Origin of the sequence: Paracoccus zhejiangensis (assembly GCF_002847445.1) — a bacterium.
GTDB lineage: Bacteria > Pseudomonadota > Alphaproteobacteria > Rhodobacterales > Rhodobacteraceae > Paracoccus > Paracoccus zhejiangensis.
In genome coordinates this window covers 168499-223580 of record NZ_CP025430.1, presented here as the reverse complement: position 1 = coordinate 223580, position 55082 = coordinate 168499, and the positions used below count along the sequence as shown (strand labels likewise).

Genomic DNA, 55082 nt, shown 5'->3' with positions numbered 1-55082 from the left:
GAAACGGGCGCGCGCGGTGATTAACCGGGCGTTAAGCTTGCAGGGCTAGGGTCGGGTCATGCGCTTTGCCCTCCTCAGCCTTCTCCTGCTCGCCGGTTGCGACACCGCCCATCCGACGATGATGGGATCGGTGAAGCGCGAGGTGGTTGTGCAGGGCCTCCGCTTCGTCACCTTCCAAAAGGGCGATGAGGTCGAGGTACTGCGCATGGGCTATCTGACGCGCAGCGAACGCGCGGGCGTGCAGGCCCTGATGGCCGAGGCCGCGGCGGCAAGCACAGGCTGCCGGGTCATCCCCGACAGCATCCGCACCCGCATCCCCGGCGACAGTGGCGAGGCGATGTTCGATCTCGACTGCTAGTCGCGGGCGAGGAACCCGGCCACGACCTCGGCGGTCTCTTCGGGCTTGTCGGCATGAAGCCAATGCCCGGCCCCCTCGATGCGCCGGATCTGCGCCTGCGGGAAGAGGCGCAGGATCTCGGCCTCGCCGGCCGCATCGACATAATCCGAGTCGGCGCCGGCGATGAACAGGGCCGGCCCGGTAAAGCGCCCGGCCGTGACCGCATCCGAAGGCCAGCCGACCAGCCGGTCCATCTCGTCCCGCAGCACCTTGAGGTTCAGCGTCCAGCGCGCGGGCTGGGATTTCAGGTCCAGCGATTGCAGGAAGAAGGCGCGCAGGCTGGGGGCGTGCAGGATCTCGGCCAGCCGCTTGTCGGCTTCCGAGCGGCGGTCGAGCCCGGTCAGGTCCAGCGCCTCCATCTGGTCGATATAGACCGACTGGCTGTGCGGATAGGCGACCGGCGCGATGTCCATCACCGCCAGCCGCTCGACCATCTCGGGCCGTGTCAGCGCCAGCATCATCGAGGCCTTGCCGCCCATGGAATGCCCGACCACGTCCATCCGCCCGCCATGGGCCTCGATCACCTTGGCCAGGTCCTCGGCCAGCGCCGGATAGCCGTGATCCTCGTCATGGAAGCTGTCGCCATGATTGCGCATGTCGACACTGACGACGCTGCGCCCCTGTGCCAGCCGGCGGGCGATGCCGCCCAGATTTCGTCCCTGGCCGAAAAGCCCGTGAACCAGCAGGACCGGCGTGCCCGGCCCCTCGCCCGTGATGATGGTGTTCAGCATGTCGCCCCCGTCCTTGTCCCGATCCCTGCCGGCAATCCTGCCAGAAACTCCGCCACCGCCGCCACCGTGCCGGCCTCGTCGCTGCGATGGGGGAAATGCCCCTCGCCGGCCATGAGCCGCAGCACTACCGGACCGCCCGACCGTTCCGCAAGCCGCCGGGGGTGGGCGATGCTGCCATACTCGTCCGCCTCGCCATGGATCGCCAGCACCGGGCAGCGGACCCGCGCCAAGGCGGCGTCGAGGGTCCAGTCGGCAAAGGCGGGAGAAAGCCAGGTCTCGGTCCAGGCGTCGAGCACCCAAGGCGCCTTCTCGCCATGCCAGCGCGCCAGCCGCTCCATCTGACCCGACGCGGCGAAGCCGGCCTTGGCCTCGCGGATGCCCTGCAGGGTCAGCGGCTCGGCGAAGGTCTGGGCCGAGATCGTGACCAGCGCCCTGCAACGATCCGGGTAGGCGGCGGCGATGCCGATCCCCATGCCGCCGCCGACACTGTGGCCGAGGATGGCGAAACGGTCGATACCCAGCGCCGCGATCACCCGGGCGAAATTGCCCCGCGCCTCGCCGGTGACGAAGCCGGGGCGGTCCAGTTCCCCGGGATGCTGGCCCGAGCGGCCGAAGCCGAGACGGTCATAGGCCAGCACCCGCCGCCCGGTCGCCCGTGCCAAGGCCTCGGGAAAGCCGCGCCACAGGTCGACGGAACCGAGGGAATCATGCATCAGGATCAGCGGCACCGATCCATCGCCCGCCCAATCCCTCAGGAACAGCCGCCCGCGCGGCGTCTCGATCCAGTGCTCGGTGATGCTCATGCGCGCCCTCCTGCCGATGCGAACCGATCATGTTTTCCCGCCCGCTTCAAGCTGGCGCCGGTCCGGCGCAGCCCCTATGCTGCCGCCCATGACACAGGCACAGACCCCCGAAGACATTCGCAACATGGCCGACGAGGTTGCCCGGCTGATGGCCGAGCGCTTTGGCGGGGCGCGGCGGGGCGAGTTTCCCGGCCTTGCCGAGATGATCCGCCGTCGCGGCGCCGCCCTGCCCCGGCGGCTCAGGGTGTCGGCGAAAACGCTGGCCGAGGCCGATCAGCGGCTGGCCCAGCCCCGCATCGCCCGGCAGATGGACCTGCGCGCGCCCTCGCGCGCCCATCACTTGCTGACCTCGCATCTGCGCCCCCTTGGCAGCGTCAGCCGCTGGCAGAACCGGGTGGTGAATTTCGCGGCATCGCTGGCGCTGGGTCTGCTGGTTCTGGGAGCCGTAGTGATCTGGGTGATGGTGCGGCGCGGTCAGCTATGACCCCCGGCGCGGCCAGCGTCACGGTGACGAAGCTGACATAGAGCAGCAGGTACCACGATCCGATCTTGGCAAGGCTGACCATCTGCGCCTCGTGCTGGCCGGCATAGAGCCAGGTGCCTGTGCGGGTGCCCACGTTCTCGGCGATCCACAGGAACAGGCTCGACAGGAAGGCCGCGACGACCAGCGGCATCCGGTACCAGCCGGCCGGGCGAAAGCTGACCCAGGTGCGGCCATAGATCGCCACGGTGGCGGCAAACAGCATCCAGCGGATGTCCCACAGGTAGTGGTGGGCGAAGAAGTTCACATAGATCGCCACGGCCAGCAGCAGCGTCAGCCAGAAGGGCGGATAGGGGGTAAAGCGCATCTCGAAAATGCGGATCGCCCGGGCCATGAACGAGCCGACGCTGGCATACATGAAGCCCGAGAACAGCGGCACGCCCTCCAGCCGGAACAGCGCGGCCTCGGGATAGGTCCAGCTTCCGGCCCAGGTCTTGAACAGCTCCATCGCGGTGCCGGTCAGGTGGAACAGCAGGATCACCCGCGCCTCGGACCAGCTTTCCAGCCGGAAGATCAGGAACAATACCTGCACCGTCACCGCGAAGAGGAAGAGTGCATCATAACGCTGGATCGGCCAGTCGGGCTGCCAGACGGCCTTGCTCAGCAGAATGGCGATCAGCAAGAGCCCGCCAAAGAGCGCGGCCCAGCCCATCTTCAGCGTGAACATGACCAGATCAACGACGGGGCGCGGCAGCCGCGCCCGCGCCCAATCGCCAAGCCGTCGCTCGAGCCGGCGGGTGTCGTTCTGCGGCAGGGTCACGGGATCACAGCACCTTCACGATGGCTCCGCGCAATTGATCCAGCGCCAGGGCGGCAAAGGCAAGCGTGCAAAGGACCAGCAGGATATTGGTCAGCAGCTTGTTGCGCCATTCGCGCGGCACCCGGTCGGTGTTCAGGATCCACAGCAGCGTCACCGACATGAAGGGCATGAACAGCGCGCCCAGGACGCCATAGGCGAGGATCAGGTAGACCGGCTGGCCGACGAACAGCATCACCATCGGCGGGATGGTCAACCAGAAGATGTAGAACTTGTAGTAGCGCCCGCCGGCCAGACGGTCCGGGTCCTCGTGAGGCTTGCCCTGCACATGGCCGAGGAAATCGGCGAACATCAGGCTGACGCCGTTCCAGACGCCCACCAGCGAGGACATCGAGGCGGCCCAGAAGCCGACGAGGAACAGCTTGCTCATCCATGTGCCGTAGCGCTCGCCCAGCACGCCCGCCAGATCGACCATGCCCTGATCGCCCGCGCCGATGACGATGCCGGCGGAATAGAGCAGTTCCGCGCCGACGATCAGCGTGGCCACCACGAAGATGCCGGTGACCAGATAGGCGATGCCATTGTCCAGACGCATCACCCGCATGAAGCGCGGCGTGGTCCAGCCCTTCTCGCGCAGCCAATAGCCATAGGCGGCCAGCGTGATCGTGCCGCCGACGCCGCCGGCGACGCTGAGCACGTTGATCAGCGCGCCCTCGGGGATGATCGGGACGAGGCCGGTCAGGATCTCGCCCAGATTGGGCAGGGTCAGGGCGGCGGCCAGCACCATGGTCACGAACATCAGGCAGACCAGCGCCGTCAACACCTTCTCGAAGCGGTCATAGCGGCCCGACCAGACGAGCAGCATCCCCAGAAGCCCCGAGACGATGCCCCAGACGGCCACGCTGAGCGCGGGAAAGAGCGAGTAGAGTGCGAGCCCGGTGCCCGCCATGGCGGCGGCGCCATAGACGAAGCCCCAGATCACGATATAGGGGCCGAAATACCAATGTTTCCAGCGGCCAAGGCTGCTCCAGCCCTCGAAGATGGTATTGCCGGTGGCCAGCGTATAGCGGCCCGCGCCCTCCACCAGCACCACCTTCATGATGCAGCCGGCGATGATCGCCCACAGCAGCGCATAGCCGTATTTGCTGCCCGCGACGGTGGTGGCGATCAGGTCGGCCGCGCCGACCCCGGTTGCGGCGACGACGATGCCCGGGCCGACAAGGCTCCATTTCGGCTCGCCGGTGGATTGGTTCACGTCCCTGACGGTCATGCGACTCGCTCCTCTGCTCGATATGCTCATATCGCCTGAGTTGTGCAGGGAATGCAAAGAGGATGGGATCCATGAGCCTTGGCCCGTGCGACCAGCACGGGCCAAGGCTCATGAAAAAGCCCGCCGCATTCTCATGCGGCGGGCCTCAAACTCACCCGAAGATCACATCCCCTGATAGAGCGGGAAGCGCTGGCACAGCGCCTCGACCTCGGCGCGAACCTTGGCCTCGACCTCGGCATTGCCCTCGTCGCCGTTCTGCGCCAACCCGTCGACGACCTCGACGATCCAGCGGGCGATCTGGCGGAATTCCTCTTCCTTGAAGCCGCGGGTGGTGCCGGCGGGCGTGCCAAGGCGGATGCCCGAGGTGACGAAGGGCTTTTCCGGGTCGAACGGCACGCCGTTCTTGTTGCAGGTGATATGGGCGCGGCCAAGCGCGGCCTCGGTCGCCTTGCCGGTCACGCCTTTCGGCCGCAGGTCGGCCAGCATCAGGTGGTTGTCGGTGCCGCCCGAGACGATGTCGATGCCGCCCTTCATCAGCTCATCGGCCATGGCGCGGGCATTCTTGACGATCTGGGCGGCGTAATCCTTGAAATCCGGACGCAGCGCCTCGCCGAAGGCCACGGCCTTGGCGGCGATCACATGCATCAGCGGGCCGCCCTGCAGGCCGGGGAACACCGCCGAGTTGATCTTCTTGGCGATGTCGGGGTCATTGGTCAGCACCATGCCACCGCGCGGACCGCGCAGGCTTTTATGGGTGGTGGTGGTGACGACATGGGCATGGGGCAGCGGCGAGGGATGCTGGCCACCCGCGACCAGGCCGGCGATATGGGCCATGTCGACCATCAGGTAGGCGCCAACCTCGTCGGCGATCTTGCGGAAGGCGGCCCAGTCCCAGACCCGGCTATAGGCGGTGCCGCCGGCGACGATCAGCTTGGGCTTGTGGGTGCGGGCGGATTCGGCAATCGCCTCCATGTCCAGCAGCTGGTCCTGCTGGCGCACGCCATAGCTGACCACGTTGAACCATTTGCCCGACATGTTCACCGGCGAGCCGTGGGTCAGGTGACCGCCCGAATTCAGGTCCAGCCCCATGAAGGTATCGCCCGGCTGCAAGAGCGCGAGGAACACCGCCTGGTTCATCTGGCTGCCCGAGTTCGGCTGGACGTTGGCGAAGCCGCAATCGAACAGCTGCTTGGCCCGGTCGATGGCCAGGTCCTCGACGATGTCGACATACTGGCAGCCGCCGTAGTAGCGCTTGCCCGGATAGCCCTCGGCATATTTGTTGGTCAGCACCGAGCCCTGCGCCTGCAGCACGGCCTTGGAGACGATGTTTTCCGAGGCGATCAGCTCGATCTCGTCGCGCTGGCGGCCCAGCTCCTGACCGATGGCCTTGGCAATGGCGGGATCGCTGTCGGCGAGTTCGGCGGTGAAGAAGGCATGGGTCTGGGTGTTCATCGGCTGTCTCCGGCTGGACTGCTGCGCTCGGCTTCCCTTTAGCCGAGGCAGGCGTCGGCATAAACAGCGAATTCGACGCACAAGGGTGCGAAAGCGGCGGGGCAGCGATCGGGGCTTGCCTTCCGGGAGCGCAGGCGGAAATCTGGCGGCGGTTGGCAAGGAAAGGCGCCATGGCACCCAGATTGATGTTCGTGGCAAGCGAGACCCCGGTGGCGCAGGAATCTCTCGACCGCCTGACCGCGCGCTATGGCCAGACCCGCCAGTCCGAGGCCGACGTGATCGTGGCGCTTGGCGGCGACGGGCTGATGCTGACCACCCTGCACAAGAATACCGGCCTGCCGGTCTATGGGATGAATCGCGGCACCATCGGCTTCCTGATGAACGACTATGCCGAGGATGACCTGCCCGACCGCATCGCCGAATCCGAGGAGGCGGTGACGAACCCGCTCTCGATGCTGGCCGGCGCGGGCGACGGGCACGAACACCGGGCGCTGGCGATCAACGAGGTCAGCCTGCTGCGAGCCGGTCCGCAGGCGGCCAAGCTGAGGATCAGCGTCGATGGCCGGGTGCGCATGGAGGAGCTGGTCTGCGATGGCGCGCTGCTCTGCACGCCCGCCGGGTCGACCGCCTATAACTATTCCGCCCATGGCCCGATCCTGCCGATGGGCTCGGACGTGCTGGCCCTGACCGCCATCGCCGCCTTCCGCCCGCGCCGCTGGCGGGGCGCGATCCTGCCGAAATCGGGCGTGGTGCGCTTCGATGTGCTCGAGCCGGAAAAGCGGCCGGTCATGGCCGATGCCGACAGCCGCGGCGTCGACCGGGTGCTGTGGGTCGAGATCCGTTCGGAGCCGGCCATTGCCCACCGCATCCTCTTCGATCCCGGTCACGGGCTCGAGGAACGGCTGACACGCGAGCAGTTCGTCTAGGGTCGCGGGATCAGGGGTCGCGGGATCAGGAATTCGGATCCTGGTAGACGCCGGTTTCCTTCAGAGTGTCCATGACTTCCTTGGGCATGTAGGTCTCGTCATGCTTGGCCAAGAGGTCATCGGCCTGAAACCGGCCCTCGCGGAAATAGCCCTTGGCGATGGTGCCTTGCCCCTCGGTGAAGAGATCCGGCGCCGGGTCGCGGCCGACATAGCTGACCGGCACCTCGGCCACGCCATCGGTGATGACGAAATCGAAGGCCACCCCCTCGGTCGCGGTGATCGAGCCTTCCTTCACCAGCCCGCCCAGCTGGAAATACTCGTCCGGGTCCGGCGTGGTCTCGGCCAGCTGGCTCGGCGAGCGATAGAGGTTGATGCCGTCACGGAAGCCATAGCCGATCAGCACCACCGCCACCACCAGCGCCAGGCCGGCGGCGATCAGGATCTGGATGCGGCGCTTTTTCTTCAGAGATTTCATGCCGGACATGGGAATACCTCAGGCGGATTCAAAGCGGATCGGGTTGCGCAGGAACTGCGTCGCCTTACCCGAGACGCGCACCGGGTCGCCGGTGGTCAGGAACTTGGACACGCTGCCGCTGCCCAGCATCTCGGGCCGGCGGGTCAGGTAATCGGCGAGGCTGTCGGCGACCAGACCGGCCTGCGAATAGACCTTCACATGATCCCCCAGCGCACGCTGGAACGCATCCTGCATCAGAGGGTAATGGGTGCAGCCAAGGATCGCGGCCTCGGGATGCGGCATCCGGCGCAGCAACGCCTCGACATGGCTGGTGACCAGCGCCTCGGCGAGAATCTCGTCCCCCTGCTCGATCGCATCGACGACCCCGCCGCAGGGCTGGGCCTCGACATCCACGCCAACGGCGCGGAAGGCCAATTCGCGCTGGAAGGCGCGGCTGGCGACCGTGGCGGGAGTGGCGAACAGCGCCACATGCTTGACCGAGACCTCGCGCGGGGGCGAGTTGTCGCCCCATTGCCGCTCGGTCAGCGCCTCGATCATCGGGACGAAGACGCCAAGGACGCGCTTGTCCTTCGGCAGCCACTTCTCCTGTATCCGGCGCAGCGCGGCGGCGCTGGCGGTGTTGCAGGCGAGGATGACCAGATCGACGCCTTCCTCCCACAGCCGCTCGACCCCGGCGGTGGTCAGGTCAAAGATGTCATCGGGCGTGCGGGTGCCATAGGGCGTGTGGGCATTGTCCCCATAATAGACCAGCGGCAGATCGGGCAAGCGGGCGGCAATGGCCTTGTGGACCGTCAGACCGCCCAGACCGCTATCGAATACGCCTACCGCCATGCCACCACTCCCTTGCCGTGCCGGGTTGTTTTAGGCCCGGCAGCGGCATTTGGAAATGGGGCCTTTGGTGCAACCGCTACTCGGCGGCTTCACGCATCGGTGCGCCGCCCGACCGGAACTGCGCCAGTAGCTCGGCCTGACGCGCCGCCGCCTCGTGCTCGGCCTTCTCCTTCACCGGGCCATAGCCGCGGATCGACAGCGGCAGTTCGGCCAGTTCGATGGCGATCGGCATGGTCGCGGGCGTCACCTTGGCGATGACCTCGGCCATGACCTTGGCATAGTCCTTGATCGCCGCGCGTTCGCGCCGACGCTCGGGGAAATAGCCGAACGGGTCCAAGGGCGTGCCGCGCAGCCCCTTGAGGCTTGCCAGCACCTTGAAAGCCGGCAGCACCCAGGCGCCGAATTCGCGCTTTTGCGGGCGGCCATCGGCATCCTTGCCGGGAAGCATCGGCGGGGCGAGGTGGAAGCTCAGCTTCACATCGCCATCCCATTGCGCCGCGACCTGGCTGGCGGTGGTCAAATGCAGGCGGGCAACCTCGTATTCGTCCTTGTAGGCCAGAAGCTTGTAATAGCCGCGCGCGACGGGTTCGCGCAGCCCCTCGGGCGCGCTGTCCACGAACTTGCGGAATTTCTTGGCCAGACCCTTGCCCTGATACTCGACCAGACGCCCCTCGCGATAGGCGATCGGGTCCTCGGCATGGGCCGGTTCATCCTCGGGCAGCTTCGCCATCTCGCGCGCCTGCTCGGGGAAGGCCACGGCCCAACGGCCGATCTCGAAGGCGCGCTGGTTCTCGGCGACCTTGGCGCCGTTCAGGCGGATCGCCTCGAGGATGGCCTCTTCCGACAGCGGCAGCAGACCGGCCTGCCACGACCCGCCCAGCACCAGCATGTTCGAATAGATCGAGTCACCCAGCAGACGCAGCGCCAGATTGTTGGCGTCGAAGAAGGCGACCTTCTCTTTCAGCCGTGCCTCGAGCGACAGGCGCAGACGGTCGGACGGCACCTGGAAGTCGCGGAAGCGGGTGAAATCGCCGGTGATGATCTCGTGGTCATTGACCACCGCGCCGGTGCGGCCCGAGGTCATCAAGCCGATGGTCTTGGCCCCGGCCGTCACCACCATGTCGCCGCCGATGATGCAATCGGCCTCGCCGGTGGCAACGCGGATGGCGCTGATGTCTTCGGGCTTGTTGGCCAGACGCAGGTGGATGTGAACCGCCCCGCCCTTCTGGGCCAGGCCCGCCATCTCCATCATGCCGGCACCCTTGCCGTCGATATGGGCGGCCTGAGCCAGCACCGCACCGATGGTGACGACGCCGGTGCCGCCGACGCCGGTGATGACGACGTTATGGGTACCGGTGATTGTGGGCAGCACGGGCGCAGGCAGCGCCGGAATGTCGAAGGCGGTGGCTTCGGGCTTCTTCAGCTTGCCGCCCTTGACCGAGACGAAGCTGGGGCAGAAGCCTTTGACGCAGCTGTAATCCTTGTTGCAGGACGACTGGTCGATCTTGCGCTTGCGGCCCAGTTCGGTGTCCTCGGGGACGATCGAGACGCAGTTCGACTGCACGCCGCAATCGCCGCAGCCCTCGCAGACCTCGGGGTTGATCCAGATGCGGCGGTCGGGATCGGGGAACTGGCCCTTCTTCCGGCGGCGGCGCTTTTCGGCGGCGCAGGTCTGGATATAGAGGATGGCGCTGACGCCTTGGGCGGTTTCCAGCTCGCGCTGGACGGCCATCATCTGCGCGCGCTCCTCGAAGCGCAGACCGGCCGGGAATTGCTTGCGGTCGACGTCTTCCTTCTCGTCATAGACGACGATCAGCGGATCGACACCCATGGCGGTCAGTTCGCGCGCGATCTGCGGCGCGGTCAGCCCGCCTTCGTTCGGCTGGCCACCGGTCATTGCCACGGCATCGTTGAACAGCACCTTGTAGGTGATGTTGGTCTTGGCCGCCAAGGCCGCACGGATGGCAAGGCTGCCGGAATGGTTATAGGTGCCGTCGCCGAGGTTCTGGAACACGTGGCCGCGCTTGGAAAACGGCGCCTCGCCGATCCAGTTCACGCCTTCGCCGCCCATATGGGTGAAGCCGTTCGTCTCGCGGCCCATCCACTGCACCATGTAGTGACAGCCGATCCCGGCATAGGCGCGGCTGCCCTCGGGCAGGCGGGTCGAGGTGTTGTGCGGGCAGCCCGAGCAGAACCACGGCGTGCGGGTGGCGATCTCGGGGGCATTGTCGTTGCGGCGCACTTCGGTCAGCCGGTCCATGCCGGACTTGATGCCCTCGGTGCCGCGGCCTTCCTCGATCAGGATGCCGCCGATCTTCTGGGCGATCATCACCGGGTCCAGCGCATAGCGGGTCGGGAAGATTTCCTCGTGGCTGCGGTCATGCTTCCAGCCGATGACGCGGCGGCCGTGGCGATTGTCGAAGATCGCCTCTTTCAGCTGCACCTCGATCAGCTTGCGCTTTTCCTCGACGCAGACGATCAGGTCCAGATCCTCGGACCATTCCTGCATCGACTTCATGTCGAGCGGCCAGGTCTGGCCGACCTTGTAGGTGGTGATCCCCAGACGATCCGCCTCGGCCTCGTCGATACCCAGCAGCGACAGGGCATGGACCAAGTCCAGCCAGTTCTTGCCGGCGGCGACGAAACCGATCTTGGCACCGGGCTTGCCCCAAACGGGCCGGTCGATGCGGTTGGCGCGGCTGAAGGCCTCGGCCGCCCACCGCTTGTAATCGATCATCCGCGCTTCCTGCGCCACCGGGGTATCCCCCAGACGGATGTTCAGCCCGCCCTCGGGCAGGTGGAAATCGGGGGTGACGAATTTCAGCCGGAACGGGTCGCCATCGACGACAGCGGTCGCCTCGACCGTGTCCTTCATGGTCTTGAGCCCGGTCCAGACCCCGGCAAATCGCGACAGCGCAAAACCATAGAGACCGTAATCCAGAATTTCCTGCACGCCTGCCGGCGACAGCACAGGGATATAGGCGTCGATCATCGCCCAGTCCGACTGATGCAGCACGGTCGAGCTTTCGCCGGTATGGTCGTCGCCCATCGCCATGACCACGCCGCCATGGGGCGAGGAGCCGGCCATATTGGCGTGGCGCATCACGTCGCCGGTGCGGTCGACGCCCGGCCCCTTGCCATACCACAGCGCGTAAACACCGTCATAGCTTCCCTCGCCGCGCAGCTCGGCCTGCTGGCTGCCCCAGATGGCGGTGGCGGCCAGATCCTCGTTCAGCCCCGGCTGGAAGGTCACGTTGGACGCAGCCAGACGCTTGCCCTCTTTCATCATCTGCAGGTCGACGCCGCCCAACGGGCTGCCGCGATAGCCGGTCACCAGGCCGGCGGTGTTCAGCCCGGCGGCTTCATCGCGGGCGTGCTGCATCAGCATCAGCCGCACCAGCGCCTGCGTGCCGTTCAGCAGAACGTGACGTTTATCCAGATCGAACCGGTCGGACAGAGAGAACTCTTGCTTGCTCATCTGGCAGTCTCCTCAACAGCTTGATGAATTCTGCGTCATTATAGGTCAGAATTGCTGACCGATGAAGGAAAAACTTCACAACTCTCTTCTATTAAGAGTATGAGTGCGCAGCTTTGGGCAATGCAAAACTTGTGGGGCCGCTGACGCAGGATTGTGATCGTTATGGACTGGGACAAGCTTAGAATATTTCACGCGGTCGCGGATGCCGGCAGCCTGACCCATGCCGGCGACGTGCTGCACCTGTCGCAATCGGCGGTCAGCCGGCAGATCAGGGCGCTGGAGGATTCGCTTGGCGTGACCCTGTTCCACCGCCACGCGCGGGGGCTGATTCTCACCGAGCAGGGCGAATTGCTGTTCGAGGCCACCTCGTCCATGGCGAGGAAGCTCGACGCCGCCGCCGCGCGCATCCGCGACAGCGAGGAAGATGTCTTCGGCGAGCTGAAGGTGACGACGCCGGTGGGCTTTGGCACGCTGTGGCTGGTGCCGCGCCTGCCCAAGCTCTACGAGAAATACCCCGATCTGAAGATCGAACTGCTGCTGGAAGAACGGGTCCTGGACCTGCCCATGCGCGAGGCCGACGTGGCCATCCGCATGAAAGAGCCCAGCCAGTCCGACCTGATCCGCCGCCGGCTGCTGAACATCCGGATGCGGCTTTACGCGTCCGAGAAATACCTAGCCGAGAACGGCACCCCGCCCAGCATCGAGGACCTGGGCAGCCACCGGCTGATCTGCCAGAGCCCCAGCACCCCGCAGGTCAGCGCCGGCGCGGTTTTGACCCAGATGCTGCTGGCCCAGAAACTCGGCTCGACGCTGATGGTGAACAACTATTTCGGCGTCTTGCAGGGCGTGCTGGCCGACCTGGGGATCGGCGTGCTGCCCGATTACCTGGTCGCCGATTTCGAGGGCATGGTGCGGGTCCTGCCCGAGATCGAGTCCGGCGATGTCCCGGTCTTCCTCGCCTTCCCCGAAGAGTTGCGGCAATCGCGGCGGGTCATGGCCTTCCGCGATTTCGTGCTGGAGGAAATCCAGTCCTATCGCAAATGGCAGACCGAATCAGGCACTGTCTAAGCCGGGTCGAACCTTCAAAACGGCAGGAAGCGGGCAACAAAAATTAATTTTCGCAGATCGGCGGCGGTTGGCTGGCCAAGACTTTCGTCGCTGAAACGACGCAAAATCTTAACGAATCTACAACTTTCGCGTGTAGCTATTCAGCAACTGCATGGCCGGTATGCTGCATCTGCAGCATTAAGAACTTGCAGAATAGGCAAGCTGCACATAAATCTGTCTTCGAAGGCAGGACGCGGCTTTGCTGCTCGCCTTCAACCTCCCTGTTGGACTTAGGCCGGGCTTCGTGCCCGGCTTTTTTTTATTTCGGCACTGGTAACGGCTGCGTGACGCGATGGCAACCGGATTGCCGCGACTTTGTCGGGCTTGGTTAACCGGGCCGCGAGATCACGAAACGCGTCACCTGACGATAGGTCTCGCCCGGCGCTAACCCGGCATCCGGGAAACCCGGATGGTTCGGCGCGTCCGGCCAGAGCTGCGGTTCCAGCGCGATACCGCGATGGCCAAGATGGGTGCCGTCATAAATCTGCAATCCTGGCTCGGTCGAGCAGATGGTCAGCGCATGGCTCGCGCCCGGCGCGGTCAGATGCGCCACCGCGCGGCAGGGCTGTCGGCTGGTGGCAAGGCACAGGTTGTGGTCCAGCAGCCCGCGCGCCATCTGCGCACCCAGTCGCGTCGGCTGGCGGAAATCGAAGCGCGTGTGCTGAACCGGCTCGACCGCGCCGGTCGGGATCAGGTCGGCATCGACGGGCGTGTAGGCCTCGGCCGGGATCGTCAGCAGATGATCAGCGATGCTGTCGCCCCCGGTCAGGTTGAAATAGCCGTGCTGGGCAAAGTTGCAGAGCGTGGGCGCATCGGTAACCGCCTCGATCACGATCTCCAGCACCGGGCCGGGCAGGATGCGATAGGTCACACGGACATCCAGACCGCCGGGAAAGCCCATATGGCCGTCGGGCAGATGGTCGGTCAGGGCGACGCTGTCCTCGCCCGCCTCTGCGATCCGCCAGTTCCGCCCGCCGGTCCCGTCATCCCCGCCATGCAGCAGGTGCTGCCCGCGCCAGTTGCGATCAAGCAGGCGCACCTCGCCACCGATCACCGCCCGCGCCCCGCCGATGCGGTTGGCATAGCGCCCGACGATCGCGCCGAAATGCCGGCCCCGGTCGAGATAGTCCTGGTAGGTCTCGAAGCCCAGCACCAGCGAGCGCCCACCGTCTGGTTCGAGGCGCATCAGGCTGGCGCCATGGGTCATGACCTCGATGGTCGGCCCATGGGCGCTGATCCGGGCGGCCTCGACGGTCGAGCCGTCACGATGGGTGCCGAAGTTTCTGACGACGGGCGGCATCCGGGCTCAGTCCAGCCGGACCTGGTATTCCGCCTGCCCGCGGACACCCAGACCGTCCACCACGTAGGTCTGCCCGTCGGCCTCGCCCTCCAGCCCCTCGCCGGCGGTGGTGACCATCATCCGGTCCAGGTCCGCACCGATGAAGGCTGGGCAGGTGGTCTTGCTGGCGGGCAGTTCCACCACGCGACGCAGCGCGCCATCGGGGCCATAGCAGGCGACCCGGCTGGCGCCGAATTGCGCGTTCCAGATATTGCCCTCGGCATCCACCACCGCGCCATCCGGGCGCAGCTTCTCGGCCCGCAGATCGACGCAAAGCTCCGCCGCGCCCTCGGGCCAGCCCTCGCCGTCAAGCCGCTGGCGCAGGATCGTCGCGGTATCGGTATCGGCGTAATAGGCGGTGCGGCCATCGGGGGCGAAGCAGATGGCGTTCGACACCCCGATCTCGCCGTAAAGCTTGCGGATCTCGCCCCGGTAGAAGCGATAGATCGAACCGCGCTGACCGCGTGGCTTCTGGATCGACATGGTGCCGATCCAGAACCCGCCCATCGGATCGGCCCGCCCGTCATTCGAGCGGGTCAGCTCGTTATCGGCCTCGAGCGCCCAGCTTTGCCCCGCGCTGCCATCGGCGACGTTGAACACCGTCAGCGCCGTCTGCGAGGCGACCAGCATCCGGTCGCGGTCGATCCAGCCCGCCGCCGTCACATATTCATCGAACTGCCATTCCTTCGGCGCCCCGCCCTCGATGGTCATCAGCCGCCGGCCAATGATGTCGAACCAGAAGGGCTGCTGGCGCTGGGGGTGCCACATCGGCCCCTCGCCCAACTCGCAGCGGCGGGGATCGAAGACGGAAACGGCGGGTTCATCGGTCATGTTTTCTGCTCGTCATGAAATTCATCGGTGCGGCGGTGCCGGGCCAACATGAAGGCATCGGCGACCAATGTCATCGGGGAAAGGTCCACGTCCGAGCGGCGATCAGCGATCAGCCCGGCAAACTGGTCATAGATGCGGGCATATTCCGACTCGAGCGCCGCCCCGTCCGACAGAAGCCGTCCATCCGCCACAGTCCGCGCGCCACCGCCCGAAAGCTCGATCCGTCCGGCATCGGTGTCGAACCACATCGACCAGACCTGCTCGCCGGTCTCGCGGAAATCGAAATCGACATCGATCACCGCATCCTCGCCCGTCAGCAGCGACAGCCGCGCGGCAATCGGCGTCTCGCAATTGGCCGGCGTCTCGAACTCGGCGCGGGTGACCCGGACAGGGTCCGGCAGGATATGGGTCAGGATCGAGGTGGCGTTGATGCCGGGATCAAACACCCCCATGCCGCCCGGTTGCCAGATCCAGGCCTGCCCCGGATGCCAGCGTTTCACATCCTCGCGCCAGATCACCTTGCCACCGGTCACGCGCCGCGCCGCCAGCCAGTCGCGTGCCGGGTCGACGCCATTGGCATGGCGCGAATGCCAGGTGGCATAGAGGACGCAGCCCTGACGCTCGGCCAGCGCCCGCAGAGCCTCGACCTCGGCCAGTGTCACCCCCGGCGGCTTCTCCAGCAGCACATCGCGCCCGGCCTTCAGCGACTCGACCGCCAGCGGATAACGCACCTGCGGCGGCACGCAAAGCGCCACGGCTGCAACGCCGGGATGGGCCGCGAACATCGCCTCCATATCCTCATAGGCCGGCACATCTGGCAGCGACTGCCCGAGGCTCACGGTCGCGGCCAACCGGAAATCGCGGCAGGCGCGGATGGCGGGCACATGCTGATCCGTGGCGATCTTGCCCAGCCCGATGATGGCGATGTCAGTGGCTGTCACGTCCGACCTCCCTGCCCCGGCAGCCGATCAGGAAATCCAGATCGGCGCCGGTATCGGCGCCCTGCACATGGTGATGGAACATCTGCGCATAGCCGCCCTTCGGAGCGTCAGGCGCGCGCCAATCGGCCAGCCGCGCGGCGATCTCGTCCTCGCTGAGTTCCACGTGGATGCGCCGGGCCTCCACGTCAATCTCGATCATGTCGCCGGTCCGCACGATGGCCAGCGGCCCGCCCCGCGCCGCTTCGGGCGAGGTGTGCAGGATGACGGTGCCATAGGCGGTGCCGGACATGCGGGCATCGGAAATCCGCACCATATCGGTGATCCCTTTTCGCAGAACCTTGGGCGGCAGGCCCATATTGCCGACCTCGGCCATGCCCGGATAGCCGCGCGGGCCGCAATTCTTCAGCACCATGACAGAGTTCTCGTCGATCTCCAGCGCCTCATCCTCGATGCGCGCCTTGTAATCGTCAATATCCTCGAAGACGACCGCCGGGCCGCGATGGCGCATCAGGTGGGGGCTCGCCGCCGAGGGCTTCAGCACCGCACCATCCGGGGCCAGGTTGCCGCGCAGCACCGCGATCCCGCCCGAGGCGGTCAGCGCCCGGTCGGTCGGCAGGATCACATCGTCATTCCAGTTGGTGACATCCTTCACCTCGTCCCAGATGCTGCCGCCACTGACCGTCAGCGCGTCCTTGTTCAGCAGTCCCGCCTCGCCCAAGCGCCGCAGCACCACCGGCAAGCCGCCAGCATAGAAGAATTCCTCCATCAGGTATTTGCCCGAGGGCATCAGGTTCACGATGGTCGGCACGTCGCGGCCAAGCCGGTCCCAGTCCGCCAGCGTCAGATCGACGCCAACCCTGCCCGCCATGGCCAAGAGGTGAACCACCGCATTGGTCGAACCACCAATGGCGCCATTGGTGCGGATGGCATTTTCGAACGCGGCGCGGGTCATGATGTCAGAGGGCTTCAGGTCATCCTTGACCATCTGCACGATCCGCCGCCCCGACAGCTGCGCCATCACCCGCCGGCGACTGTCGACCGCCGGGATCGCCGCATTGCCCGATAGCGCCATCCCCAGCGCCTCGGCCATCGAGGCCATGGTCGAGGCCGTTCCCATGGTGTTGCAGGTTCCCGAGGACCGGCTCATCGCCTGTTCGGCATCGAGGAATTCCTGCTGCGTCATCTCGCCGGCCTTCACCGCCTCCGAGAATTTCCACAGATGCGTGCCCGAACCCACCCGCTCGCCCCGGAACCAGCCGTTCAGCATCGGCCCGCCGGTGACTACGATCGAGGGAATATCGGTCGAGGCCGCCCCCATCAGCAGGCTGGGCGTGGTCTTGTCGCAGCCGACCAGCAGCACCGCCCCGTCGATGGGCTGGCCGCGCATCGTCTCCTCGACCGCCATGGCGGCCAGGTTGCGGAACATCATCGCGGTCGGGCGGAAGGTATTTTCCGAGGCCGAGAAGACCGGCACCTCGACCGGAAAGCCGCCAGCCTCCCAGACCCCCGCCTTCACCTTCTCGGCCAGCTCGCGCAGATGGCCATTGCAGGGCGTCAGGTCGGCCCAGGTATTGAGGATTCCGATGACCGGGCGGCCGTCGAACAGGTCATGCGGATAGCCCTGATTCTTCAGCCAGCCCCGGTGATAGATGGTGTCGCGCGAATTGCCGCCATACCAATGCTGCGAGCGCAGCTTGCGGGGCCAGGCGGCGGGGGTGAAGCTCATCTCGGGCGGCCTCCGATGGGTGTTCAGATGGTGCGACCGGGGCCAGACCCCGACCACGCCCCCCAAGCTATAGGCGGCGGTTACATGCCCGAAAAATGATGATATTGATCGGTGATATACCATTGCGCTGACAACCCAGCGCGCCCAGCAGCGGATGCCGCCAATGCCGATCCCGCAAACCGACCGAGACCAGCTGGCCCGGCGCGGGCTGAAACTGACGCAACTGCGGCTGCTCGCCGCACTCGCCGAGACCGGGCAGGTCGGCAGCGCCGCGGCGCAGGTGGCGATCACCCAGCCCGCCGCCTCGCGCCTCCTTGCCGACCTGGAACGCATTGTCGGAACGCCGCTCTACACCCGGCACGCCCGCGGCGTGCTTCTGACCACGGCGGGCGAGGCGCTGGCGCGTCAGGCCGAGCGGATGCTGCGTCAGCTGGATGTGACCAATGCCGAGATCGCGCAGATGGATCGCGGCGTGCGTGGACGGGTGTCGATCGGCTCGGTCACCGGCCCGGCCCTCGACCTGGTCCTGCCGGTACTGCGCCAGACCCGGCTGCTGCACCCCGAGATCGAACTGGCGATCCTGGTCGAGACGAGCGACGTGCTGGCCGAGAAGCTGATCGCGGGCGAGCTGGATTTCTATCTCGGTCGCCATGTCGGTAATGTCGATGGCCGCGCCCTGTCGCTCGACCCGGTCGCGCCCGAACCGCTGACCCTGATCGCGCGGCGCGACCACCCGCTGACCCGAATGACCGACCCGCAACTGACGGATTGTCTCGATTACGACTGGGTGCTTCAACCCCCGGGCGGGCTGATGCGCCGCACCTTCGAGCTGTACCTTCTCGAGCAGGGCTATCCGCTGCCGCAGCGCGTGGTCGATACCTCGTCGATGATGATGACACTCGCCATCGTCGGCGAAACCGACTCCATCGCCCCTTTCGCCCGTTCTGCCGCGAATTTCTTCGGTGCCGAGCAGCGCCTCGGCAGTTCCATCACGAGCCTGCCGATCCGGCTGGACGTGCTGGTCTCGACCTATTCCGTCGTCACCCGCCGCCACGACCCGCTGCCGCCCGCCTCGGCCCGCGTTCATGCCATCCTGCAGGACCGGATCACGCAATCCCGCGCCGAGAGCAACGCCTGACAGGTTTTCGCCCCGCACGCGGTTTCCCCCCTTGCCCCTGCCCTCCCGGATCACTAAACGGGTCGGCGGAGATGTGGCCGAGTGGTCGAAGGCGCTCCCCTGCTAAGGGAGTAGACGGGGAACCGTCTCGAGGGTTCGAATCCCTTCGTCTCCGCCACATTCAGATACTGAATCCGTCCAAGGGCCCCGATTGGGGCCTTTTTTCTTTTTGTTTCAAAGGGCGTTGGCAGGGCCATCCGCCCTTCGGAGACTGGGCGCTTGCCGAAGAATGGGTCTCCGAATGGCCTGCGTCTCTCTTCGAGCGCCCCTCGATGGCGGCGGGACGGCGTGAAACATCCTCGCATTTCCAATGGGTTGCCGCGTTCATGGGGTCGTCCCGTTCGCGAGATAATCCGGTGACGGAGACTGACACGAAGGCGCAGGGCGGTCAGAAGGACGGCTCCGTGGCGGCCGATCACGAGCTCAGCGCGGCAGCGAGTACGGTCGGCGAAACCAGCGAAAATCCTGCCGGAAGTCTCTGATGACAAACACACATCGTGCCCATAGCCTGGCGCAATGTCGAATGGTCCCTGGACGGATGAAGAGAACGACCTGATCGTCGCGGATTACTTCGCGATGCTGGCCGACGACATCTCCGCGCGCCGCTACAGCAAGGCCGAGCACCGCCGCGCGCTGCTGCCGCTGCTCAACGACCGGTCCGAGGGGGCCGTCGAGTTCAAGCACCAGAACATCATCGCGGTGCTGAAGGGGCTCGGCGAGGACTGGATCCCCGGCTACAAGCCCGCGTTCAATTTCCAGATGACCTTGGTGGATGCCGTGGCGCGATGGCTGGCGCTGAACCCCGCCTGGCTCGGGCGCCAACCGGGGCTGAAACCCGCCGCTGGCATTTACCAAATCAATCGCATTCCCGATAGCTGCTGTCCAAACATGCTCTTGAGCGCAGAAGGGCGTCGGCCACTTCATCTGCTGTCATGCTGTTTGCAATGATGTCGCGGACCTGCTCAGCGCTATGCGCGGCGATTGCACTGCTCTGGTTCGGGTTTACACTTGATATATGCAACCACATGTATGCTTTCACTATATCTCTTTGTAGCCCTTCGCCTCCTTCGTACATCGAACCGAGAGCATACTGCGCACTGGGGTGACCTTGCAAAGCAGCCAGTCGAAACCAGTGCACTGCTTGTACGTGGTCCTGCGTTACGCCCTGACCGATTGCATACATGAAGCCAACGTCATTCTGGGCCTCAGCATTCCCGGCAAGCGCGAGCGGCAACCACTCTCTCAGAGCGTCAGCATAACGGCCTTGGCTATGTGCCTCTCTCCCAGTGTAATAGTCCTGTGCGTATAATTTAAAAGGAATTAAAAAGCATATAATAACACAAGTAATGATGTTAAAGTTTATTTTCGCGTGCTTATTCATAAAATTTAGCTCACTTGATAGGAGTTAGTTTTTTGGCTCGAACGCAAACCCCTACAGGCACAGCATAAAGCACGGATACCGCGGACCAATGTGTAATTGTTTGGACACGGCACGTCAAAGTGATTTAGCCATCATCGAACACCCGCCCCGGCTGTTCATGCCATGGCAGGGCCGCGACATCGGTCAGTTTCAACAAGGTCACGGCGGGCACCTCACGCCTGTAGACCAAGCGCTTGAGAACCCCCGGCGCGAGATAGGCGAGCCGCAGCTGTCGGCTGACATGGCGTTCGGCCAGCCCCACGGCTTTCGCCAGATCGGTGACCGTGTTGAATTCGCCAGCCTCCATGCGTCGCCGCCAGCCCCACGCCCGGCCGATTGCGCGCAGGATATGCGGATCCTGCGTCCGGTCTTCGCTGGGCAGATAGGTGGCGGGCGGCATGATCTTCGGCCGCCCGTTCTGCTTTCGGACCTTGAGCGGCACGAAAATCTGGATGGACTCGTCGGGTTTCATCATTCAGCCGCGACCTTCTTTCGTGGGGCCATCATGTCGCGCATGACGCCCGAGACGCCGTCGGTCCTCACATCGATGACCAGCCCCTCGGACGTCACGGTGACCCGGCGCACCAGCAACTGCACGATCCGGGTCTGCTCTGCAGGGAACAGCTGGCCCCAGACATATTCGAACGTTTGCAGCGCGGAGATCACGTCGGCCTCGGCGAAGGCGTGACCCTCGCGCGCCAAGTGGGCAATGACCTGTGCCGTGATCGACGGCGCGCGCATCACCCGCCGCAACTCGGTCACCACGGCCGCTTCCACGAGGTCGGCGGACAGGCGGCGCGGGATGCCCTGATCGCTGGGTTCGCGATTCTTGATGACGTCCATCGAGACGTAATACCGGTATCGCCGCGCGCCCTTCTTGGTGCTGCTCGGGGTCATGGCGGCGCCCGTGGCCGTGAAGATCAGCCCCTTGAGCAGCGCGGGCGCCTGCGCGCGGGTGTTGTTGGCGCGTTTTCGCGGGCTTTCCCGAAAGATCGCGTGGACCTGATCCCACAGCTGCACGTCGATGATGGCCTGATGCTCACCGGGATAGGCATTGCCCTTGTGGACCACTTCGCCGCGGTAGACGCGATTCATCATCATCCTGTAGAGATGGCCCTTGTCGACCAAGGTGCCCTGCTTGTTGCGAAACCCTTTGCGGCGCAGCTCGCGGGCCAGCAAGGTCGCTGAACCGACCTCGACAAACCTCTCGAAGATGCCCCGCACGGTGGCGGCCTCTTCTGCGTTCACCACCAGTTTGCGGTCCTTCACATCGTACCCGAGCGGGACATAGCCGCCCATCCACATGCCCTTCATGCGGGAGGCGCGGACCTTGTCCCGGATGCGCTCGGCCGTGACCTCGCGCTCGAACTGCGCGAAGCTGAGCAGGATATTCAGCGTCAGGCGCCCCATGGACGTGGTGGTGTTGAAGGACTGCGTGACCGACACGAAGGTCACGCCGTTGCGGTCGAAGACCTCGACCAGCTTTGAGAAGTCCATGAGGGATCGCGACAGGCGGTCGATCTTGTAGACCACGACGACATCGATCAGGCCGTCTTCGATGTCGGCCAAAAGCTGCTTGAGACCGGGCCGTTCCAGCGTCCCGCCCGAGATGCCGCCGTCGTCGTACTGATCGCGGACCAGCACCCAGCCCTCGGAGCGCTGGCTGGCGATGTAGGCCTCGCAGGCCTCTCGTTGGGCGTGCAGGCTGTTGAATTCCTGCTCCAGCCCTTCCTCGGAGGATTTGCGCGTGTAGATGGCGCAGCGCTGGCGGCGGATGGGATTTGCGCGTTGATCCATCAATCATTCCCCCGCTTTCGTTCGCGCAACCCGAAAAAGCGGTAGCCATTCCAACGCGTCCCGGTGATCGCGCGCGCGATCGCGGACAAGGATTTGTACGGTCGCCCCTGCCACTCGAACCCATCCCGCAAGACGGTGATCGTGTGCTCGACCCCGTTCCATTCGCGGATCAACCTCGTGCCGACCACGGGATTGCGAGGATCGGCGATCTGGCTCTTGCGTGTCAGGGTGCCGCTGACCTCGTCGGCCAGCAGGTCCAGCATGCGCCGGGTTTCGCGATCAGGACCGCCATACGTCAGTTCCTGGATGCGGTAGGCCAACCGGCTCTCGAGGAACGCTCGGCTGTTGTTCGGCGCCGCTGTCGCAAAGATCGTCTGCCACTCTGATTTCAACTGGGTTACGGACATGGCTTTCAGCGCGGCAAGGCGCGCGGGGATGGGGTCGGGCTTCGTCATGCGTTTCTCCGGTGAGTTGGAGCTGCATGACGGCATTGGTCGCCCGGATAGTGTAGGCAACTTTCTCCGGTATCGTCAGATACTTCGCAGCTATCCTGCATCCGCAGCCGAACCAGGCCGAGCGCCAGCGGGCCGCACAGCTCCGCGCGGCGCTCGGTGGCAGACATCTGGTCGGGCGGGAGCGGATTGGGGCGTTTCATGCGGCCGACCGCTCCGCCCGGCCGAGAACGACGCTGGTGATCGCCCCACGGTTCCAGCGGAAGTTCAGATGGCAGTTGGCGGCGTATTTCGACAGGCTGAAGTCCAGCCCATTGGCCTCGTGCCCCGCGCGCTGCAGCAGGTCCATCTGTTTCATCGTCGCCGGGTCGTTCAGCCAGCGGCGGCTCTTGATCGAGGCGGAGCCGGTCTCGGTGGCGCGCAGGAAATCGTCAGCGGCGGCGAGCGCCTGCACCCGGGTGCCGATGGCGAGCGGTCGGATCGCCCTGCCTTTCGGTTGTCCGAGGGCATGCCAGAGCGTGCCGTCGTGGAACACGCCGGCCCAGCCATTGAACCCGCTCGCCATCATCGCCTGGCCGTCGCCATGCAGGTCGCACCAGGCGAACGGCGACCGTTCCAGCAGGTCGATCTCCATCATGTCGAAGGCGGTGAGCAGCCGGGCCTCGCCACGCTCGCGCGTGAAGACATGACCGCAGAAATCGCAGATCGAGGCGCCGAGCGGCAGTTCCGCCTCGCAGGTCGGGCAGAGTTTCCACGGCGCCTGTCCGGGCTCGGGATCGTCCTCGTCGAGATTGATCTCCTGCTCGAGCGACCCGTGCCGGAGCGCCGCGCCCGCGAAATCCAGCACGATGCAGTCGGTCTTCACGACACCAGGGAAACGTGCGGGATCGACACGGCGCAGACCGCGCCCCACCGCCTGGATGAAGGTGCCCTTGTGCAGCATCGGGCGCAGGATGCCGATGCAGCCAACCGGCTGGCTGTCGAAGCCCTCGGTCAGGACCATGCAGTTCGTCAGCACCTGCACCCCGCCCCGGTCGAACCGGGCGATGAGGTCGGCGCGCACCCGCGAGGGCATGTCGCCCGAGATCGTCTCGGCCGTGACGCCCGCGGCGCGGAAGGCCTCTGCCACCGCATCGGCATGGTCGACCGTCGCGCAGAAGAAGATGCTGCGCCGGTCCGCCGCCTTCGCCTGCCAGTGCTCGACGACCGCTTCGTTCAGCACCGAGCGGTTCAGCACCTTGTCTGCCGCGCGCATGTCGACATCGCCGGCGGTGGCGCCGAGCTCCGCCAGTTCGTCCTCGACGCCGAGATCGATGGTATAGGTGCGCGGCGGCACCAGGAGACCGCGCCCGATCAGCGTGCCGATCTTCAGGTGATAGCCGACATTGCTGAAGGTGCGCCGAAGGCTGCGGCCGTCGCCGCGGCCCGGCGTGGCCGAAAGTCCGAGCAGCTTGATCTCCGGATTGAGGGCCCGCGACGCATCGATGATGGACTGATAGCTTTGCGCGGCGGAGCGGTGGCATTCGTCGATGACGAGATGCGAGACCGGCGCCATGCGTTCGCGCCGGGTGGCGCGGGCAAGCGTCTGGACGCTGCCGAAGACGATGCGGCCGCCCCAATCGTCCTGTTCGGCCTTGACCACCGAGGTGGCCATTCCGGTCACGGCCCCGATGGAGGTCCGGTTCTGATCGATCAACTCGTCCGTGTGCTGCAGAACCAGGACGCGGTCGTGTCTGCGGTTCTCCAGTTCCTCGCCGATGTAGAAACCGGCGATGGCCGTCTTTCCCGCCCCGGTCGGCAGCACCAGCATGGTGTTGCCATGTGCGGCGGTGCGGTCGCGGGCGGCATCGACCGCCGCCCTCTGATAGTCGCGCGGAATCATGACCGTCCCCCTCAGCGTGCCCAGAAGGGCGCGGAGCCGGAGGACGGCGCGCCCGACTGACCCATGCCGTTGTCCGCAAGCTGCGGGCCCGAGGCGGTGAACTGACCCTGCTGCGGTGGCTGGGGTACGCTGCCCATCACCCGAGCATATTCGGCATGGTCGGCGCCGATGGCCGCCTTGATGACGTTGCGGCCGCTGTCCTCGGGCTTGTCCTTGTCGCGTTCGATACCGATGCGGGCCACGAACTCGAGCCCGCTCAGCTCGCCGAGGCTGCGGATCATACGCGCCGCACGGGCAGCGTTCGACTGGTCGTCGGCGCGCACGCCCCGGGCGGATTCCAGGATGCCGCGGATCATCGCGCGGCCGCGATTGCCGTAAGTGTCGTCGCCCGGGCCGCCCGCGGCCTTCCCGCGAAACCCGATGCGGGTGTAAATGCGCCGCCGCGCGAACGGCCCTTCCATCACCACCGCTTCGGTGTTGAGGTAGAGGGCCGGGCTGGTCTTGCTCTGGGTGAGCCAGCCCTCGGGACCAGCGCCACCGGGACGGATGGTCAGGCAAACCTTGGCCAGCGTGTTGGCCGGGATCAGGTCGAAGGCGGCGTCCTGCGTGTCCGCGCCGTTGAAATCCATGTCGCTCGCCATGGTCATGCTCCTTGCGTCGTCGGGGAATTGGGTGCGGTCGCGGCCGCGGGCAGATCGAAGTTCAGGCGGGCGGCGCCCTCGGGGCGCGGACCGCGGATCTTCGCCATGAGCCGTCCGAGATGGGCGGACTCGATCATCGACAGCCGCCCGCTGCGGTCCTTCGCCGGCAGACCGAAATCGTTGATGGTGGTGCAGATGAAGGCGCGGAACGGTTCGCCCTTCTCGGGGCGCAACTCGGTCAGGGTGATGACCTCGTCTACGATGCCGGGCAGTTCGAGCCCGGTCTTCGAGCCCTCGATCTGCATCGAGAAGAAAGGCTTGCCGAAGTCGTCGAGCTTGCGGTCGAGAAGCCCGACCAGCCAGATGTTCTTGGCGGGGGTGTGCTGCAGATGCGTCAGCCAGCCGATCATCTCCTGGCCGAGCAACCCGTAGGTGGCCCGCAGGTCGGGTTTGCCGGTCCTGTCGGACTGCGCCTGGGACTGGCCCTTGCACCACTGCAGGCAGATGCGCGAGGCGACGGAGATGCTGTCGACGAATACGGTGTCGTATTTGTCGAGCTGGGTGGCGGGGCCGAAGGCCGCGCAGACCCGCGCGAAATGTCCCGGCCCATAGGACTGGTCGTCCCGCATGGCCGGGTTGGCGCCGCCGATCCAGGCAGCGAGATCGCGGGCGACCTCCCAATCGCGGATGCGGATCTCGTCGCCGGGCCAGCCCTGCACGGCCAGTTCGCCCGCCTCGAGGTTCAGGAAAAGCGTTCGCTGCGGATCGAGGGTCAGGAGTTGCGTGGTCTTGCCGATGCCGGAGGTGCCCGTGAGCACCCCCTTGATGCCGCGCGCTTCGCGCAGGCGTTCGTCGGCGGTGATGATCCGGAGCGGCCCGGCGCCGAAGGGGGCGCTCACTTGCCGCCCTCCAAATCGCGCGCAGCGGCCAAGATGGCATTGTCTGCACCACAGGCACCCTGACGGCGCGCCATCTTCAGCACGTCATCAAGCGCGCCGGTCAGGCGGTAGAGGTCGGATTGCTGTCGCGCCAGGGCGACAAGGGCGAACTCGATCTCGTCCACCGTGGCGCGTTCGATCGGCACGACCTGGCCCGGCCTGTCGAAGACCGCCGGGACATCGACGTTGGCGGGAAGCATTTCCAGCCAGCGCAGTTCGCGCAGGCGCTTCAGAGGGGTAGTCTTGAACATGGTGACGCTCCGTGTTGTCGTCGGTTGCTGTCCAGGGATCGTCGGGAAGACTGCTGCCGGGCCTGACGCCGCCCTGGAGCTTGCGGTCGGAGTGTTTCCCCGCGTGGGGGTGTTGCATTCCTCCGAGGGCCCGGCATGAAACTTGGTGGAACCGGCTCATCGCCGGTCCTGTTGTCACCTACCGGCGGGCCTCCGAGACTGTCGGGGCGGCACCGAGATATGCGGCGAGATCAAGCGCCTCGGCGGCCTTCCGGATGGTGGCAAGCCGGGCGTAGACTGTGCTGCGATGGATCCCGAGGGCCTCGGCTGCCTCCGTCGGCGACATGTCGATCAGCGCCAGCGCGACATCCGTGCAGGTCGGTGATAGCCCTGCGAGAAGTCGCCGGACATCGCGGACCAGCCCGAATGCCTCGTCCGGTGCACGCGCGACGGCGGCGTGCGGCATCGCGCTGTCGGGCAGCGTTTCCGCGAGCGGCAGCATCTCGTCATCACCGCGCCCCTCGGCGGGACTGTCGAAGTCGATCCAAGCCCGCTCGGCCCGCAGCCGTTCGGTCGGCGCGGCCAGCGTGGCGATGCGGTTCGCCAGCACGCGGTCGGCGAAGGTGTCATACTGACCGCGAGCCGGGTCGAACTTCTCGTCCCGGCGATAGAGATGCAGCCGCAGATCCTGCTTGATGTCCTCGGCATCCATTCCGGGGACGGAGCCCGAGCGGGCCAGCCGTTCGGCGCGAATGGTGATGTTGCGGGAGACGCGCGAGCGCGCGTCGCAAATGGGGTTGAAACGCTCCATGAAGTTTCGCCTTCGTCCAGGTGGACGGGCACGCGGCCCGAGTGCCTGGCACCGGCGAAAATTCGTTGGAGGGCCTCGAAATCAGGGGGATTGGAGAAGCAAAAACCCCACGAAACCTAGCGGTTTCATGGGGTTGGGTGGGATGAAAAAAGTTCAGAAAAGATCAGTCGTCTTCGGCGAAATTTCGGTCGCGCTGGTCGGCGCGACCCTGACGCAGCGCACTTGCATCGACAAGGAAGCGTGCCGCGTAACAATCGTCCTCGGCCGTGAACGGATCGTCGTCGATCCCGAACTGCGCCCTTAGCGCGGCGGCGAGAAGCTGGCGCTGCCGATCGTAGCCGCGCTCAAACTCCCCCAGGATAGCGACCACGTCGCGCGAGGGACGGCGTCCTCTGATGGTGGAGATCGGAAAGGACCGAGGCAATGCCCCGCCAAGCGCGGCGCAAACAAGGAGCAGCCGCCACTGCCGGTTCGGCCTGCCGTTCCGCTCATCGCGCATGCCGATCTGGTCCGGTTCAAGGCGCGCCGGAGCCTGCCCGAGGTAGCTGACGTTGAGCACTGCGTCCTCGCGAAACGCGAAGCGCAGATCGGACCAGCGCGCATTCGCAGGCAGAGTCATCACGGGATGTTGGACGACATCACCTGCGTCCGTCAGTGCCGCGATCTCGGGCGCGAAGAGGTCTGCAACCGGCATGGCAGCGACGAATCCCTTGCGCGGTGGGGGGGCGAAGTCGAGGCATTCGGCCCACGTCAGAACACGCCCTCGCCGGGCCGCAAGGAAGGCCGGAACGTCCGGGTCAATCGCGCCGAGCGATGTCACCAGCAGGACGAAAGGCAGATTGCGACGATCGAGGTCGAGGACGTCTGCCCGGCCGAGCGGCGCGCCCGGGCTTGTGAGCGCAGCGAACACCGGAAAACTCCGGCCGGCGGCAATGGCATGATCGCCTATGTGCAGAAGGGCCGCCCCGCGCGCAAACGCGGCGGGCGCGACGAGACCAAGCGCCGTGGCAATGTCGGCGAATAGTCTGCGGCCGTCGAGTTCACGGATGCGGATATCGTCGGAATTGATGTCGAGGGTTTCGCAGAGTCGCCCCGGATCGCTGCAGACGGCACGGACCAAGCCGCCGGCATGCCGCACGACGTGGCGCGGGCAATGCTCCCCGCCGGGCCAGGGACAGTCGATACGTTCTGCGTACTTGGAGGTCTCCGGAAGGTAGCGTTCGACCTCGGTCCAGCAATCCGTCAGGTCCACCTTCCAGTCGCGCGTGTCGGTCGCGTGACCGGGAACGCGCTCAATCGTCCTCCAGAACGCCGACGTCATCGTCCTCATCTCCGACGTTGGGGCGGCAAAATCCCTGATCCTTGAGCCAGCGGTCGATCAGATCGCTGTCGGCATCACGGTCATAGCGCGCGAGGCTCGGCGGGAGAATGGCAACCGTCCGCTCCTTGCCATCCTCATCGAACTTGACCTTGAAAACGGCCCGGTCGATGGAACCGCCCGCAAGGCGCCGCTCCCAATTGTTGTCCCAGGCCATGAAGAGGTCGTTCGCCTTGCGCACCTCCTTCTCCTTGGCCTTTCCGCCCCAGAAGCGTTCGATTTCGATCAGGCGCACCTTGACGATCTCGGAGACAGTGTCGTTGTCGAGCGATTTCTCGCCCTTCTCCAGCAGCGGATCGAGGGTGAAGCGGTTCGAGCGATTGAAGTACTCCTCGTCCCCGAAGATGACCCCGCCGAACGTCCGCAGGTAGAGCTCGGTTTCGCCTTTCGTCCCTGCATTGACGGCAAGTTCGTCAGACTCGCCGTCATAGATGACGACGTCGTGCTTCTGCGGTCGGTAGTAGGCGATTCCCGATCCGCCATCATCCTGATGTCGCCCCTCGCGCCGCATCGGTTCGCCATGCCGGACCATGAACCATGTCTTCGTGCCGCGCGGAAAAGCGAATACCCGTGAGCCCTTGCCACGGCGCTTGCGGTCGAACCACTCGTCCATCCGCTCCTGAATGATCGCGGTCTGTTCGACGGTCGGATCCGGAGCCGGTCGCGGCTTGCCGCTGTGGCCCGCGAAGTAGATGAAACGCGAACGTGTGAATGCCACGGTCTCGGCATGCTGACGTCGCAGCAGATCAGGTTTCTGGAGCCAGATCTGCAGGGCGATGTCCGCATCGGATGGTTCCTCACCGGCCTCGATCGTGAGGCCAGCCCGTCCTGCCGCCTCGATCAGCTCCTCGGCGGTTTCCTTGGTCGCGGTCTCGTGCACGTAGAAAAGCGCGTCGACCATTTCGGGCGGCACGTTTTCGTCGGGCTTCATCAACACTGCAGCAAGATCGTCGTAGGGAAAATCCTCATCCGCTTCGACCGGAAGTTCAAAACCCCGCGCCGAAAAATATTCCGCCCACGTCGCGAAAAACTTCAGTAGGTGCTTCGGCGAAATGCTCTTGAGGCGATCAGGGTTGGTGAAGCTTCTCGGGTTGAATGACGCCATGCGCGACTCGGCTCCAGGGTGAATCGGGGAAAGTTCAGGCTATCGGCAGAGTTGTGAACGCACAAGTCCATGTTCCCGAAGTGTTCCGAACCGCACATCCGACAGTCAGGACAGCCGGCCGGTAGGTGAGGAGAGCATCTGGAGCTCTCCCATGACCACAATCCCCTTCGCGCGCCGCGCTGACATCCATCCATGCCCGCATGCGGCCCCGGCACATGAGGGCTGCGCATGATCGATCCCGATGAACGTGAACAGGCCGCGCTGCGCGCCGCCTTGAAGAACATGGCCGAACTGATGGCCGAGATCGGCTGGACCACGCGGTTCGCCGATCTCGCGGAGGCGCAGGCACTCGCCCTCACCACCGCCGCCGTCGACGGCTTCCAGGAAGCGATGATGGCCAGCGCACCCCGGCCCGATCCGGAGGTGCCGTTCTGATGGACTCCGGTTTCGACTTCAACCATCGGGAGAAGCCGCCGAGTTTCGCGGATACCGTCAATGCCTGCATCGATAATGCCCTCGTCGCGGAACAGGCCCAACACCCCGCGCGCGACTACCTCGGCGGCAGCCGGCTCGGCGATATCTGCCAGCGCAGGCTGCAATACGAATACCTGAAGACGCCGAAGGATCCGGACGCCGGGTTCTCGGGCCAGTCTCTGCGCATCTTCGCGCTCGGGCACGTCTTCGAAGATCTGGCCATCGAATGGCTGCGCAAGGCGGGTTTCGACCTGCGCACGCGCAATCGCCATGGCGATCAGTTCGGCTTCTCGGGCGTCGGTGGTCGGGTCCAGGGGCATGCCGACGGCGTGGTGGTCGCCGCGCCGAACGGCATGGCGGTCCCGGCGCTCTGGGAGTGCAAGTCGGCCAATGCGAAGAACTGGCGCGAGATCGCGAAGCATGGCGTCGCGAAAGCCAAGCCGGTCTACGCCGCACAAATAGCACTCTACCAGGCCTATCTCGGCCTGACCGAGACGCCCGCGCTGTTCACCGCCATCAATAAGGACACGTGCGAGATCTGGCACGAATCCGTGCCGTTCGATGCCGCACTCGCCCAGTCGGCCAGCGACAAGGCGGTGACGATCCTGCGCGCCTGCGATGCCGGCGAACTGCTGCCGCGCCACACCGCCGACCCCGAACACTTCGAATGCCGGTTCTGCGCCTGGCGGGAACGGTGCTGGGCATGAGCGTGTCGTCCGATACCACCGCGCCCGACGACGTCGCGCCCGACGCGGAAATGATCGCGATCTATGCCGACGTTATCTTCGGATACTGCGACGGCTGGGTGCCGGTCCGTGCACTGGCCGAGAAAGGCGCGGGCGATGGTCCGCCGCATGTCCCCTTCATCGAAGCGGACGCCACGCTCGCCGCGAAACTGGCGCTTCAGGCGACATGGGCGAGCGACGCCGGCATGGCCTTGTTCGTGGCGCCCGGCACGGTGTCCGCCCCTGGCGACGCCCGGGCGGAAAGCATCGTGCAGACGCAGGTCGTGCTTGTCGATCTCGACCATGGCGATATCGGCGCGAAACGCGACCACCTCGTGCAGCATCTCGGATGCCCGACGCTTGAAGTGGCGTCCGGCGGTGTCACCGCCGAGGGCCAGCGCAAGCGGCACCTCTACTGGCGCCTGTCCGAACCCGCCGAAGGCGAGGACATCGGCACGGTCTGTCGGGCGCGGCACATGATCGCTGCCAAGGTCGGCGGCGATCCGTCCTTCCGGTCCGCCCACCAGCCGATCCGTGTGGCCGGATCGATCCATGCCAAACAGGGCCGACGTCGGCTGGTGGAGATCCTGCACCACGATCCCTGCGACTACGATCTGGGCGAACTGCTCGAGGCGATCATCGCCATGCCGCCGCTCGAAGGCGAGAACGGACTCGATTTCAACATGGCCGCCACCGAGCGCGGTAGCGTCACCGAGCTGTTCGGCCGTGAGGTCCGCGAAGGCGGCGTCGACGGCACAACACGGTTCGACGCGCTGTCGCGGGTGATGGGTTACTGGATCCGCCGCGCCCGCGAAGGCCATGTGCCGCGCGAACAGGCCTGGGAAGAAATCGTCTCCTACAACGCGGCCCGCGTCTCGCCTCCCTGGCCGGAGGCCCGGTTGCGCGAGGAAGCAGAACGGCTCTGGAAACGCGACACCGCCCGCAACGGCGATCTCGACGACGAGGATGGCGGGTGCGATGGCGGCGGCCCGGCCGGTGGCGACGACGACGGCCCCGTGCCGGTGCGCTTCACCGAGGATGCGCTCGCCGCAACCTTCGCAGCCCGACATGCCGAGACATGGCGCTACGTCGCCGGCTGGGGGCAATGGTTGACCTGGTCGGGCAAGCTCTGGCGGCGCGAGGAGACGCTGCAGGCCTTCGATCTGGCCCGGATGATCTGCCGCGAGGCGGCGGCGCGCGCCGGGTCTGCGCGACTGAAGGCGAAGCTTTCCAGCGCCGCGACCGTCTCTGCTGTGGAGCGGCTTGCCCGTTCCGACCGCCGCCATGCAACCACGACCGAGCCGTGGGATCGCGATCCCTGGCTGTTGAACACGCCCGGTGGCGTGGTCGATTTGCGCAGCGGCGCCTCGCTGCTCCACGATCCCGGCCTCTTCATGACCCGCATTGCCGGGGCATCGGTCGCCGACGCCTGTCCGGTCTGGCTCGGCTTTCTCGAAACCGTCACGGGCGGGGACGGCGAACTGCAATCCTACCTGCAGCGCATGGCGGGCTACTGCCTGACCGGCGTCACGACCGAGCACGCGCTGTTCTTTCTCTACGGCACCGGCGCAAACGGGAAATCCGTTTTCGCCAACACCCTGACCGCCATCCTTGGCGACTACGCCACCGTCGCGCCAATGGACATGTTCATGGCCACGCAGGGTGATCGCCACCCGACCGACATGGCGGGCCTGCGCGGGGCGCGCATCGTCACGTCCATCGAAACGGAACAGGGCAGCCGCTGGGCCGAGAGCAAACTCAAGGCGCTGACCGGGGGCGACAAGATCACGGCCCGCTTCATGCGGCAGGATTTCTTCGAGTTCATCCCGCAGTTCAAGCTGCTGATCGTCGGCAACCACAAGCCTTCCATCCGCAACGTGGACGAGGCGATGAAGCGGCGCCTGCACATGGTGCCCTTCACCGTCACCATCCCGCCCGCGCGGCGCGACAAGCACCTGGCGGACAGGCTGCTGGCCGAACGCGATGGGATCCTCGCGTGGGCGCTCGAGGGCTGCATCGAATGGCAGCGGACAGGCCTGCGCCCGCCGCCCGCCGTGATGGCCGCGACAGAGGACTACTTCGAGGCGGAAGACGCCATCGGTCGCTGGATCGACGAGCGCTGCTCTGTCGGGTTGCACCTCAGCGCCAGCACCTCAGCGATGTTCGCCGACTGGAAGGCGTGGGCCGATGCGAACGGCGAGTTCGCAGGCTCGGTCAAGCGCTTCTCGGAAGCCCTGATCGTCCGGGGATTCGAGCGTCACAACACCCGCGCCGCGAAGGGATTCCGGGGCATCGCCCTCGATGACAGCAACTCTGACCTTTTCTCGGGAGAATAGGAAAATGCCAATGAATTCAGAGTGTGTGACGGATGTGACGGATCATACCTATAAGACCGTTACGCGCGCGCATGTGCGCGCCTGTGGAGCAGATAGGGAACTATCCGTCACATCCGTCACATCCGTCACCAACCCTCCTGTGCGGATGGAGGACGGTGGCGGACTGCTCCCGTGCATCCTCGCGCTCGACCTCGGCACCTCGACCGGCTGGGCGATCCGCGGCCATGACGGCCTGATCACCAGCGGCACCGTCTCTCTCCGCCCGGGCCGCTTCGACGGCGGCGGCATGCGCTACCTGCGCTTCACCAACTGGCTGACCGAGATCGACCGGCTGTCCGGTCCTGTCGCCGCCATCTGGTTCGAGGAAGTCCGCCGCCACGCGGGCACCGACGCGAGCCATATCTACGGCGGGCTCATGGCCACGCTGACGGCATGGGCTGAGCTGCGCGGCGTGCCCTACGAGGGCGTCCCGGTCGGCACGATCAAGCGTCATGCCGCAGGCAAGGGCAACGCCGACAAGGCCGCCATGGTCGCCGCCGTCCGGGCCCGCGGTTTCAGCCCCGCCGACGACAACGAGGCCGACGCCATCGCGCTCCTGCTCTGGGCGATCGAGACGAACGGGGGTGTCGCATGAGATGGCACCCCCATGGCTACGGCGGCCGACGCCGCGATCCCGAGCAGGTGAAGCGCGAGGGCTGGCAGGAACAGGGCGTCCTCGCGGTCTCCGCCGACGACGACCGCCTCACCTGGCCCGAGCGTGAACTGGTCCGCCAGCTGGGCGAGAAGCTCTACGGCCCCCGCGCCGGCGAGGAAGGGCGTGGCCATGGCTGATCGGGACTGGACCGCGGACGATGTTGCCGACCACTTCGCCGAGGCGTTCCGCACCCTGCGCAAGCTGCCGCCGGTCAAGGCGCAGGGCTACTTCAACACCTGGCCCGACATCGTGCGGACCAGCCGCGAGATCGCGGCGATGGAACCCCAGCCGATGCGGGTCTGGCCCTCGGCGGCGGCCATCACCCGGCTCGAGCAGACCTTCGACTGGGTGCTCTGGATCGAGCAGCCCGAGCGCAAGCTGGTCTGGTCGCGCGCGGCCCGGGTGCCGTGGAAGCAGATCAGCGGGGAACTCGGCTGCGACCGCACCACCGCATGGCGGCGCTGGCAGCTGGCGCTGACCAAGATCGCCGCGCGTCTGAATGCGCAGTGACTCCAATGTGTTGCAACACTTTTTCCTTCGACATCTGCAACATGCCGGTGCTATAAACAGGATATGATCGGGAGAAGAGCGCCTCGGAGCGCCACCGGTCGTTTCCTCCCCGTTTCATCCGACTTGCGAGGGCATCCCATGCCTGTGCGCCCGCCCATCCATCGCCCGGTGGGGACGCGTGACAAGCGTGAGGCCGATCGCGACGCCGACCACAAACGCGACCCCGCCATCCGGGCGCTCTACAAATCCACCCGCTGGCAGCACGCGCGGCGGATGTTCCTCGCCCGCCACCCGCTCTGCGCGGAATGCCAGCGACAGGGGTTGGTGAGCGCGGCCAATGCCGTCGATCACATCATCCCCCATCGCGGCGATACGGATCGGTTCTGGGACCCGGACGGTTGGCAGGCGCTCTGCGCAAGCTGCCACAGCCGCAAGACCGCGCGCGAGGACGGCGGCTTCGGCAATCCGCGCCGCTGAACCGAGCCCCTAGCCACCCCGGGGGAGGTCAGATCTCTGGAGCGTTCGACGCCAGGACCAGGCGCCAAGCTTTCTGCATCCGCGGCCAAAATGGCGAGGGGGGGGTGCAGGGCAAATCAGAAGGAAGCCACATCGTGACCGATCGCCAGCTGGCCGTCGAATACCGCGGCCTCGACGGCCTTGTGCCTTATGCCCGCAACGCGCGCACGCATTCGGACGCACAGGTCGCCGAGATCGCCGGCTCGATCCGCGAGTTCGGCTTCGTGAACCCGGTGCTGATTGCCGAGGACGGAACACTGATCGCTGGCCATGGCCGGGTGCTGGCGGCCCGGCTTCTGGGCCTGCCGACGGTGCCCGCGATCACCTTGACCGGCCTCAGCGACAGCCAGCGCCGGGCGCTGGTGCTGGCCGACAACCGCATCGCGTTGAATGCGGGATGGGACGAAAGTCTGCTGGCGCTGGAACTCGGCGATCTGAAGGAGGCGGGTTTCGATCTCGGCATCATGGGCTTCGAGGATGGGGAACTGGACCGGCTGCTGGCTGGCGCCGTCGATGAGGACAGTTCGTCCACCCCACCGGTGATCATCCCCGAGCCGCCGCTCAACCCGGCCTCGCGGACCGGTGATCTCTGGATCCTCGGCGATCACCGGCTGCTCTGCGGGGACAGCACATCCCACGACGATGTCCGCCGGCTGATGAATGGCGAGCGGGCCGTGCTGTTTGCCACCGATCCACCCTATCTGGTGGATTATGACGGCTCGAACCATCCGACCCGCAACAAGGACTGGTCGACCTCCTACGGCACCACCTGGGACGACAGCTCACAGGGGGCCGAACTCTACGACGGCTTCATCGCCGCCGCTGTAGCCGAGGCGATCACCGAGAATGCCGCCTGGTATTGCTGGCACGCCTCGCGCCGTCAGGCGATGCTGGAAGCCTGCTGGGAAAAGGCCGGCGCCTTCGTCCACCAGCAGATCATCTGGGTGAAGGACCGCGGGGTGCTGACCCGGTCGCATTACCTGTGGAAACACGAGCCCTGCTTCATGGGCTGGCGGCGTCCGAACCGCCCGCCGAAAGTGGCCGATCAGACGCTGCCCTCGACCTGGGAGATGCCGAGTTTCGCCAGGGACGAGCGCCCCGACCATCCCACGCCGAAGCCGCTCGACGCCTTCGGCATCCCGATGCGCCAGCACGTCGCGCGCGGCGGGCTTTGCTATGAGCCCTTCTCCGGCTCCGGCTCGCAGATCATGGCGGGCGAAGCCAATGGCCGCCGCGTCTTCGCGATGGAGATCAGCCCGGCCTATGTCGATGTCGCCGTCGAACGGTGGCAGGCCGAGACCGGCCGCGATGTGATCCTCGACGGCGACGGACGCACCTTCACCGAGTTGAAGGCCAAGCGGCTTGGTGAACACGCAGGCACGGTTGCGGAGGCGGATGGCGACGCTGACAGTGATGCCTCCGCCCGCAAGCGGCGCAGCCGGAGCGAGGCGGCATGAAACAATCCCGTCTCATGTCGCTGGCCGAGTCCGTCGCCAACGTGATCGTCGGCTACGGCGTCGCGGTTGTCACGCAGATCCTGATCTTTCCCATCTTCGGCCTGCACATAACGCTGGCGCAGAACCTGAAGATCGGCGCCGCATTCACGGTCATGTCGATTGCCCGTTCCTTCGCCTTGCGGAGGGTGTTCGAGGCGATCCGGATGCGGGGTGCACCATGAAACACCGCGCGGTCACTCGACTGCGGTCTTCGGTGCCCGCGCCATCCGGCGGTTTTTCAGCACCCGCTCAACCATCGCCTGTGCAGGGCCGTCGCCAACGCCAAGGTCGTGGCAGTTCTCCAGGATCAGAAATGTGAGATCTGCGTCGGTTCGGTCCTCGGAGTCGGGCATCGGCTTTCCTCTCGCGAGCGGGGTTGCTTCACTGCGGTCGTATTATTGTCAGCGCCGCGCAAGGACCGTCCCGCCGATCTGGTGGTCGTTCACGTGGATCACGCGTTAACGCGGTACTCTGGTTGACTTGCGAGGTGCCGCGATACGAAGCCGGCCGATCTGGCCGCCACGATGAAGGCGCGGCGCGCAGTCGCGACCGATGCCATGCAGTCCATGGCAGCTTCCACCTGGTGAAGCGCACGATCACGCGCCTGGTCGGTGACGGGCCATTTCTTTCGCAACCAGTAGCGGACCTGTTCGGCTGTGGAGAAGTTCTGTATCTCGCCCGCAGACGAAACGACAAAGGACAACGGTTTGCCCCAGTGGATTTCTATCAAAGTCAGTTCTTTCAGGAAATTCGGCACCCGGGAGCGCTATGCACCCGGTGCTGGGTGAAGGAGGGCGCGCCAAGCCGCCGCCCAGCCTTCATGATGGATGTTTCGCTCAGGCGAGAACGAGGTTCGTTGCCGAGTCCCGACCGTTACGGTCGCGCTCAAGATCGAATGAAACGGCCTGACCGTCATTCAGCTGGTGGATGCCAGCCCGCTCGACCGCAGAGATGTGGACGAAGATGTCCTTCGAGCCGCTCTCTGGCTGGATGAAGCCGAAACCCTTGGCGGAATTGAACCATTTCACGGTGCCATTGGCCATCGTGATACTCCTTGTCTGTATGTCGTTCGCACAACGCAACGACCCGGCAAAGCTGACGATCGAGAGCTGAGCCGGAAAAGGAGCAGATTCGAAAACAAGTGTTGCTGACTGCATATGGGGTCCGCTCGCGCAATTTGCGAGGGGTCGACGTCGAGTTTCGTATTCTTCGTGCCCGTTGCATTGGAGAAGATGCGGAAGAACCTGCCATGCCCGGTCGCAAACCCTTGCCGACGCAGTTGAAGCTGGTGAAAGGCACCGCACGGCCGCACCGGATCAGCGCCGATGAGCCGAAGCCGGTTGTGGCAACACCACCGCCACCCGATCACCTCGAGGCGGCGGCGGCCGCGAAGTTCACCGAGATGGCGGGGCTGCTGGCCCGCCACGGGGTGATGACCGAGCTCGATGTGGGGGCGCTGGCGCGCTACGTGGTCATCTGGCGCCGTTGGCTCGAGGCGGAGGCCGAAGTCAAGCGCCGCGGCCCGGTGGTCAAGACCGTGGGTGGCAATATCATCCAGAACCCGTTTCTGGCGGTGGCCAACAAATGCCTGGCACAGATGGGACAGATCGAAGCTGAATTCGGGATGACGCCCTCCAGCCGCAGCCGGGTACGCATGGCCGAACCCACTGACAGTCGCGATCCATTCGAGGATTATCTGAACCGTGGCAGCAAGGCGTAAAACCGGCACCGGGCGGAAGTTGCCGGCCTGTCCGGTCACAGCCTACGCAAAGGCAGTCACCGGCGGAACGATCACCGCGGGCCGGCTGGTGAAGCTGGCCTGCGCACGGCATCTGGCAGATCTGACCTCCGGCAAGCCCCGCGGCCTCTCCTGGGACCGCACGGGGGCGCTGCACGCGATCGAGTTTTTCACCCATCTGCGGCACTCGACCGGAGAGTGGGCCGGGCAGCCCTTCGTGCTGCAGCCGTGGCAAGCCTTCGTCGTCGGCGCGGTGTTCGGCTGGAAACGCGCCGATGGGCTGCGCCGGTTCCGCACCGCTTACGTCGAGGTTGCGCGCAAGAACGGCAAATCGGCGCTGCTGGCGGGGATCGCGCTCTATGCGCTGATTGCCGATGGGGAGCCGGGCGCCCATGTCTATGCGGCCGCCACCACCCGCGATCAGGCGCGGATCGTGTTTGGCGAGGCCGAGCGCATGGTGGCGGCGAGCCCGGCCCTGACGGCAAGGGTCACCCGCACCGTCAACAACCTCGCGGTGCTGCCGACCGCGTCTTGGTTCCGACCGCTCTCGGCCGATGCCAGCAAGATGGACGGGCTCAACGTGCATCTGGCCGCCGTGGACGAGGTGCATGAACATCCCGGACCGGAAATCATTCAGAAGCTCAACACCGCCACCGGTGCCCGGCGCCAGCCGCTGATCGTCGAGATCACCACCGCCGGCCATGACCGCCATTCGGTCTGTCGCCAGCATCACGAGTTCTCGGTCAAGGCGCTGGAAGGCAGCGTGCCGCATGACGCGGCCGACAGCTGGTTTGCCTTCATCGCCACCATCGACGCGGGCGATGACTGGACTGATCCTGCGGTCTGGGTGAAGGCTAATCCCAGCCTCGGAGTGACGGTGAAACGCGACGATCTGAAGCGTCAGATCGACGAGGCCCGCGAGATGCCGGCGCAGCAGAACGCCATCCGGCGGCTGCGGCTGAATGAATGGACCGAACAGGTCACCCGCTGGCTCGACATGGGCGTCTGGGCCGAGGGCGGGCCGGGTGACGGGGCTGATTGGCGAGATATCCGCGCCGGGCTGGATGATCTGGAGCAGAAGCTGCTGGGCCGCGAATGCTATGGCGGGCTCGATCTCGCCCGGGTCAACGACCTCTCGGCCTTCATGCTGCTGTTCCCACCGACGGGGGACCCCGCGCTCGGTGATCTGGCCGAGAAATGGATCGTGCTGCCCCGCTTCTGGGTGCCTGAGGAAGATATTCTGCGCCGGGGTAAGCGCGATCGAGTGCCCTACGATACCTGGCGCAACCAGGGGCTCCTCTCCGCCACCCCCGGCAATGCCACCGATTTCGCCTTTATCGAGGCCGAGATCATCGCACTCGCGGGGCGCTACGATCTGCGCGAGCTCTCTTACGACCGCACCTTCGCCGGAGAGATCGTCCAGCATCTGCAGGATGAGGGGATCAACCTGGTGCAGTTCGGTCAGGGGTTTCTGAGCATGGCGGCGCCGACCGCGGAACTTGAGCGGCTCTCGGTGTCGCGGCTCTTGTGGCATGGCGGCCATCCGGTGCTGCGCTGGAATGCCTCGAATGTCGCCGTGCGCCATGATCCGGCCGGCAATATCAAGCCGGACAAGGAACGCTCCTCGGAGCGCATCGACGGCATCGTCGCGATCTGCAACGCCCTCGGCCGGGCGCTCCTGCGCGACGTCAATGCCGGCCGCTCGGTCTATGACAGCCGCAGCATCCTGGTGCTGTAGGCTACCCGTCTTACGGAAAGAATGCCCATGTCCTTCTGGTCCCGCTGGTTTGCAGGCGCCCCGCCTGCGGCCTCACCTCCGCACGCCCCGTCGCCACGCGCTGCCATCCATGAAGCCGGCGGCGGGCTGGTCATCACCTCTGCCGCCGAACTGGATGCGGCGCTCCGGGCCGGCGCAGCCAGCGGCTCCGGCATGGCGGTGACGCCGGACAGCGCCATGCGGGTGGCGGCAGTCTATGCCTGCGTGCGCATCATTTCCGGCGCGGTGGCAACGCTGCCCTTGCATATCAAGCGCCGGATCGATGCCCGGACCCGCGAGGATGCCTCGGATGCCCCGATCTGGCAGCTGCTGCGGCGAAGGCCCAATCGCTGGCAGACGCCATCGCAGTTCCGCCGGATGCTGCAGGCGCATCTGCTCTTGCGCGGCAATGCCTATGCCATGATCGTGCGCTCGCGCGGCACCGTGCAGGCGCTGATCCCGCTGCATCCGGATCGGGTCGAGGTGGTGCAGGGCGAGGACCTGGCGCTGAGCTTTCTCTATACCCGCCCCGATGGCCGGCGGCTGCGCTTGCCGCAGGACGAGGTGCTGCATATGGTCGGGCTGACGCTGGACGGGGTACGAGGTGTCTCACCAATCGCCTATGCCCGCGAGACCATCGGTCTGGCGCTGGCGATGGAGGATCACGGCGCCACCACCTTCCGCAATGGCGCCCGGGTCTCGGGCGTGCTCAGGCACCCGCAGAAGCTCGGACCCGAGGCGGTGGCCAATCTCAAGGCCGGGCTCGAGGCGTTCCGCGCCGGCGGTGACCAGGAAGGCAAGCACCTCATTCTCGAGGAAGGTATGGATTACGCCCGTATCGCGATGACCGCCGAGGATGCGCAATGGATCGAGAGCCGCAAGTTCAGCCGCAGCGACATCGCCATGTTCTTCGGGGTGCCGCCGCATATGATCGGCGACACCGAGAAGTCCACCAGCTGGGGCACCGGCATCGAGCAGCAGTCGATCGGCTTCGTGGCCTGGACGCTCGAGGATCACCTGACCATGTGGGAGGAGGCGATCGACCGCGACCTGATCGGCGCGGATGATCTGCTCTATGCCCGTTTCAACCGCGCAGCCCTCGTCAAGGGCGATATCAAGGCCCGCTGGGAGGCCTATGTGAAGGGCCTGCAATGGGGGGTGTGGAGCCCCAACGAGATCCGCGCGCTCGAGGACCAGAATCCACGTGCCGGCGGCGACATCTATTATCCGCCGCCCAACATGACGGCAGAAGCCGGTAAGGCGGAGGACGAATCTACCAATCCCGACGCCCAAGCCGATCCCTGATCTCGGGGCCGGAATGCAGCCGGCGCTGCCTCAGTTGGTAAAAGCGTCGATCAACTCGATGACCGAGAGAATCTTCCGGGTCTCGCGATCAACCCGATAGGCGCGATGGCCATCGCGGTAATAGCGCCAGTCGTCACGGGTCTCGAGATTCATCCTGCGAGGATCGCGAATGACCCGGTAATCGTCGATCCGCAGGATATCGCCGATCCGGACACCGTAGCGGTCATGGTGCCGCCGACGATCATAATCCCTGCGATCGTCATATTTTCTGGCCTGGCCGGGCGGAACACAGGGCGGGTTCTTCTTCGCCAGCCCCGGCGGGCAGTGTCTTGCCTGGCTGGTCCGGAAGTGGTCACGATCATGGGCTTTGCCCCGTCCCGGGTCTGCCGAGGCCGGCACAGCGACCACGGTGGCGGCGGTGACGGCCAATACGGCCAGTTTCTGGAAAATACGCATGGGTCTGCTCCGTCATACTCTTGGTTGAGCAGATAAACGACAACCGCCGCTGATTATCCATCACAAGCGCCTGAGGCGCGGAGAGCGGCAGGAAACTGCCGGTCTTTCTTGTTCAGCTATGAGCCGCACACATCCGAAAGGACCATCTGATGAGCCTGCGTGATCTTCCGGCCGGACCGGTCTTGCCGCGCCCCGCGGCGTTCCAGGCCGATGCGCCATCGGACGCGCTGGTCCGCTGGGCCGAGATGCCGGTCGCCGTGCAGGTCACTTCCGTCACCGAGCGCGACAGCACCATCACCATCTTCGACGTGATCGGCGAGGATGATATGGGCGGCGGGGTGAGCCTGCGCCGGATCGCAGCGGCGCTCAGCAGGATCGGCCCGCAGGCGGTGACGGTGCAGATCAACTCGCCGGGCGGCGACATGTTCGAGGGCATTGCCATCTACAACCTGCTGCGCGCCCATCCGGCCGCGGTCACCGTTGAGGTGCTGGGGCTCGCGGCCTCGGCGGCCTCGATTATCGCCATGGCCGGCGACGAGATCCACATGAGCCCCGGCAGCTTCCTGATGCTGCACAATGCCTGGGGCGTGGTGATCGGCAATCGCCACGACATGGCCGAAGCCGCCACGCTTTTTGAGACCTTCGACGCCGCCCTGACCGGGATCTATGCCGCGCGCAGCGGCAGGAGCAGCGAGGAAATTGCCGCGCTGCTCGATGCCGAGACCTTTCTGGGCACCGAGGAGGCGATTGCCGCCGGGATGGCGGACGGAATTGCGCCCGATACAGGCAACCGACCACGCGTGGAAGCTGAGCCGCCCACCATGGCGCAGGCCCGCCCCGACATTCAGGCGCGGCGCCGCATCGACGCGGCTCTGGCGCAGCAAGGCATCCCCCGCAGCGAGCGGCGCGCGATGCTGAAACAGATTACCGGCACGCGCAACGCTGCCGAACCCGCCACGCAGAACGCTGGCATCCCCGTGAGCGCCATCCGGCGGCTCATCGACACCATCCGCTCATAAGGAAACCATCATGGGCATCCAGAAATCCCCCCGCATTCGCGGGGCCGTTCGCGTGCGCGCCGAGGCCGGCGACGCCAACGCCATCCTCGCCGATCTGAACCGCGCCTTTGCCGCCTTCAAGGACGAGCATCAAGCCGAGATCAACGGCATCAACGCGAAGTTCGCCGATGTCGTGCAGGCCGAGAAGGTGGAGCGCATCAATGCAGAGATCACCCGGCTTCAGGGCGCGCTCGACGAGACCAATGCCGTGCTGGCGGCGGCCAGGCTCGGCGGCGGTGGTGGCAGCGCGGATCGGGCGGACAGCCCCGAGACCCGCGAGCACGCCCGCGCCTTCAACCAGTTCTTCCGCCGCGGCGTCGAGGCCGGGCTTCGGGAACTGGAGGTGAAGGCCGCGCTTCGCACCGACAGCGATCCCGATGGCGGCTATGTCGTGCCTGATCAGATGGAACAGACCATCGACCGGGTGCTGGGCTCGGTCTCGGCCATGCGGTCGATCGCCAGCGTCATCTCGATCTCGGCCGGCAGCTACAAGAAGCTGGTCAATCAGGGCGGGGCCGCAGCCGGCTGGGTCGGCGAACGCCAGGCCCGGCCCGAGACCGCCACGCCCACCCTGGCGGAACTGGCCTTCCCGGCAATGGAAATCTACGCCAACCCCGCCGCGACCCAGACCCTGCTCGACGATGCGCGCGTCGATATCGCCGCCTGGCTGGCCGAGGAGGTCTCGACCGCCTTCGCCGAGGCCGAGGCCACCGCCTTCATCACCGGCGACGGGGTGAACCGGCCGCGCGGCATCCTGGCCTATGACACGGTGGCCAATGCCTCCTACGCCTGGGGCAAGATCGGCTACACCGCCTCGGGCGTGGCGGCGGCGCTGACCGATGCCACCCATAACGGCGTCGATGCGCTGATCGATCTCGTCTACGGGCTGAAGCAGGGCTACCGGCAGAACGCCCGTTTCCTGATGAACCGCTCACTGCAAGCCACCATCCGCAAGCTGAAGTCCAAGACCGAGGAGCTCTATCTCTGGCAGCCGCCGGTTCAGGCCGGCCAGCCGGCGACGCTGCTTGGCTATCCGATCAGCGATGACGACAACATGCCCGACATCGCTGCCGGGGCCTTCCCACTGGCCTTCGGGGATTTCCGGCGCGGCTATCTGATCGTCGACCGCTTCGGCATCCGGGTGTTGCGCGATCCCTTCACCAACAAGCCTTACGTGCATTTCTACACCACCAAGCGGGTCGGCGGTGGAGTGCAGGAATTTGAGGCCATCAAGCTGCTGAAGATCGCGGCGAGCTGATCGCCCGGCTGGACCCAAGCGCGCGGGCGGCAGTCTGTCGCCCGCGTCACTCCATTCATCCCTGCACAGGAGGATCCGATGAAGGATCTGCATTCCGGCCTCACAGTAGCTGCGGCCATCGACGCGGCCACACTCACCGACGACAACACTCCCGCGGCCGTTGATCTGCGCGGCTTCAAGGGCGCGGAGATCATCCTCGCCATTGGCGCGGGCGGCATCACCTTCAGCGACACCGACAAGATCGAGTTCACCCTGATCCATTCCGATGACGACAGCAGCTACGAGGCGGTCACCGTGGATGATCTGCTGGGGGTCGCGGCTGTCGGTGAAGGTGGCATCGTCAAGGCGCTGGTCGCGGCCCATGCCACCGCCGCAGTCTACCGCTTTGGCTACGTCGGGACCAGGCGCTACCTCAAGCTGCTGGCGGCGTTTTCCGGCACCCATACCACCGGCACGCCCGTCGCCGCGCTGGTGATCAAGGGCCACGGCCAGATCAACCCGCAGGCCGATCAGGCGTGATGGCAATGTCGCGGGCGGTGAAGGCCGCCCGCGCTCTGCATCAGGGATTTCACCATGTTCACGCTCACCCGCATTACGGCGCCTGCGGCGGTGCCGATCACGCTGGCCGAAGCCAAGGCCCAGCTCCGCGTCGATCATGATGACGAGGATCTGTTGATCCAGCACAGCATCGATGCGGCCACCGCCTGGCTGGACGGCCCTGCCGGCATCCTCGGCCGCTGCCTGGTGACCCAAAACTGGCAGATGGGTCTGGATGCCGTCACCGGACCCATCCTGCTGCCGTTTCCCGACAGCGAGATCGACAGCGCCGTGTTCACCGATGCCGCGGGCGGCGATCTCGATTACCGGATCGACCGGCGGGACCAACGCCTGTTGTTGCGACCTCTCGCGGGCTTTGGCCGTCCTGCGGCGATCACCTTCACCGCGGGCTATGGCGCCCCCGCCGAGATCCCCGCCGCCATCCGCCAGGCCATGCTGCTGCTAATCGCCCATTGGTATGAGAACCGGGCGGCCGTCAGTCTGGGCACCAGCCCATCGGCGCTGCCCATGGCCGTGGATGCGCTGCTCGCCCCCTATCGCAGGATCAGGCTGTGAGCATGGTTGCCGGGCGCCTGCGGCGCAGGGCCACCTTCCAGGAGGCGGTGATGATCCGCGATCCGGACGGGATGCTGATCCAGGGATGGGAAGATCGCTTCACCCTGTGGTGCCATGTCCATTACCTGCGCGGCTCCGAGGCTGTCATGCAAGCGCGGCTGGTCTCGAAGTCGCCGGCCATCCTGACGATCCGTGCCAGCGCCGAGACCCGCGCCATCACCTCCGAATGGCGCGCTGTCATCGATGCGGTGATCTTCGACCTGAAGGAAGACCCTCGGCCCAGCGAAGACGGCGCCTGTCTCGAGATGCTGGGCGAGGCGTGAGGGAGCCGCTCCGCTCTGTGCCTCCGCTACATCCTCGCGGGGCAGACCCAGAAGCATGTCACCCACAACGAGGCGCTGCGGATCCTCGACGGGCTCGTGCAGCTCTCCGTCCTCGACCGGGACCTGACAGCGCCCTCCGTCAACCCCGCAGACGGCGACCGGCATATCGTGGCGTCTGGAGCCACCGGCGACTGGGCGGGCTGGGACCTGAACGTCGCGGTCTGGACCGACGGCGCCTGGCTGCGCCTGCCACCCCGGACCGGGTGGCGGGCTTGGGTCGAGGACGAAGGATTGCTGTTGGTCTACGACGGCGCGGGCTGGGTCGGGACCACGCCGGACGCGCTGCAGAACCTGGCGCTCCTCGGACTCGGGACCACGGCTGATACGTCGAACCCGTTCTCGGCCAAGCTGAACGCCGCGCTCTGGACGGCGAAAACGGTGGCCGAGGGTGGCACCGGCGATCTGTTCTACACCATGAACAAGGAGGCGGCCGGCGACGATCTCGGCCTGACGCTGCAGACCGACTTCGTTACCAAGGCGCTGGTAGGGCTGTTCGGCTCGGACCGCTTCCGGCTGGTAGTCTCCGCCGACGGCAGCACCTTCTTCGACGGGCTCAGCGTCGACAACGCCACCGGCATCGTCGATCAGCCCCGGCTGCCGCGGTTCAAGGCTTACACCGACTACGACAATTACGTCGGCGTCGGGACCTGGACGAAGATCGGCCTCAACAACACCGACCACAACGACCAGGGGGCTTTCGACGCCGCGAACAACCACTTCGTGGCGCCGGTGGACGGCACTTACCTCTTCGGCGCGACGCTGCTCTACAAGATCAACGCCAGCGCCACGGCCCGCATGCGCGGGCGGCTCGTCCTGAACGGCACGACGGAAATCCGCGGCTCCCTCGGCGAAATCTCCGCCACCCACGTCTCGCTCGCCACCGCAATCTGGCTGCAGACCATGGTGCCGCTCACCGCGGGCGATACCGTCGAACTGCAGGGGTATTTCCGGGTCGCGGACGGCTATTTCGCGGCCGATCACACGTCCTTCTGGGGCTGCAAGGTCGGCTGAGCGGCGGAAGGAGGATCCGATGACACCACCCCGATCCGAAGGCTTCGTGCGCATGCCCGACGCCGAGTTCGAGGCGATCCTGACACGCGCCGCCGAGGAAGGCGCGAAGCGCGCGCTGGCCGATGTCGGGCTCGACGGCGACGAGGCCGCGCTCGACATCCGCGATCTGCGCTCTCTGGTGGACTGCATCCGGCTGGTGCGCCGCACCGCGATGCAGACGGCCGTCCGCATGATCACCACCGGCGTCATGCTGGCGCTGCTCGCGGGCATCGCGATCAAGCTGAAGATCTTCGGCGGCGGCCCGTAGCCGCTCACCATTCCCCATTCATCAGCCCGCAATGACCCGCCCTCGAGGCGGGTTTTTCGTTTTGGAGGACCCACATGACCACGACCTTCTACGACCATTGGCGGGAGGCGCCCGAGGGCACCTGGCGCTGGCCCAACTTCTCGCCCGCAGAAATCGCCTGCCGGGGCACCGGCAAGCTGCTCATCAACGAGCCCGCGCTCGACAGGCTGCAGGCGCTGCGCGACCGGTTGGGCAAACCGCTGATCGTGCGTTCCGCCTATCGCAGCCCCGAGCACAACCGCGCCGTGGGCGGCGCCACCCGGTCGAAGCACCTCGACGGCGCGGCCTTCGATATCGCCATGGCGAACCATGACCCGGTGGCGTTCGAGGCAGCAGCGCGGGAGGTCGGGTTCCTCGGCTTCGGATTCTACCCGCGATCAGGATTCATCCATGTCGATCTCGGGCCCGCTCGCCAGTGGGGCGAGCGCTTCCAAATCCGGGCGACAGCCTTCGCGGCTGAAACGCCGCCTGCGCGCGAAGTGCTGGCCGACAGCCGCACCATGAAGGGCGGCGGGGCCGCCGGTGTGGCTACGCTGGGCGCCGCGGGCGTAGAGGTCGCCCAGAGCGTCCTGGCTGAGACCCAGTCCGCCATCCTGCCGCTGGTGCCGTATCTCGACACGCTCCGCTGGGTGTTCATCGCCGTGGCGCTCGGCGGGATCGCGATCACGATCTACGCGCGGCTGGACGATTGGAAGCGGGGCCGCCGATGATTGGTGCGCTCCTCGCTGGGTTCGCCACCAACCCGTGGGCCCGGACGGCTCTCCGCTACGGCGCCATCGCGCTCACAGTGCTCCTGTTCCTGCTTTCGCTTCGGCGCACAGGGGAACGAGCGGGCCGCCTCGCCGAACGCCTCGAAACATTGGAGGAAACCAATGATGTTCAACGCCGGATGCTGGATGCGGCGGCTCGCCGTCCTCGCGACCGCGACGAGCTTGCTGACCGGCTGCGCAACGGTCGCTTCTGAACCGCGCCTCGCAACCGTCTGCCCTCCCGTCATCGAGTACAGCCGTGAGTTCCACGCGCGCGCGGCCGACGAGCTCAATCTGCTGCCGGAGGCGACGGCTATCGCCGAGATGATCGCCGATTACAGCGTCATGCGGGATCAGGCGCGAAGTTGTCGCAGCCGAAGCCCTTAAACACTGCAATGGAAAAAGCGCGAACAAAATCGCCTTATCCTGTTGATAATAATGAATAAGTGAGCGTTCTGGGCTTCGTACCTACTGCGCTGGAGGAGCCGGTCAATGCCCCCCAAGTATCCAAACATAACAGTCCAGCTGACTGGACACGACAGCAATGCCTTTATGATCCTCGGATTGTGCCGACGGGCCGCAAAAGAAGCGGGCCTCTCACAGCAAGAGATCGATGCGTTCTACCAAGAGGCTACAAGCGGGGATCATGACCATCTGATCCAAACCGCCATGCGCTGGTTCAGCTGCGAGTAGCAGCCGAACCGGCCTGCGCCGCCTTGTCGGCATAGGTCGCCGCGAAAACCGTCTCCGAAAGCCATTTCTTGAACGATGGATTGTCGCTGAACTGTTTGAACAGCTCGGTATGGTCAGATAGCAGTTCGATGACCGCGCGCTCCAGTGCCTTGTCGTGCTCGATGCGGGCGTTCTGCTTGTCCGAATTCTGCATCGCGTTTTGATAGGCCTTGTCGGCCGCGACCTTCGTGGGCAACTCCTCAGCTATCACCTTCCCGATCTTGTCGGCGTCCTTCCAGTCGATGTTGCCGAACATCTCGTTGAACGTCTTGAGGATGTTGCTGAGCAGGTCCAATTCCGGCTCAGGCTTGCGACCGCCTCCGCCCAACGGCACAGGGCCGATTTCCGCGTCGGCATCGGGAAGCGCAATCGCCATCGTCGCCTGCGCCTCGACCCTGTAGCTGTCCATGTCGATGGCCTCCAGAATGCCCTTCGACAGATCCTGCTCCTCCGGAGCAGGCAGTTTCGGCGTCAGGAAGTTCAGGAAAATCGAGAGCTTCTCCCATTCCGCGTTCGTATAGGGCAGGATGGCCGCGAGAAATCCGTAGGTGCGCGTGAATGCCTTCGCCTTGCCCTTGAAGTCGACCTGTCCATCCTCATCGAGATCGGCTTTGTAGACCGCGACGCACGCATCGAGGATCGGGTCGAGCTTGTCGCGGTCGGCGCCACCGAGATACAGCGCCACGAGGTCCTCCACCCGCTCCCAGGAATAGACCTGATAGCCATCGAGCCGCGCTTTCAGGTCGTGCAGCTTGTTCGGATCGGTCTCTTCGCTCAGGATCGTCGTGCGGTAGTAGTCCTCGAACGACGCCTTGATGCCATCCACGTCGTTCATGAAATCCAGCACGAAGGTGTCGTGCTTCTGCGGATGCGCCCGGTTCAGGCGCGACAGCGTCTGCACGGCCTTGATGCCGGACAGCGTCTTGTCCACGTACATCGTGTGCAGCAGCGGCTCGTCATAGCCGGTCTGGAACTTGTCGGCGACGATGAGGAACCGGTACGGATCCTTCTGTATCAACTCCTCGATCTTGTTGCTGGGAAAGCCATTGAGCGACGCCTCGGTGACCTTCTGGCCGCCATATTCATGCTCGCCCGAGAAGGCGACGATGGCTTGGTACGGGCTCTTGCGCTCCTTCAGATACTCCCCGAAGGCGTGAAAATACTGGATGGCCCGGTGGATCCCGCTGGTCACCACCATGGCGCGCGCTGCTCCGCCGATTTTGCGATGGGCCATAACCTGGTCGTGGAAGTGGTCGACCATGATCTCAGCTTTCTTGCGGATGGCATGGTCATGGGATTCGACATAGCGGCGGAGCTTCTTTTGCGCCCGCTTGGCGTCGAACTGCGGGTCGTCCTCCACCGTCTTCATGAGCCGGTAATAGCTCTCGACCGGCGTGTAGTGCTTCAGCACGTCGAGGATGAAGCCCTCTTCGATGGCCTGCTTCATCGAATAATTGTGGAAAGGGACGTGCCTGACTTTCCCGCCCTCGGGGACCGCCGTGCCGAAAATCTCCAGCGTCTTGTTCTTGGGCGTGGCGGTGAAGGCGAAATAGCTCGCGTTCGGCAGAACCTTCCGCGCCTCCATCAAGCGGTTGATGGTGTCCTCGACGGTTTCGTCTTCCTCCTCGGCACCATTCGCGGCAAGCGCGATGTTCATCTTTGCCGAGGTCCGGCCGCCTTGGCTGGAATGCGCCTCGTCGATAATGATGGCGAAGGTCCGCCCGCGATGGCTGTCCCCGATTTCGTCCAGGATGAACGGGAACTTCTGCACCGTGGTGATGATGATCTTCTTGCCCTGCTGCAGGAACGTCCGAAGCTGCTGCGAACCTTCCGTGACCGCTCCGACGATGGACGATACCTGCGCGAACTGCTTGATCGTGTCGCGGATCTGTTTGTCGAGATTGCGCCTGTCGGTGACAACGATGACGGTGTCGAAGGTCGGCTTGCCGCCGGTCTCCAGCCCGATCAGCTGGTGGCCGAGCCAGGCAATCGAGTTGCTTTTGCCCGAACCTGCCGAGTGCTGGATCAGGTACCGCCGCCCGGCGCCGGAGGCCTCGGCGTCAGCCAGCAGCTTGCGCACCACGTCGAGCTGGTGAAAGCGCGGGAAAATCTGCTTCGGCGGCTTCTTCTTTCCGCGCTCGTCCGTCTCCTCGACCACCTGCGCATAGTTCTCCAGGATGTCGGTGAGGTTGCGCTTGGTCAGAACCTGCTTCCAAAGGTAATCGGTCTTCAGGCCATGCGGATTCGGCGGGTTGCCCGCACCGTCATTCCAGCCCTTGTTGAACGGCAGGAACCAGGACGCCTTGCCCTTCAGGTGGCTGCACATCCGCACTTCGTGGTCGTCCAATGCGAAATGAACCACACAGCGGCCGAACTGGAACATCAGCTCCTTTGGATCGCGGTCGCGCTTGTACTGCTCGATCGCGTCCTCGACTGTCTGCTTGGTCAGGCTGTTCTTCAACTCGAAGGTGGCGACGGGCAGGCCGTTGATGAATAGCGCAGCGTCGAGCGACAGCTTGGTCGCATCCTTGGAATAGTGCAGCTGCCGAGTGACGCTGAACACGTTGGCGGCGAACAGCTCTTCGGCCTTCGCGTTGCCGGGGGTCGGCGTGCCAAAGAACAGCTCGACCGATCCGGGACCGTGCTTCAGGCCGTTGCGCAGCACGTCGATGACTCCGCGCTTGGCGATCTCGCCTTGCAGCCGGTGCAGGAACTGCAGCCGCTTGGGACCGTCTTCGCCGATGCCGAGGGCCTCAACAGCCTCCGGCTGCGTGGCGTTCAGGAAGTCGAACAGCTTGGCTAGGTCGATGGCGTGGTCCCGGTCGAAATCCTTCGAGGTGCCAGCGACGTAACCCGCCTCGTCGATCAGCGAGCGGACGATGAGGGCTTCGAGGCCTTTTTCGCTGGTGTCAGTCGTCGGCATCGGCCCCCTCCATCACCTCGGCGTCGTCACCGTCCAGTTCCTCCAGCGCGTCGTCCTCGTCGGCGATCGGGCCGTCCGCAGGTGCGGCGATCTCGATCTGCCGAACATCGAGTTTCCCGGTGACGACATCGGCAATCAGTCGATTACGATATTCTTGGATAAGTGAAATTTCACTTTCAAAGCGAACCTGCAACTGGCTGAGTTCTCGGGTCTCAGCTTCGATATGCTTCAAAATCTCGCGCTGCTCAGAAATCGCAGGAACAACAATCGGAATGCCCCCCATGGTCGGTGTGTAAAGCCGGTTGAAGCCATCACCAATTCCTTGAGAGCGCATGGCGAATTGATGAACGAATATCGGCGTCTTGAAGAGTGTAACCAAGTATGCAGCCTCGCAATCGCCCGCGGGGGCAAATACCGCATAGTCTGGACTGACCATGCCTTCTTCGCTCGCTAGGCCAAACATCCCTGACCAAGCTTGCATCCGGTTCATCACGATCTCGCCCGGCAGGCATACTTTGTAGTTTGTAAAATCAGAAGCGCTCGCTGGACGACTTGCTACGTCCGAATGCCGAACAAGACCATGTTTGCGTGTAAGAGAAAGAAGTTCGTGCGTGCCAGTGCCGCTTCTGGCATCTCTCTCACGAACTACGTTCTTTATCCGCTTAATGGCCCAATGCGCCGGAACCTCGGGCATCCAGTCGATGCCGGTGGGCTTCATGGGGGCTTCGGGGTTCAGGCCGCGCGTGATGGCCCTGTTGATGATCGCCTGCTTCTGCTCGTTCAACAACCCGATCAGCCGCCGCTTGTTGCGGATCAAGCGTCGGACGCGATGGTCAAAGGACCGGATGAACTGCACGATCTTGCGCTGCTCTTCCTCCGGCGGTTGCGGGACATGGATGGCCCCGAAACGATCCGAGTAGAGGCGCAGAAAGCCGGACATGCCGGTTCCAAGCCCTTTCGATTCCTGCCGGAATTTTGCGCGGTAGATGGTGGTCTTAAAGAGGTCGACGAAGTAGTCAGGCTCCATCGGCCGGAGTGGTTGGAATACCGCATAGTCCGGGCTTACTAGACCATCCTCGCGCGCAACCGCGAACATGCCGTTTGACGCTTGCATGCGGTTCAGCACCATCTGGCCGGTGCGGACGCGCTTGTATCCCTTGAGCTCTTCCGGCGTGACCGGCTTCGTCGATACCTTCGCATGGGGGATCAGACCATGCGCCTGTCGCATGGACAGTAGGGTTTCCGTCCCGGTGTCGGTCCGGTCGTCGATCTCGCGGAACAGATACTTGCTTCTAAGCACGTCCCATCTGCTTGGCAGATCGCCAAGCCAATCGCGCACTGCTGGGTGATAGTCTGAGAGATGCTTCTGTGAATCATCATCTCTGGCGAGAGTGGGGAGCGACGGGGCAGAGACAGGTTCGGCGTTTGAAATCATTGGCTGCTCAAATAAGGAGGGCTGGGGGTCTCTGGGCTGCGTTGGGGCGGTATCGGCCTGGGATGGCCGCCGAGGGGTCCAGCCGGGGATCTCGGCATTGGGCGCGGCCTGGACCGCCTCGATGGGCTGGCCGAACAGCAGGAACTCGGAGATCGCCAACGGCTCGATGAACCGCAGGCTCTCCGCCTCATCGCCCTTCAGCTGCTCGCGCAACTCCATCAGCAGCCGCCCGAGCACGTTCATGCCGACCAGCGTGCCATCGTCGGCAACCTTCGCTCCCCAGAAATCGTCTTTGCGGGATTGCTCGACGATAGGTCGGTCACCCGTCGACAACAGCAGCCTGCCAAACTCGCGCCAGTTCTGCGCCAGCTTCACGCGCAAGCTCCAGCGCATGATCTTGACCCGGACAAAGTCCCAATCGTGCCGGGAAACCCGCCGATACGGCTTACTGCGCATCTTCGCTGTCATCGGACTATTTTCGCCGATGATGAGCTGCTGCACCTCGGGCATGTGCGGGAAGCGACATGCCTGGTACAGCGCTTCCGACGTCTTGATGCGCACCCCGTTCACGCGCAGGGGGAAGCCCGCCGCCATGTTCGACAGCCCCCCGAAGCGTTCCTTGGTCTTCAGGAAGACGACACTTGTCTCTCGGTCATAGACCCGGGTCTGATTGTTGTGGGGCGCGCTAGAAGTCGAAGTCATGTGCTACCACACCTTGTTCATAGGTGCGCCGAGGCAGAAGCGGGTACCAACGCCTAAACGGATGCCCCGGCGCTGCATTTGGATCTCCCCACCACAGCGCGAGAGGGGCGTTGTTTGGGCAGTTCCGGTAAGTTACCAAGGTAGACCCGAACCCAAGGCCATATCTCCCGTACCCAAGCGGCCGCACGCGCTGAGCAGGGTTTCTGGAAAAGCTAATGATCTTCAGTCCCGCTAAGAGGAACTCTCGTTCCAGCAATTGGCGACCGGCTTCAGATGAGAAAATGTTCGTATGAGGAGTGGGGATCGGCGCTCGAGGTTCAAACGGGAACCTTTGGGCTGCCGCATACTCTTGCACTATGTCATCGTCCGGAAGCTCAGTCGGCCACAGCACGTCGGCATCGTTGCGATATCGTTTCCTGTTCTCGAGGACTATCTGCTCCTGAATATCGAAGGTGATCTTCTTGCCTGATCTCGCAATCGCTTCCTTTAGGTTTCGTTCTGTCTCCCATTTTCCGAGGCAGTGCGAGATTAGAAGAACAATCGAGACATGCCCCTCGTTCGGCGCGGTATTGTCCAGCCAAGCCATAAGGTCATTTTGAACGCGGTCGCCTGAAAACAGGATGTCATCAAAGTATACGAACCTCCTATCTCCACCTTGGCAGTCTGCGAGGCGCAATCCAAAGCGCTCGCGCAACGCTCCTTCGAATATCTCGTTAATGTCGGCTTGGCTGCGGCCTCGTTGTTGGATGTTGAGAATTTCGGTTCCGCGCCAAAAGGCTATTGCAGCGTTGTCGTCTAAGTCCTTGCCTCCATCGCCGATTACTCGCGCATGGTCGGCCAGTTCTTTCTCGATTTCGCGCTTTGAAAAGTATGTTCTCTGGAGAACATAATCCATCTCTCGAAGCATAGGCAATCTCAGATCTGCATCGAATTGCGAGATCCATCTGCCGACGTGATCCGGCGTCGGCGCAGGCAGGTCGCCCTCACGATAGTCGACGGTTGTCGCTGCAATCGAAGCCAGAAGATCGTCCCGTTCAGCCATTCACCATTTCCCCATTCTGACAGCGTATTCAGCGAACAATTCAAAGTCCCTCGAAATAGGTCTTGATCTTCTGCGCCATCAGCTTGCGTCTCTGTTCCAGGAAGTCATCGAAGGATGGAATCTCTCCGTCCAGCATGCACTCCGGCAAGCAGCTCATCCGAAGATTGGCCCGCATCTCCTCAATCGTCGTGATGCCACCATACTTCTTGGCGCCGCCGTTGCACTGGTCCGCTAGCTCAGCGAAGTAAGTCTTCGGGTCGCGGTCACCGATGCCAATGTTGATCTCGCTCTGGGCCAGGACGAAGTTGGCGATCTGGTTGTAGCGGCCGCGCGTCAGCCCCTGGCCCTTGAGGTGGTTGCGCGGATAGACGTGATGCACATCGCTGCGGTTCAGTAACAGGTCACGCACGGTGATGTCCCGCGACAAGAAGCCGAGGTCGCCGAGCTTTACCTGTGCTGCCCGGTAGACAAGGAAATAGGGGCTCGAGGCGGAGGAGGTGTCCATCTCCTGTGGTAGAAGAGTGTTCCAGAAGCTTTCGGGCAGCTCCGCGTCGATCACCGCGTCGGTGTATGAGGCCAGGCCGCGGGACTCGATCTGACGGATATCGAAATCGAAGGCCGTTTCGGGGCTGCCCGAATAACGCCCGCGCAGGAGCGACATGACGTACCAGCGCCGAACGAGACGCTCGATGTCGGCGGCCGGCATGCCTTCGGCGCGGCCACGAAGGTAGAGGATGTACGCAAAGTTGATGGCGTTCTGGCTACGGATCAGGCCGGAGGTGACGAACCCAGCTGAGCGCAGGATCATCGTCAGCCTGTCGAAGTGAGTCTTGTTGATGAAGTTGAGGACCCCGGCCTTCAGCTTATCGAAGGCCTCCTCGGCGACCG

The 55082-nt window shown here is 65.0% G+C and carries 57 protein-coding genes, 1 tRNA gene and 1 pseudogene (1 of these 59 running past the window's edge); 28 read left to right on the top strand and 31 right to left on the bottom strand.

Features of this window, described 5'->3' with window-relative positions; translation table 11 throughout:
* Nucleotides 1-58: 58 nt before the first annotated feature.
* The gene (locus CX676_RS01125) at nucleotides 59-358 is read left to right on the top strand and encodes a hypothetical protein (protein ID WP_101750981.1); all 300 of its coding nucleotides are present in this window, start codon (nucleotides 59-61) and stop codon (nucleotides 356-358) included.
* Here the strand turns inward: CX676_RS01125 and CX676_RS01120 are convergent.
* Together CX676_RS01120 and CX676_RS01115 are read right to left on the bottom strand one after the other, a co-directional pair.
* Nucleotides 355-1128, bottom strand: a complete 774-nt coding sequence (locus CX676_RS01120; protein ID WP_101750980.1) for an alpha/beta fold hydrolase — start codon at nucleotides 1126-1128, stop codon at nucleotides 355-357. The genes CX676_RS01125 and CX676_RS01120 overlap by 4 nt on opposite strands.
* The gene (locus CX676_RS01115; RefSeq protein WP_101750979.1) at nucleotides 1122-1931 is read right to left on the bottom strand and encodes an alpha/beta fold hydrolase; all 810 of its coding nucleotides are present in this window, start codon (nucleotides 1929-1931) and stop codon (nucleotides 1122-1124) included. Before CX676_RS01115 ends, CX676_RS01120 begins: the two co-directional genes overlap by 7 nt.
* A gap of 88 nt (nucleotides 1932-2019) precedes the next feature.
* Between CX676_RS01115 and CX676_RS01110 the strand changes: the two genes are divergently transcribed.
* Nucleotides 2020-2415: a hypothetical protein gene (locus CX676_RS01110; protein ID WP_101754051.1), complete on the top strand. Its 396-nt coding sequence runs from the start codon at nucleotides 2020-2022 to the stop codon at nucleotides 2413-2415.
* Here CX676_RS01110 and CX676_RS01105 read toward each other — a convergent pair.
* From CX676_RS01105 to glyA, 3 genes are all read right to left on the bottom strand, one after another.
* Complete coding sequence (locus tag CX676_RS01105) at nucleotides 2306-3232, bottom strand: DUF817 domain-containing protein (RefSeq protein WP_232816548.1); 927 nt, start codon at nucleotides 3230-3232, stop codon at nucleotides 2306-2308. The genes CX676_RS01110 and CX676_RS01105 overlap by 110 nt on opposite strands.
* Nucleotides 3233-3236: 4 nt before the next feature.
* Nucleotides 3237-4499, bottom strand: coding sequence for an Nramp family divalent metal transporter (locus tag CX676_RS01100; protein WP_101750978.1), 1263 nt, complete (start codon nucleotides 4497-4499; stop codon nucleotides 3237-3239).
* Between the two features lie 162 nt (nucleotides 4500-4661).
* Complete coding sequence (glyA, locus tag CX676_RS01095) at nucleotides 4662-5951, bottom strand: serine hydroxymethyltransferase (protein WP_101750977.1); 1290 nt, start codon at nucleotides 5949-5951, stop codon at nucleotides 4662-4664.
* A 170-nt stretch (nucleotides 5952-6121) separates the two neighbouring features.
* Between glyA and CX676_RS01090 the strand changes: the two genes are divergently transcribed.
* Nucleotides 6122-6877 carry an NAD kinase gene (locus CX676_RS01090; RefSeq protein ID WP_101750976.1) on the top strand — a complete coding sequence of 252 codons (756 nt, stop codon included), beginning with the start codon at nucleotides 6122-6124 and terminating at the stop codon, nucleotides 6875-6877.
* A 25-nt stretch (nucleotides 6878-6902) separates the two neighbouring features.
* Here CX676_RS01090 and ccmE read toward each other — a convergent pair whose 3' ends face one another.
* The 3 genes from ccmE to CX676_RS01075 form a co-directional block, all read right to left on the bottom strand.
* The gene (gene ccmE, locus CX676_RS01085; protein ID WP_101754049.1) at nucleotides 6903-7352 is read right to left on the bottom strand and encodes a cytochrome c maturation protein CcmE; all 450 of its coding nucleotides are present in this window, start codon (nucleotides 7350-7352) and stop codon (nucleotides 6903-6905) included.
* 18 nt (nucleotides 7353-7370) lie between these two features.
* On the bottom strand, nucleotides 7371-8183 hold the full coding sequence (gene murI / locus CX676_RS01080) for a glutamate racemase (protein WP_101750975.1): 813 nt from the start codon (nucleotides 8181-8183) through the stop codon (nucleotides 7371-7373).
* A gap of 76 nt (nucleotides 8184-8259) precedes the next feature.
* Nucleotides 8260-11661 carry an indolepyruvate ferredoxin oxidoreductase family protein gene (locus tag CX676_RS01075; protein WP_101750974.1) on the bottom strand — a complete coding sequence of 1134 codons (3402 nt, stop codon included), beginning with the start codon at nucleotides 11659-11661 and terminating at the stop codon, nucleotides 8260-8262.
* A 162-nt stretch (nucleotides 11662-11823) separates the two neighbouring features.
* Here CX676_RS01075 and CX676_RS01070 point away from each other — a divergent pair, with 162 nt between their 5' ends.
* Nucleotides 11824-12729, top strand: coding sequence for a LysR family transcriptional regulator (locus CX676_RS01070; RefSeq protein ID WP_101750973.1), 906 nt, complete (start codon nucleotides 11824-11826; stop codon nucleotides 12727-12729).
* Between the two features lie 367 nt (nucleotides 12730-13096).
* Here CX676_RS01070 and CX676_RS01065 read toward each other — a convergent pair whose 3' ends face one another.
* From CX676_RS01065 to araD, 4 genes are read right to left on the bottom strand one after another with little or no spacing between them, the layout of a single operon-like run.
* Nucleotides 13097-14068, bottom strand: a complete 972-nt coding sequence (locus CX676_RS01065; protein ID WP_101750972.1) for an aldose epimerase family protein — start codon at nucleotides 14066-14068, stop codon at nucleotides 13097-13099.
* Between the two features lie 6 nt (nucleotides 14069-14074).
* Nucleotides 14075-14938 (bottom strand): SMP-30/gluconolactonase/LRE family protein, encoded by an 864-nt coding sequence (locus CX676_RS01060; RefSeq protein WP_101750971.1) that lies wholly within the window; start codon nucleotides 14936-14938, stop codon nucleotides 14075-14077.
* Nucleotides 14935-15879 (bottom strand): Gfo/Idh/MocA family protein, encoded by a 945-nt coding sequence (locus CX676_RS01055; protein ID WP_101750970.1) that lies wholly within the window; start codon nucleotides 15877-15879, stop codon nucleotides 14935-14937. Before CX676_RS01055 ends, CX676_RS01060 begins: the two co-directional genes overlap by 4 nt.
* On the bottom strand, nucleotides 15866-17605 hold the full coding sequence (araD, locus tag CX676_RS01050; RefSeq protein WP_101750969.1) for an L-arabinonate dehydratase: 1740 nt from the start codon (nucleotides 17603-17605) through the stop codon (nucleotides 15866-15868). The genes CX676_RS01055 and araD overlap by 14 nt, the downstream gene beginning before the upstream one ends.
* Nucleotides 17606-17768: 163 nt before the next feature.
* On the opposite strand from araD, the gene CX676_RS01045 reads away from it, so the two are divergent.
* The 3 genes and pseudogenes from CX676_RS01045 to CX676_RS01035 form a co-directional block, all read left to right on the top strand.
* Nucleotides 17769-18743, top strand: a complete 975-nt coding sequence (locus CX676_RS01045; RefSeq protein WP_198590252.1) for a LysR family transcriptional regulator — start codon at nucleotides 17769-17771, stop codon at nucleotides 18741-18743.
* A gap of 67 nt (nucleotides 18744-18810) precedes the next feature.
* A tRNA-Ser gene (locus CX676_RS01040) sits at nucleotides 18811-18900 on the top strand.
* Nucleotides 18901-19298: 398 nt separating this feature from the next.
* Nucleotides 19299-19649 (top strand): annotated as a pseudogene (locus tag CX676_RS01035) (DUF3883 domain-containing protein); the annotation flags it as partial.
* Here CX676_RS01035 and CX676_RS23305 read toward each other — a convergent pair.
* The 11 genes from CX676_RS23305 to CX676_RS00975 all read right to left on the bottom strand — a co-directional run bounded on the left by CX676_RS23305 (nucleotide 19639) and on the right by CX676_RS00975 (nucleotide 29436).
* Nucleotides 19639-19965 (bottom strand): tetratricopeptide repeat protein, encoded by a 327-nt coding sequence (locus tag CX676_RS23305; RefSeq protein WP_408634492.1) that lies wholly within the window; start codon nucleotides 19963-19965, stop codon nucleotides 19639-19641. The pseudogene CX676_RS01035 and the gene CX676_RS23305 overlap by 11 nt on opposite strands.
* A 322-nt stretch (nucleotides 19966-20287) precedes the next feature.
* The gene (locus CX676_RS01025; protein WP_101750966.1) at nucleotides 20288-20677 is read right to left on the bottom strand and encodes a hypothetical protein; all 390 of its coding nucleotides are present in this window, start codon (nucleotides 20675-20677) and stop codon (nucleotides 20288-20290) included.
* Nucleotides 20674-21999: a recombinase family protein gene (locus CX676_RS01020; RefSeq protein ID WP_101750965.1), complete on the bottom strand. Its 1326-nt coding sequence runs from the start codon at nucleotides 21997-21999 to the stop codon at nucleotides 20674-20676. Before CX676_RS01020 ends, CX676_RS01025 begins: the two co-directional genes overlap by 4 nt.
* Nucleotides 21999-22454 carry a DUF2924 domain-containing protein gene (locus CX676_RS01015; RefSeq protein ID WP_101750964.1) on the bottom strand — a complete coding sequence of 152 codons (456 nt, stop codon included), beginning with the start codon at nucleotides 22452-22454 and terminating at the stop codon, nucleotides 21999-22001. The genes CX676_RS01020 and CX676_RS01015 overlap by 1 nt, the downstream gene beginning before the upstream one ends.
* Nucleotides 22455-22650: 196 nt before the next feature.
* Nucleotides 22651-24333, bottom strand: coding sequence for a DEAD/DEAH box helicase (locus CX676_RS01005; protein ID WP_101750962.1), 1683 nt, complete (start codon nucleotides 24331-24333; stop codon nucleotides 22651-22653).
* A gap of 11 nt (nucleotides 24334-24344) precedes the next feature.
* The gene (locus tag CX676_RS01000) at nucleotides 24345-24974 is read right to left on the bottom strand and encodes a hypothetical protein (RefSeq protein WP_157935816.1); all 630 of its coding nucleotides are present in this window, start codon (nucleotides 24972-24974) and stop codon (nucleotides 24345-24347) included.
* Nucleotides 24975-24976: 2 nt separating this feature from the next.
* Nucleotides 24977-25873, bottom strand: coding sequence for an ATP-binding protein (locus CX676_RS00995; RefSeq protein WP_101750960.1), 897 nt, complete (start codon nucleotides 25871-25873; stop codon nucleotides 24977-24979).
* The gene (locus CX676_RS00990) at nucleotides 25870-26163 is read right to left on the bottom strand and encodes a hypothetical protein (RefSeq protein ID WP_101750959.1); all 294 of its coding nucleotides are present in this window, start codon (nucleotides 26161-26163) and stop codon (nucleotides 25870-25872) included. The genes CX676_RS00995 and CX676_RS00990 overlap by 4 nt, the downstream gene beginning before the upstream one ends.
* A gap of 178 nt (nucleotides 26164-26341) precedes the next feature.
* Nucleotides 26342-26953 carry a helix-turn-helix domain-containing protein gene (locus tag CX676_RS00985; protein WP_101750958.1) on the bottom strand — a complete coding sequence of 204 codons (612 nt, stop codon included), beginning with the start codon at nucleotides 26951-26953 and terminating at the stop codon, nucleotides 26342-26344.
* A 163-nt stretch (nucleotides 26954-27116) separates the two neighbouring features.
* On the bottom strand, nucleotides 27117-28274 hold the full coding sequence (locus CX676_RS00980; RefSeq protein ID WP_157935815.1) for a hypothetical protein: 1158 nt from the start codon (nucleotides 28272-28274) through the stop codon (nucleotides 27117-27119).
* Complete coding sequence (locus CX676_RS00975; protein WP_101750956.1) at nucleotides 28246-29436, bottom strand: hypothetical protein; 1191 nt, start codon at nucleotides 29434-29436, stop codon at nucleotides 28246-28248. Before CX676_RS00975 ends, CX676_RS00980 begins: the two co-directional genes overlap by 29 nt.
* A 228-nt stretch (nucleotides 29437-29664) precedes the next feature.
* On the opposite strand from CX676_RS00975, the gene CX676_RS00970 reads away from it, so the two are divergent.
* The 9 genes from CX676_RS00970 (at nucleotide 29665) to CX676_RS00930 (ending at nucleotide 36369) form a co-directional block, all read left to right on the top strand.
* Nucleotides 29665-29871 (top strand): DUF6511 domain-containing protein, encoded by a 207-nt coding sequence (locus CX676_RS00970; protein WP_101750955.1) that lies wholly within the window; start codon nucleotides 29665-29667, stop codon nucleotides 29869-29871.
* Nucleotides 29871-30617, top strand: coding sequence for a hypothetical protein (locus tag CX676_RS00965; RefSeq protein WP_101750954.1), 747 nt, complete (start codon nucleotides 29871-29873; stop codon nucleotides 30615-30617). The genes CX676_RS00970 and CX676_RS00965 overlap by 1 nt, the downstream gene beginning before the upstream one ends.
* Nucleotides 30578-32971, top strand: coding sequence for a phage/plasmid primase, P4 family (locus tag CX676_RS00960; RefSeq protein ID WP_198590251.1), 2394 nt, complete (start codon nucleotides 30578-30580; stop codon nucleotides 32969-32971). Before CX676_RS00965 ends, CX676_RS00960 begins: the two co-directional genes overlap by 40 nt.
* Before the next feature lie 145 nt (nucleotides 32972-33116).
* Complete coding sequence (locus CX676_RS00955) at nucleotides 33117-33605, top strand: hypothetical protein (RefSeq protein WP_101750953.1); 489 nt, start codon at nucleotides 33117-33119, stop codon at nucleotides 33603-33605.
* Nucleotides 33602-33802 carry a hypothetical protein gene (locus CX676_RS00950; RefSeq protein WP_101750952.1) on the top strand — a complete coding sequence of 67 codons (201 nt, stop codon included), beginning with the start codon at nucleotides 33602-33604 and terminating at the stop codon, nucleotides 33800-33802. Before CX676_RS00955 ends, CX676_RS00950 begins: the two co-directional genes overlap by 4 nt.
* Nucleotides 33795-34175, top strand: a complete 381-nt coding sequence (locus CX676_RS00945) for a DUF6362 family protein (protein WP_101750951.1) — start codon at nucleotides 33795-33797, stop codon at nucleotides 34173-34175. The genes CX676_RS00950 and CX676_RS00945 overlap by 8 nt, the downstream gene beginning before the upstream one ends.
* 138 nt (nucleotides 34176-34313) lie before the next feature.
* Complete coding sequence (locus CX676_RS00940) at nucleotides 34314-34652, top strand: HNH endonuclease (protein WP_101750950.1); 339 nt, start codon at nucleotides 34314-34316, stop codon at nucleotides 34650-34652.
* A 134-nt stretch (nucleotides 34653-34786) separates the two neighbouring features.
* The gene (locus tag CX676_RS00935; RefSeq protein WP_232816547.1) at nucleotides 34787-36148 is read left to right on the top strand and encodes a site-specific DNA-methyltransferase; all 1362 of its coding nucleotides are present in this window, start codon (nucleotides 34787-34789) and stop codon (nucleotides 36146-36148) included.
* The gene (locus CX676_RS00930; RefSeq protein WP_101750948.1) at nucleotides 36145-36369 is read left to right on the top strand and encodes a DUF7220 family protein; all 225 of its coding nucleotides are present in this window, start codon (nucleotides 36145-36147) and stop codon (nucleotides 36367-36369) included. The genes CX676_RS00935 and CX676_RS00930 overlap by 4 nt, the downstream gene beginning before the upstream one ends.
* A gap of 12 nt (nucleotides 36370-36381) precedes the next feature.
* On the opposite strand, the gene CX676_RS22425 is transcribed toward CX676_RS00930, so the two are convergent.
* From CX676_RS22425 to CX676_RS00920, 3 genes are all read right to left on the bottom strand, one after another.
* Entirely contained in the window at nucleotides 36382-36540 is a 159-nt protein-coding gene (locus CX676_RS22425; protein WP_157935814.1) for a hypothetical protein, read from the bottom strand.
* A gap of 98 nt (nucleotides 36541-36638) precedes the next feature.
* Entirely contained in the window at nucleotides 36639-36944 is a 306-nt protein-coding gene (locus CX676_RS00925) for a DUF982 domain-containing protein (RefSeq protein WP_101750947.1), read from the bottom strand.
* Between the two features lie 79 nt (nucleotides 36945-37023).
* The gene (locus tag CX676_RS00920; protein WP_011748352.1) at nucleotides 37024-37230 is read right to left on the bottom strand and encodes a cold-shock protein; all 207 of its coding nucleotides are present in this window, start codon (nucleotides 37228-37230) and stop codon (nucleotides 37024-37026) included.
* Nucleotides 37231-37436: 206 nt separating this feature from the next.
* Between CX676_RS00920 and CX676_RS00915 the strand changes: the two genes are divergently transcribed.
* From CX676_RS00915 to CX676_RS00905, 3 genes are read left to right on the top strand one after another with little or no spacing between them, the layout of a single operon-like run.
* On the top strand, nucleotides 37437-37907 hold the full coding sequence (locus tag CX676_RS00915) for a phage terminase small subunit P27 family (RefSeq protein WP_101750946.1): 471 nt from the start codon (nucleotides 37437-37439) through the stop codon (nucleotides 37905-37907).
* Entirely contained in the window at nucleotides 37891-39663 is a 1773-nt protein-coding gene (locus tag CX676_RS00910; RefSeq protein WP_101750945.1) for a terminase large subunit, read from the top strand. Before CX676_RS00915 ends, CX676_RS00910 begins: the two co-directional genes overlap by 17 nt.
* 27 nt (nucleotides 39664-39690) lie before the next feature.
* Nucleotides 39691-40986: a phage portal protein gene (locus CX676_RS00905; RefSeq protein WP_232816546.1), complete on the top strand. Its 1296-nt coding sequence runs from the start codon at nucleotides 39691-39693 to the stop codon at nucleotides 40984-40986.
* A 30-nt stretch (nucleotides 40987-41016) separates the two neighbouring features.
* On the opposite strand, the gene CX676_RS00900 is transcribed toward CX676_RS00905, so the two are convergent.
* Nucleotides 41017-41442 (bottom strand): hypothetical protein, encoded by a 426-nt coding sequence (locus tag CX676_RS00900; RefSeq protein WP_101750944.1) that lies wholly within the window; start codon nucleotides 41440-41442, stop codon nucleotides 41017-41019.
* A gap of 149 nt (nucleotides 41443-41591) precedes the next feature.
* Here CX676_RS00900 and CX676_RS00895 point away from each other — a divergent pair, with 149 nt between their 5' ends.
* The 9 genes from CX676_RS00895 to CX676_RS00850 all read left to right on the top strand — a co-directional run bounded on the left by CX676_RS00895 (nucleotide 41592) and on the right by CX676_RS00850 (nucleotide 47747).
* Nucleotides 41592-42461: a head maturation protease, ClpP-related gene (locus CX676_RS00895; protein ID WP_101750943.1), complete on the top strand. Its 870-nt coding sequence runs from the start codon at nucleotides 41592-41594 to the stop codon at nucleotides 42459-42461.
* Nucleotides 42462-42471: 10 nt separating this feature from the next.
* Nucleotides 42472-43758: a phage major capsid protein gene (locus CX676_RS00890; protein WP_101750942.1), complete on the top strand. Its 1287-nt coding sequence runs from the start codon at nucleotides 42472-42474 to the stop codon at nucleotides 43756-43758.
* Between the two features lie 78 nt (nucleotides 43759-43836).
* A complete protein-coding gene (locus tag CX676_RS00885) occupies nucleotides 43837-44277 on the top strand; it encodes a hypothetical protein (protein ID WP_101750941.1) in 441 nt (146 codons plus the stop codon).
* A gap of 54 nt (nucleotides 44278-44331) precedes the next feature.
* Nucleotides 44332-44871: a head-tail connector protein gene (locus CX676_RS00880; protein WP_101750940.1), complete on the top strand. Its 540-nt coding sequence runs from the start codon at nucleotides 44332-44334 to the stop codon at nucleotides 44869-44871.
* Between the two features lie 2 nt (nucleotides 44872-44873).
* Nucleotides 44874-45194, top strand: a complete 321-nt coding sequence (locus CX676_RS00875; protein WP_101750939.1) for a phage head closure protein — start codon at nucleotides 44874-44876, stop codon at nucleotides 45192-45194.
* Nucleotides 45195-45209: 15 nt separating this feature from the next.
* Nucleotides 45210-46265, top strand: a complete 1056-nt coding sequence (locus tag CX676_RS00870; protein ID WP_101750938.1) for a DUF2793 domain-containing protein — start codon at nucleotides 45210-45212, stop codon at nucleotides 46263-46265.
* A gap of 19 nt (nucleotides 46266-46284) precedes the next feature.
* Nucleotides 46285-46572, top strand: a complete 288-nt coding sequence (locus CX676_RS00865; protein WP_023851444.1) for a DUF6127 family protein — start codon at nucleotides 46285-46287, stop codon at nucleotides 46570-46572.
* Between the two features lie 74 nt (nucleotides 46573-46646).
* Nucleotides 46647-47321, top strand: coding sequence for a YcbK family protein (locus CX676_RS00860; RefSeq protein ID WP_101750937.1), 675 nt, complete (start codon nucleotides 46647-46649; stop codon nucleotides 47319-47321).
* A 162-nt stretch (nucleotides 47322-47483) separates the two neighbouring features.
* Nucleotides 47484-47747 (top strand): hypothetical protein, encoded by a 264-nt coding sequence (locus CX676_RS00850; RefSeq protein ID WP_101750935.1) that lies wholly within the window; start codon nucleotides 47484-47486, stop codon nucleotides 47745-47747.
* A 292-nt stretch (nucleotides 47748-48039) separates the two neighbouring features.
* On the opposite strand, the gene CX676_RS00840 is transcribed toward CX676_RS00850, so the two are convergent.
* The 4 genes in view from CX676_RS00840 to CX676_RS00825 are tightly spaced (at most 40 nt apart) and all read right to left on the bottom strand, a layout consistent with a single transcriptional unit that may run on beyond the window.
* A complete protein-coding gene (locus tag CX676_RS00840) occupies nucleotides 48040-51015 on the bottom strand; it encodes a type I restriction endonuclease subunit R (protein ID WP_101750933.1) in 2976 nt (991 codons plus the stop codon).
* The gene (locus CX676_RS00835; protein WP_101750932.1) at nucleotides 51002-53152 is read right to left on the bottom strand and encodes an NADAR domain-containing protein; all 2151 of its coding nucleotides are present in this window, start codon (nucleotides 53150-53152) and stop codon (nucleotides 51002-51004) included. Before CX676_RS00835 ends, CX676_RS00840 begins: the two co-directional genes overlap by 14 nt.
* The gene (locus tag CX676_RS00830; protein ID WP_101750931.1) at nucleotides 53136-54194 is read right to left on the bottom strand and encodes a phosphoribosyltransferase-like protein; all 1059 of its coding nucleotides are present in this window, start codon (nucleotides 54192-54194) and stop codon (nucleotides 53136-53138) included. The genes CX676_RS00835 and CX676_RS00830 overlap by 17 nt, the downstream gene beginning before the upstream one ends.
* A gap of 40 nt (nucleotides 54195-54234) precedes the next feature.
* Nucleotides 54235-55082 carry the 3' end of a GmrSD restriction endonuclease domain-containing protein gene (locus tag CX676_RS00825; RefSeq protein WP_101750930.1) on the bottom strand. Its footprint extends 949 nt past the window's final position, so the window shows 848 of its 1797 coding nt (coding positions 950-1797); the start codon falls outside the window, past its right edge; it ends in the stop codon at nucleotides 54235-54237.

Excerpts from the sequence above, each read along its gene's own strand:
- CX676_RS01125 (WP_101750981.1), top strand. The coding sequence starts at position 59 with ATGCGCTTTGCCCTCCTCAGCCTTCTCCTGCTCGCCGGTTGCGACACC.
- CX676_RS01120 (WP_101750980.1), bottom strand. The coding sequence starts at position 1,128 with ATGCTGAACACCATCATCACGGGCGAGGGGCCGGGCACGCCGGTCCTG.
- CX676_RS01115 (WP_101750979.1), bottom strand. The coding sequence starts at position 1,931 with ATGAGCATCACCGAGCACTGGATCGAGACGCCGCGCGGGCGGCTGTTC.
- CX676_RS01110 (WP_101754051.1), top strand. The coding sequence starts at position 2,020 with ATGACACAGGCACAGACCCCCGAAGACATTCGCAACATGGCCGACGAG.
- CX676_RS01100 (WP_101750978.1), bottom strand. The coding sequence starts at position 4,499 with ATGACCGTCAGGGACGTGAACCAATCCACCGGCGAGCCGAAATGGAGC.
- glyA (WP_101750977.1), bottom strand. The coding sequence starts at position 5,951 with ATGAACACCCAGACCCATGCCTTCTTCACCGCCGAACTCGCCGACAGC.
- CX676_RS01090 (WP_101750976.1), top strand. The coding sequence starts at position 6,122 with ATGGCACCCAGATTGATGTTCGTGGCAAGCGAGACCCCGGTGGCGCAG.
- ccmE (WP_101754049.1), bottom strand. The coding sequence starts at position 7,352 with ATGAAATCTCTGAAGAAAAAGCGCCGCATCCAGATCCTGATCGCCGCC.
- murI (WP_101750975.1), bottom strand. The coding sequence starts at position 8,183 with ATGGCGGTAGGCGTATTCGATAGCGGTCTGGGCGGTCTGACGGTCCAC.
- CX676_RS01075 (WP_101750974.1), bottom strand. The coding sequence starts at position 11,661 with ATGAGCAAGCAAGAGTTCTCTCTGTCCGACCGGTTCGATCTGGATAAA.
- CX676_RS01070 (WP_101750973.1), top strand. The coding sequence starts at position 11,824 with ATGGACTGGGACAAGCTTAGAATATTTCACGCGGTCGCGGATGCCGGC.
- CX676_RS01065 (WP_101750972.1), bottom strand. The coding sequence starts at position 14,068 with ATGCCGCCCGTCGTCAGAAACTTCGGCACCCATCGTGACGGCTCGACC.
- CX676_RS01060 (WP_101750971.1), bottom strand. The coding sequence starts at position 14,938 with ATGACCGATGAACCCGCCGTTTCCGTCTTCGATCCCCGCCGCTGCGAG.
- araD (WP_101750969.1), bottom strand. The coding sequence starts at position 17,605 with ATGAGCTTCACCCCCGCCGCCTGGCCCCGCAAGCTGCGCTCGCAGCAT.
- CX676_RS01045 (WP_198590252.1), top strand. The coding sequence starts at position 17,769 with ATGCCGATCCCGCAAACCGACCGAGACCAGCTGGCCCGGCGCGGGCTG.
- CX676_RS23305 (WP_408634492.1), bottom strand. The coding sequence starts at position 19,965 with ATGTATGCAATCGGTCAGGGCGTAACGCAGGACCACGTACAAGCAGTG.
- CX676_RS01025 (WP_101750966.1), bottom strand. The coding sequence starts at position 20,677 with ATGATGAAACCCGACGAGTCCATCCAGATTTTCGTGCCGCTCAAGGTC.
- CX676_RS01020 (WP_101750965.1), bottom strand. The coding sequence starts at position 21,999 with ATGGATCAACGCGCAAATCCCATCCGCCGCCAGCGCTGCGCCATCTAC.
- CX676_RS01015 (WP_101750964.1), bottom strand. The coding sequence starts at position 22,454 with ATGACGAAGCCCGACCCCATCCCCGCGCGCCTTGCCGCGCTGAAAGCC.
- CX676_RS01005 (WP_101750962.1), bottom strand. The coding sequence starts at position 24,333 with ATGATTCCGCGCGACTATCAGAGGGCGGCGGTCGATGCCGCCCGCGAC.
- CX676_RS01000 (WP_157935816.1), bottom strand. The coding sequence starts at position 24,974 with ATGGCGAGCGACATGGATTTCAACGGCGCGGACACGCAGGACGCCGCC.
- CX676_RS00990 (WP_101750959.1), bottom strand. The coding sequence starts at position 26,163 with ATGTTCAAGACTACCCCTCTGAAGCGCCTGCGCGAACTGCGCTGGCTG.
- CX676_RS00985 (WP_101750958.1), bottom strand. The coding sequence starts at position 26,953 with ATGGAGCGTTTCAACCCCATTTGCGACGCGCGCTCGCGCGTCTCCCGC.
- CX676_RS00980 (WP_157935815.1), bottom strand. The coding sequence starts at position 28,274 with ATGACGTCGGCGTTCTGGAGGACGATTGAGCGCGTTCCCGGTCACGCG.
- CX676_RS00975 (WP_101750956.1), bottom strand. The coding sequence starts at position 29,436 with ATGGCGTCATTCAACCCGAGAAGCTTCACCAACCCTGATCGCCTCAAG.
- CX676_RS00970 (WP_101750955.1), top strand. The coding sequence starts at position 29,665 with ATGATCGATCCCGATGAACGTGAACAGGCCGCGCTGCGCGCCGCCTTG.
- CX676_RS00965 (WP_101750954.1), top strand. The coding sequence starts at position 29,871 with ATGGACTCCGGTTTCGACTTCAACCATCGGGAGAAGCCGCCGAGTTTC.
- CX676_RS00960 (WP_198590251.1), top strand. The coding sequence starts at position 30,578 with ATGCCGGTTCTGCGCCTGGCGGGAACGGTGCTGGGCATGAGCGTGTCG.
- CX676_RS00955 (WP_101750953.1), top strand. The coding sequence starts at position 33,117 with ATGGAGGACGGTGGCGGACTGCTCCCGTGCATCCTCGCGCTCGACCTC.
- CX676_RS00950 (WP_101750952.1), top strand. The coding sequence starts at position 33,602 with ATGAGATGGCACCCCCATGGCTACGGCGGCCGACGCCGCGATCCCGAG.
- CX676_RS00945 (WP_101750951.1), top strand. The coding sequence starts at position 33,795 with ATGGCTGATCGGGACTGGACCGCGGACGATGTTGCCGACCACTTCGCC.
- CX676_RS00940 (WP_101750950.1), top strand. The coding sequence starts at position 34,314 with ATGCCTGTGCGCCCGCCCATCCATCGCCCGGTGGGGACGCGTGACAAG.
- CX676_RS00930 (WP_101750948.1), top strand. The coding sequence starts at position 36,145 with ATGAAACAATCCCGTCTCATGTCGCTGGCCGAGTCCGTCGCCAACGTG.
- CX676_RS22425 (WP_157935814.1), bottom strand. The coding sequence starts at position 36,540 with ATGCCCGACTCCGAGGACCGAACCGACGCAGATCTCACATTTCTGATC.
- CX676_RS00920 (WP_011748352.1), bottom strand. The coding sequence starts at position 37,230 with ATGGCCAATGGCACCGTGAAATGGTTCAATTCCGCCAAGGGTTTCGGC.
- CX676_RS00915 (WP_101750946.1), top strand. The coding sequence starts at position 37,437 with ATGCCCGGTCGCAAACCCTTGCCGACGCAGTTGAAGCTGGTGAAAGGC.
- CX676_RS00905 (WP_232816546.1), top strand. The coding sequence starts at position 39,691 with ATGTCCTTCTGGTCCCGCTGGTTTGCAGGCGCCCCGCCTGCGGCCTCA.
- CX676_RS00900 (WP_101750944.1), bottom strand. The coding sequence starts at position 41,442 with ATGCGTATTTTCCAGAAACTGGCCGTATTGGCCGTCACCGCCGCCACC.
- CX676_RS00895 (WP_101750943.1), top strand. The coding sequence starts at position 41,592 with ATGAGCCTGCGTGATCTTCCGGCCGGACCGGTCTTGCCGCGCCCCGCG.
- CX676_RS00890 (WP_101750942.1), top strand. The coding sequence starts at position 42,472 with ATGGGCATCCAGAAATCCCCCCGCATTCGCGGGGCCGTTCGCGTGCGC.
- CX676_RS00885 (WP_101750941.1), top strand. The coding sequence starts at position 43,837 with ATGAAGGATCTGCATTCCGGCCTCACAGTAGCTGCGGCCATCGACGCG.
- CX676_RS00880 (WP_101750940.1), top strand. The coding sequence starts at position 44,332 with ATGTTCACGCTCACCCGCATTACGGCGCCTGCGGCGGTGCCGATCACG.
- CX676_RS00875 (WP_101750939.1), top strand. The coding sequence starts at position 44,874 with ATGGTTGCCGGGCGCCTGCGGCGCAGGGCCACCTTCCAGGAGGCGGTG.
- CX676_RS00865 (WP_023851444.1), top strand. The coding sequence starts at position 46,285 with ATGACACCACCCCGATCCGAAGGCTTCGTGCGCATGCCCGACGCCGAG.
- CX676_RS00860 (WP_101750937.1), top strand. The coding sequence starts at position 46,647 with ATGACCACGACCTTCTACGACCATTGGCGGGAGGCGCCCGAGGGCACC.
- CX676_RS00850 (WP_101750935.1), top strand. The coding sequence starts at position 47,484 with ATGATGTTCAACGCCGGATGCTGGATGCGGCGGCTCGCCGTCCTCGCG.
- CX676_RS00840 (WP_101750933.1), bottom strand. The coding sequence starts at position 51,015 with ATGCCGACGACTGACACCAGCGAAAAAGGCCTCGAAGCCCTCATCGTC.
- CX676_RS00835 (WP_101750932.1), bottom strand. The coding sequence starts at position 53,152 with ATGACTTCGACTTCTAGCGCGCCCCACAACAATCAGACCCGGGTCTAT.
- CX676_RS00830 (WP_101750931.1), bottom strand. The coding sequence starts at position 54,194 with ATGGCTGAACGGGACGATCTTCTGGCTTCGATTGCAGCGACAACCGTC.